This window comes from Mesorhizobium sp. M0408 (assembly GCF_040321495.1).
Classification (GTDB): domain Bacteria; phylum Pseudomonadota; class Alphaproteobacteria; order Rhizobiales; family Rhizobiaceae; genus Mesorhizobium.
The window spans coordinates 1-55,159 of sequence record NZ_JAMYRO010000004.1 but is presented as its reverse complement, the minus strand read 5'-3'; the positions used below and the strand labels follow the sequence as shown (position 1 = coordinate 55,159).

General features: G+C 63.5%; 54 protein-coding genes and 2 tRNA genes (1 of these 56 cut by a window edge). 31 read left to right on the top strand and 25 right to left on the bottom strand.

Annotated features, from left to right (window positions below; genetic code table 11):
* Positions 1–257: the beginning of a TonB-dependent hemoglobin/transferrin/lactoferrin family receptor gene (locus tag NKI67_RS05870; protein WP_502909323.1), read on the bottom strand. Its footprint begins 1,957 nt before the window's first position; 257 of the gene's 2,214 nt are visible here — the first part of the coding sequence; the start codon lies at positions 255–257; its stop codon lies beyond the left edge, outside the window.
* 201 nt (positions 258–458) lie between these two features.
* Here NKI67_RS05870 and hemP point away from each other — a divergent pair, with 201 nt between their 5' ends.
* From hemP to NKI67_RS05845, 5 genes are read left to right on the top strand one after another with little or no spacing between them, the layout of a single operon-like run.
* Positions 459–665 (top strand): hemin uptake protein HemP, encoded by a 207-nt coding sequence (hemP, locus tag NKI67_RS05865; RefSeq protein WP_352568899.1) that lies wholly within the window; start codon positions 459–461, stop codon positions 663–665.
* 9 nt (positions 666–674) lie between these two features.
* Positions 675–1,733: a hemin-degrading factor gene (locus tag NKI67_RS05860; protein ID WP_352568898.1), complete on the top strand. Its 1,059-nt coding sequence runs from the start codon at positions 675–677 to the stop codon at positions 1,731–1,733.
* 11 nt (positions 1,734–1,744) lie between these two features.
* Complete coding sequence (locus tag NKI67_RS05855; RefSeq protein ID WP_352568897.1) at positions 1,745–2,653, top strand: heme/hemin ABC transporter substrate-binding protein; 909 nt, start codon at positions 1,745–1,747, stop codon at positions 2,651–2,653.
* 5 nt (positions 2,654–2,658) lie between these two features.
* On the top strand, positions 2,659–3,762 hold the full coding sequence (locus NKI67_RS05850) for a FecCD family ABC transporter permease (RefSeq protein ID WP_352644731.1): 1,104 nt from the start codon (positions 2,659–2,661) through the stop codon (positions 3,760–3,762).
* Between the two features lie 10 nt (positions 3,763–3,772).
* Positions 3,773–4,561, top strand: coding sequence for a heme ABC transporter ATP-binding protein (locus tag NKI67_RS05845; RefSeq protein ID WP_352644729.1), 789 nt, complete (start codon positions 3,773–3,775; stop codon positions 4,559–4,561).
* 156 nt (positions 4,562–4,717) lie between these two features.
* On the opposite strand, the gene rirA is transcribed toward NKI67_RS05845, so the two are convergent.
* Positions 4,718–5,179, bottom strand: a complete 462-nt coding sequence (gene rirA, locus NKI67_RS05840) for an iron-responsive transcriptional regulator RirA (protein ID WP_023676431.1) — start codon at positions 5,177–5,179, stop codon at positions 4,718–4,720.
* Between the two features lie 191 nt (positions 5,180–5,370).
* Here rirA and NKI67_RS05835 point away from each other — a divergent pair, with 191 nt between their 5' ends.
* The 3 genes from NKI67_RS05835 (at position 5,371) to NKI67_RS05825 (ending at position 7,824) form a co-directional block, all read left to right on the top strand.
* Complete coding sequence (locus NKI67_RS05835) at positions 5,371–6,675, top strand: DUF445 domain-containing protein (RefSeq protein ID WP_352644727.1); 1,305 nt, start codon at positions 5,371–5,373, stop codon at positions 6,673–6,675.
* Between the two features lie 84 nt (positions 6,676–6,759).
* Complete coding sequence (locus tag NKI67_RS05830; protein WP_352454553.1) at positions 6,760–7,188, top strand: phasin family protein; 429 nt, start codon at positions 6,760–6,762, stop codon at positions 7,186–7,188.
* 138 nt (positions 7,189–7,326) lie between these two features.
* Complete coding sequence (locus tag NKI67_RS05825; protein ID WP_292664992.1) at positions 7,327–7,824, top strand: MaoC family dehydratase; 498 nt, start codon at positions 7,327–7,329, stop codon at positions 7,822–7,824.
* A gap of 30 nt (positions 7,825–7,854) precedes the next feature.
* Here the strand turns inward: NKI67_RS05825 and NKI67_RS05820 are convergent, their stop codons facing one another.
* Complete coding sequence (locus NKI67_RS05820) at positions 7,855–9,258, bottom strand: aminotransferase-like domain-containing protein (RefSeq protein WP_352644723.1); 1,404 nt, start codon at positions 9,256–9,258, stop codon at positions 7,855–7,857.
* A 104-nt stretch (positions 9,259–9,362) separates the two neighbouring features.
* On the opposite strand from NKI67_RS05820, the gene NKI67_RS05815 reads away from it, so the two are divergent.
* Entirely contained in the window at positions 9,363–10,256 is an 894-nt protein-coding gene (locus NKI67_RS05815) for a DMT family transporter (protein WP_352644722.1), read from the top strand.
* A 42-nt stretch (positions 10,257–10,298) separates the two neighbouring features.
* Here the strand turns inward: NKI67_RS05815 and NKI67_RS05810 are convergent, their stop codons facing one another.
* Complete coding sequence (locus tag NKI67_RS05810) at positions 10,299–11,747, bottom strand: MFS transporter (RefSeq protein ID WP_502894569.1); 1,449 nt, start codon at positions 11,745–11,747, stop codon at positions 10,299–10,301.
* Between the two features lie 139 nt (positions 11,748–11,886).
* Here NKI67_RS05810 and NKI67_RS05805 point away from each other — a divergent pair, with 139 nt between their 5' ends.
* Positions 11,887–12,780 (top strand): LysR family transcriptional regulator, encoded by an 894-nt coding sequence (locus tag NKI67_RS05805; RefSeq protein WP_352568889.1) that lies wholly within the window; start codon positions 11,887–11,889, stop codon positions 12,778–12,780.
* Between the two features lie 19 nt (positions 12,781–12,799).
* Here the strand turns inward: NKI67_RS05805 and NKI67_RS05800 are convergent, their stop codons facing one another.
* Genes NKI67_RS05800 through NKI67_RS05790 form a run of 3 tightly spaced genes read right to left on the bottom strand, consistent with a single transcriptional unit; the run spans position 12,800 to position 15,232 of the window.
* Positions 12,800–13,840, bottom strand: coding sequence for a zinc-dependent alcohol dehydrogenase family protein (locus tag NKI67_RS05800; protein WP_352568888.1), 1,041 nt, complete (start codon positions 13,838–13,840; stop codon positions 12,800–12,802).
* 34 nt (positions 13,841–13,874) lie between these two features.
* Complete coding sequence (maiA, locus tag NKI67_RS05795) at positions 13,875–14,525, bottom strand: maleylacetoacetate isomerase (protein WP_023676422.1); 651 nt, start codon at positions 14,523–14,525, stop codon at positions 13,875–13,877.
* On the bottom strand, positions 14,522–15,232 hold the full coding sequence (locus NKI67_RS05790) for a fumarylacetoacetate hydrolase family protein (RefSeq protein WP_352568887.1): 711 nt from the start codon (positions 15,230–15,232) through the stop codon (positions 14,522–14,524). Before NKI67_RS05790 ends, maiA begins: the two co-directional genes overlap by 4 nt.
* Before the next feature lie 373 nt (positions 15,233–15,605).
* On the opposite strand from NKI67_RS05790, the gene NKI67_RS05785 reads away from it, so the two are divergent.
* Positions 15,606–16,628: an acyltransferase family protein gene (locus NKI67_RS05785; protein ID WP_352644719.1), complete on the top strand. Its 1,023-nt coding sequence runs from the start codon at positions 15,606–15,608 to the stop codon at positions 16,626–16,628.
* Positions 16,629–16,647: 19 nt separating this feature from the next.
* On the opposite strand, the gene NKI67_RS05780 is transcribed toward NKI67_RS05785, so the two are convergent.
* Entirely contained in the window at positions 16,648–17,136 is a 489-nt protein-coding gene (locus tag NKI67_RS05780; RefSeq protein WP_023676419.1) for a GNAT family N-acetyltransferase, read from the bottom strand.
* A 32-nt stretch (positions 17,137–17,168) separates the two neighbouring features.
* The gene (locus NKI67_RS05775) at positions 17,169–17,933 is read right to left on the bottom strand and encodes a copper homeostasis protein CutC (RefSeq protein ID WP_023676418.1); all 765 of its coding nucleotides are present in this window, start codon (positions 17,931–17,933) and stop codon (positions 17,169–17,171) included.
* 225 nt (positions 17,934–18,158) lie between these two features.
* On the opposite strand from NKI67_RS05775, the gene NKI67_RS05770 reads away from it, so the two are divergent.
* Positions 18,159–18,602, top strand: a complete 444-nt coding sequence (locus NKI67_RS05770; protein ID WP_023676417.1) for an SRPBCC family protein — start codon at positions 18,159–18,161, stop codon at positions 18,600–18,602.
* A 118-nt stretch (positions 18,603–18,720) separates the two neighbouring features.
* The gene (locus NKI67_RS05765; RefSeq protein WP_023676416.1) at positions 18,721–19,176 is read left to right on the top strand and encodes a carboxymuconolactone decarboxylase family protein; all 456 of its coding nucleotides are present in this window, start codon (positions 18,721–18,723) and stop codon (positions 19,174–19,176) included.
* Positions 19,177–19,203: 27 nt separating this feature from the next.
* Here NKI67_RS05765 and NKI67_RS05760 read toward each other — a convergent pair whose 3' ends face one another.
* A complete protein-coding gene (locus NKI67_RS05760) occupies positions 19,204–19,764 on the bottom strand; it encodes a LysR substrate-binding domain-containing protein (RefSeq protein WP_352644717.1) in 561 nt (186 codons plus the stop codon).
* 11 nt (positions 19,765–19,775) lie between these two features.
* Positions 19,776–20,111, bottom strand: a complete 336-nt coding sequence (locus NKI67_RS05755; RefSeq protein WP_352644715.1) for a LysR family transcriptional regulator — start codon at positions 20,109–20,111, stop codon at positions 19,776–19,778.
* Between the two features lie 122 nt (positions 20,112–20,233).
* Here NKI67_RS05755 and NKI67_RS05750 point away from each other — a divergent pair, with 122 nt between their 5' ends.
* Genes NKI67_RS05750 through NKI67_RS05740 form a run of 3 tightly spaced genes read left to right on the top strand, consistent with a single transcriptional unit; the run spans position 20,234 to position 22,328 of the window.
* Positions 20,234–20,737: a nuclear transport factor 2 family protein gene (locus NKI67_RS05750; protein WP_352568881.1), complete on the top strand. Its 504-nt coding sequence runs from the start codon at positions 20,234–20,236 to the stop codon at positions 20,735–20,737.
* A 59-nt stretch (positions 20,738–20,796) separates the two neighbouring features.
* Entirely contained in the window at positions 20,797–21,780 is a 984-nt protein-coding gene (locus tag NKI67_RS05745; protein WP_352568880.1) for an alpha/beta hydrolase, read from the top strand.
* A complete protein-coding gene (locus tag NKI67_RS05740) occupies positions 21,777–22,328 on the top strand; it encodes a nuclear transport factor 2 family protein (protein ID WP_352568879.1) in 552 nt (183 codons plus the stop codon). The genes NKI67_RS05745 and NKI67_RS05740 overlap by 4 nt, the downstream gene beginning before the upstream one ends.
* 37 nt (positions 22,329–22,365) lie before the next feature.
* Here the strand turns inward: NKI67_RS05740 and NKI67_RS05735 are convergent, their stop codons facing one another.
* Together NKI67_RS05735 and NKI67_RS05730 are read right to left on the bottom strand one after the other, a co-directional pair.
* Positions 22,366–22,797, bottom strand: a complete 432-nt coding sequence (locus NKI67_RS05735; RefSeq protein ID WP_352568878.1) for a cupin domain-containing protein — start codon at positions 22,795–22,797, stop codon at positions 22,366–22,368.
* Positions 22,798–22,867: 70 nt separating this feature from the next.
* Positions 22,868–23,698 carry an AraC family transcriptional regulator gene (locus tag NKI67_RS05730; RefSeq protein WP_352568877.1) on the bottom strand — a complete coding sequence of 277 codons (831 nt, stop codon included), beginning with the start codon at positions 23,696–23,698 and terminating at the stop codon, positions 22,868–22,870.
* A gap of 84 nt (positions 23,699–23,782) precedes the next feature.
* Between NKI67_RS05730 and NKI67_RS05725 the strand changes: the two genes are divergently transcribed.
* The gene (locus NKI67_RS05725) at positions 23,783–24,982 is read left to right on the top strand and encodes an amidohydrolase (RefSeq protein WP_352568876.1); all 1,200 of its coding nucleotides are present in this window, start codon (positions 23,783–23,785) and stop codon (positions 24,980–24,982) included.
* Here NKI67_RS05725 and NKI67_RS05720 read toward each other — a convergent pair.
* From NKI67_RS05720 to NKI67_RS05700, 5 genes are all read right to left on the bottom strand, one after another.
* Positions 24,960–27,182 carry a xanthine dehydrogenase family protein molybdopterin-binding subunit gene (locus NKI67_RS05720; protein WP_352568875.1) on the bottom strand — a complete coding sequence of 741 codons (2,223 nt, stop codon included), beginning with the start codon at positions 27,180–27,182 and terminating at the stop codon, positions 24,960–24,962. The genes NKI67_RS05725 and NKI67_RS05720 overlap by 23 nt on opposite strands.
* Positions 27,179–28,168 carry an FAD binding domain-containing protein gene (locus tag NKI67_RS05715; protein ID WP_352568874.1) on the bottom strand — a complete coding sequence of 330 codons (990 nt, stop codon included), beginning with the start codon at positions 28,166–28,168 and terminating at the stop codon, positions 27,179–27,181. Before NKI67_RS05715 ends, NKI67_RS05720 begins: the two co-directional genes overlap by 4 nt.
* A complete protein-coding gene (locus NKI67_RS05710) occupies positions 28,165–28,650 on the bottom strand; it encodes a (2Fe-2S)-binding protein (RefSeq protein WP_352568873.1) in 486 nt (161 codons plus the stop codon). The genes NKI67_RS05715 and NKI67_RS05710 overlap by 4 nt, the downstream gene beginning before the upstream one ends.
* Before the next feature lie 251 nt (positions 28,651–28,901).
* On the bottom strand, positions 28,902–29,873 hold the full coding sequence (locus tag NKI67_RS05705; RefSeq protein WP_352644711.1) for an NADP-dependent oxidoreductase: 972 nt from the start codon (positions 29,871–29,873) through the stop codon (positions 28,902–28,904).
* Between the two features lie 128 nt (positions 29,874–30,001).
* Positions 30,002–31,063: an alkene reductase gene (locus tag NKI67_RS05700; protein ID WP_352644709.1), complete on the bottom strand. Its 1,062-nt coding sequence runs from the start codon at positions 31,061–31,063 to the stop codon at positions 30,002–30,004.
* A gap of 95 nt (positions 31,064–31,158) precedes the next feature.
* Here NKI67_RS05700 and NKI67_RS05695 point away from each other — a divergent pair, with 95 nt between their 5' ends.
* Entirely contained in the window at positions 31,159–32,028 is an 870-nt protein-coding gene (locus tag NKI67_RS05695; protein WP_352568870.1) for a LysR family transcriptional regulator, read from the top strand.
* Between the two features lie 433 nt (positions 32,029–32,461).
* On the opposite strand, the gene NKI67_RS05690 is transcribed toward NKI67_RS05695, so the two are convergent.
* Positions 32,462–33,112 carry a hydrolase gene (locus NKI67_RS05690; RefSeq protein WP_352568869.1) on the bottom strand — a complete coding sequence of 217 codons (651 nt, stop codon included), beginning with the start codon at positions 33,110–33,112 and terminating at the stop codon, positions 32,462–32,464.
* A gap of 181 nt (positions 33,113–33,293) precedes the next feature.
* Between NKI67_RS05690 and NKI67_RS05685 the strand changes: the two genes are divergently transcribed.
* On the top strand, positions 33,294–34,187 hold the full coding sequence (locus tag NKI67_RS05685) for a LysR family transcriptional regulator (RefSeq protein ID WP_352644707.1): 894 nt from the start codon (positions 33,294–33,296) through the stop codon (positions 34,185–34,187).
* Positions 34,188–34,696: 509 nt separating this feature from the next.
* Here NKI67_RS05685 and NKI67_RS05680 read toward each other — a convergent pair.
* A tRNA-Asn gene (locus NKI67_RS05680) sits at positions 34,697–34,771 on the bottom strand.
* Between the two features lie 220 nt (positions 34,772–34,991).
* On the opposite strand from NKI67_RS05680, the gene NKI67_RS05675 reads away from it, so the two are divergent.
* Positions 34,992–35,252 (top strand): hypothetical protein, encoded by a 261-nt coding sequence (locus NKI67_RS05675; RefSeq protein WP_023676401.1) that lies wholly within the window; start codon positions 34,992–34,994, stop codon positions 35,250–35,252.
* Between the two features lie 63 nt (positions 35,253–35,315).
* Here the strand turns inward: NKI67_RS05675 and NKI67_RS05670 are convergent, their stop codons facing one another.
* A complete protein-coding gene (locus NKI67_RS05670; RefSeq protein WP_352644705.1) occupies positions 35,316–35,516 on the bottom strand; it encodes a hypothetical protein in 201 nt (66 codons plus the stop codon).
* A 217-nt stretch (positions 35,517–35,733) separates the two neighbouring features.
* On the opposite strand from NKI67_RS05670, the gene NKI67_RS05665 reads away from it, so the two are divergent.
* From NKI67_RS05665 to NKI67_RS05630, 8 genes are all read left to right on the top strand, one after another.
* Positions 35,734–35,807, top strand: a tRNA-Cys gene (locus NKI67_RS05665).
* 89 nt (positions 35,808–35,896) lie between these two features.
* A complete protein-coding gene (locus NKI67_RS05660; protein ID WP_352644704.1) occupies positions 35,897–36,565 on the top strand; it encodes a protein-L-isoaspartate O-methyltransferase family protein in 669 nt (222 codons plus the stop codon).
* A 186-nt stretch (positions 36,566–36,751) separates the two neighbouring features.
* The gene (locus NKI67_RS05655) at positions 36,752–38,143 is read left to right on the top strand and encodes a TolC family outer membrane protein (protein ID WP_352644702.1); all 1,392 of its coding nucleotides are present in this window, start codon (positions 36,752–36,754) and stop codon (positions 38,141–38,143) included.
* Positions 38,144–38,342: 199 nt separating this feature from the next.
* On the top strand, positions 38,343–39,224 hold the full coding sequence (locus tag NKI67_RS05650) for a DUF2497 domain-containing protein (RefSeq protein ID WP_352587847.1): 882 nt from the start codon (positions 38,343–38,345) through the stop codon (positions 39,222–39,224).
* 386 nt (positions 39,225–39,610) lie between these two features.
* The gene (locus NKI67_RS05645; RefSeq protein ID WP_352644700.1) at positions 39,611–42,394 is read left to right on the top strand and encodes a valine--tRNA ligase; all 2,784 of its coding nucleotides are present in this window, start codon (positions 39,611–39,613) and stop codon (positions 42,392–42,394) included.
* 425 nt (positions 42,395–42,819) lie between these two features.
* Complete coding sequence (locus tag NKI67_RS05640) at positions 42,820–44,040, top strand: OmpP1/FadL family transporter (protein WP_352644698.1); 1,221 nt, start codon at positions 42,820–42,822, stop codon at positions 44,038–44,040.
* A 279-nt stretch (positions 44,041–44,319) separates the two neighbouring features.
* Positions 44,320–46,044, top strand: coding sequence for a dihydroxy-acid dehydratase (gene ilvD, locus NKI67_RS05635; RefSeq protein WP_352577585.1), 1,725 nt, complete (start codon positions 44,320–44,322; stop codon positions 46,042–46,044).
* Entirely contained in the window at positions 46,031–46,867 is an 837-nt protein-coding gene (locus NKI67_RS05630; protein ID WP_023678939.1) for a tetratricopeptide repeat protein, read from the top strand. The genes ilvD and NKI67_RS05630 overlap by 14 nt, the downstream gene beginning before the upstream one ends.
* Positions 46,868–46,891: 24 nt before the next feature.
* On the opposite strand, the gene NKI67_RS05625 is transcribed toward NKI67_RS05630, so the two are convergent.
* The 4 genes from NKI67_RS05625 to erpA all read right to left on the bottom strand — a co-directional run bounded on the left by NKI67_RS05625 (position 46,892) and on the right by erpA (position 48,851).
* Positions 46,892–47,209 (bottom strand): hypothetical protein, encoded by a 318-nt coding sequence (locus NKI67_RS05625; protein ID WP_023678938.1) that lies wholly within the window; start codon positions 47,207–47,209, stop codon positions 46,892–46,894.
* 77 nt (positions 47,210–47,286) lie between these two features.
* Positions 47,287–48,081, bottom strand: coding sequence for an exodeoxyribonuclease III (gene xth, locus NKI67_RS05620; RefSeq protein ID WP_352644696.1), 795 nt, complete (start codon positions 48,079–48,081; stop codon positions 47,287–47,289).
* A 30-nt stretch (positions 48,082–48,111) separates the two neighbouring features.
* Entirely contained in the window at positions 48,112–48,501 is a 390-nt protein-coding gene (locus NKI67_RS05615; RefSeq protein WP_352470415.1) for a VOC family protein, read from the bottom strand.
* A gap of 2 nt (positions 48,502–48,503) precedes the next feature.
* Positions 48,504–48,851 carry an iron-sulfur cluster insertion protein ErpA gene (erpA, locus tag NKI67_RS05610; protein ID WP_031212336.1) on the bottom strand — a complete coding sequence of 116 codons (348 nt, stop codon included), beginning with the start codon at positions 48,849–48,851 and terminating at the stop codon, positions 48,504–48,506.
* A gap of 73 nt (positions 48,852–48,924) precedes the next feature.
* Between erpA and NKI67_RS05605 the strand changes: the two genes are divergently transcribed.
* The 3 genes from NKI67_RS05605 to NKI67_RS05595 form a co-directional block, all read left to right on the top strand.
* The gene (locus NKI67_RS05605) at positions 48,925–50,139 is read left to right on the top strand and encodes a deoxyguanosinetriphosphate triphosphohydrolase (protein ID WP_352644694.1); all 1,215 of its coding nucleotides are present in this window, start codon (positions 48,925–48,927) and stop codon (positions 50,137–50,139) included.
* Positions 50,140–50,200: 61 nt separating this feature from the next.
* Positions 50,201–51,958: an arginine--tRNA ligase gene (gene argS / locus NKI67_RS05600; RefSeq protein WP_352644692.1), complete on the top strand. Its 1,758-nt coding sequence runs from the start codon at positions 50,201–50,203 to the stop codon at positions 51,956–51,958.
* Between the two features lie 103 nt (positions 51,959–52,061).
* Positions 52,062–55,159 (top strand): SPOR domain-containing protein (locus tag NKI67_RS05595; protein ID WP_352644690.1); only part of this gene is annotated, 3,098 nt, incomplete at its 3' end.

Sequence of the window (55,159 nt, the reverse complement as noted above, 5' to 3'; positions counted from 1 at the left end):
GTCTCGCCGGTACGGCTGAGGATCAGGATCTTGTCGAGCAGTGTGGTACCCGCCGGGGCCGGCTTTACCTTTTCGGGCTGTTGAGACGGGTCAGTCTGCTGCTGGTCGGCTGCCGGTTGGGCGGCCTGCTGGGCGCCGGCCGGTGTGGCGAGCAGCGGGATCGCCGCCGCGCCGGCCAGCAACGCGGCCATTTTGCTTGTCATAGAACAATGTGTCAGGCCGCTGCCCGCCAGCCGTCCCCAATTCGCCAACCCCATGCTGCAGCTCCAAGAATCCATGTTCGATGCTGGCTGGCTTGGGGCTCGCTGGCATTTTTCATCGTGTCCGGCGTCTTAAATGTTGACTCATTTACTCCGGTATTGCACTGCTAGATAACATGATCATTCGAGTCAAGAATTGAATCGGCATTTCACGCAGGCGCCGAGCCAGATGCCAGGCACAGGAAAGGGATCGAACCCATGAACACGCACAATCCCAGCGACTTTCGCTATCGCGTCCGCCGTTCCGACGAAAATTCCGCCCGTTTCGACAGGGTCCAATCGGCAGTGAGAACGCTGTCCAGCAACACGCTGTTCCAGGGCGAGCACGAGATCGGCATCGAGCACCACGGTGCGCTGTACCGGCTGAAGATCACCCGGCAGGGCAAGCTCATCCTCAACAAGTAGGTGGTAGAAATGGACCAGCGCGTAAAACCCGCCCCGCACGAGATCCGGCGGGCACGGGCAGACAATCCGAAAATGCGCGAGCGCGACCTCGCCGCCCAGCTCGGTATTTCGGAGGCCGAACTGGTCGCCGCGCATTGCGGCGACGGCGTCGTGCGCGTCGAGCCGCGTGTCAACGACCTTTTGACTGGCCTCGAAGCTGTCGGTGAGGTGATGGCGCTGACCCGCAACGAAAGCGCGGTGCACGAGAAGATCGGCGTCTACGACAAGGTCGTCACCGGTAATCACAATGCCATGGTGCTCGGCGAAAATATCGACCTGCGTATTTTCCCAAAAGTCTGGGCGCACGGCTTTGCCGTGGAAAAGCGCGATGGCGCCGACATCCGCCGCAGCCTGCAGTTCTTCGACACCGCAGGCGAGGCGGTACACAAGGTGCATCTCAGGCCAGCCTCCAACCTCTACGCCTATCAGAAACTGGTGGCCGGGCTGGAATCGCCGAACCAAGAGCCGACGGTGGCGATTTCAGCGGGCACGGCTGACGAGACCGAGACTGCGGACAACCCGGCGAGCGTCGACGATCTGCGCGACCGCTGGAGCCAGCTGACCGACGTGCACCAGTTCTTCGGCATGCTGAAGACACTGAAGATCAGCCGCCGACAGGCGGTGCGAATGGTCGGCCAGGACTACGCCTGGCTGGTCGACAAGGATGCGGTGAACGCCATGTTCAACCACGCCGCTGCTGGCGCCATGCCGATCATGTGCTTTGTCGGCAATCGCGGCTGCATCCAGATCCATTCCGGCCCGGTCGCCTCGATCAAGCCGATGGGACCATGGCTCAACGTGCTCGACCAGACCTTCCATCTGCACCTGCGGACCGACCACATCGATGAGGTCTGGGCCGTGCGCAAGCCGACCAAGGACGGCTATGTCACGTCGCTCGAAGTCTATGGCGCCGACGGCAAGATGATCATCCAGTTCTTCGGTAAGCGGCATGAAGGCGAAAGCGAGCGCGAAGACTGGCGCTTTCTGGCCGAAAACCTGCCGCGTATCCCAAGCCCGACCGCAGCCTGAGGAAAACGACGATGGTTCTTTTTTCCAGGCTGGCATCGGTCTCCAGGTCGGCGCCTGGTCCTGCGGCGGCTGTTTTTCTGGCGTTCGCCGCGCTGATGCCGGCTCAAGCCGCCGAGGGCATCGCGACTTTCGCCGACCGCTCGAGGATCGTTGCCATCGGCGGCTCGATCACCGAGATCGTCTACGCGCTCGGTGAACAGGATCGTCTTGTCGCGCGCGATTCGACCAGCCGCTATCCGCAAGCGGCGGCGGAACTGCCTGATGTCGGCTACATGCGCCAGCTGTCGCCGGAGGGTGTGCTGTCGGTCAATCCGTCGGGCATATTGGCCCTGCACGGCAGCGGACCGAAGGAAGCCGTCGACGTCTTGAAGAAATCAAGCATCCCGTTCGTCGAGGTGCCCGAGCGCTATGATAATCAAGGCATTCTCGAAAAGATCCACATCGTCGGCAAGGCGCTCGGCACCGAGGCCATGGCCGATGCGCTGGCGGCCCAGATAGACGCCAGGCTGAAGGCAGCCGAAAAGCAGACCGCCTCGATCAAGGATCGCAAGCGCGTCCTGTTCGTGCTGTCGATGCAGGGCGGCAAGCTGCTTGCCGCCGGCAGCGACACCGCCGCCGACGGCATCATCAAGCTTTCGGGCGGCATCAACGCCGTCGACGGCTTTGCCGGCTACAAGCAATTGTCGGACGAGGCAGTCATCACCGCCAGGCCCGACGTGATCCTGATGATGAACAATGCCGGACCGGCCACCGCGGATGACGAATTGTTTTCGAACCCTGCCGTGGCTTCGACGCCGGCGGGTGCCGCCCGCAAGCTGATCCGCATGGACGGCGGCTATCTGCTCGGCTTCGGCCCGCGCACGGCCGACGCCATCCACGATCTCGCCGTCTCGCTCTATGGCGGCCAGGTCACGGATTGAGCGCGATGGCCGATCATTCGATCGCCGGTGCGGCGGGCATCATGACGACGGCAGCCGAGGGTGACCGTTCGCGGCGCGCCCGCCTCGTCGTCGTGCTGCTCTGCGTCGGGCTGGCTATCGCCGCGCTATTGTCTCTGACCTCCGGCGCATCCGATGCCTCGGCCATCGGCGTCATGCATGACTGGCTGTTCGGCGCGTTGCCCGGCGACGCGGCATTGAGCGCCCGCGACCGCCTGATCATCCATGACATCCGTCTGCCGCGCGTCATTCTGGGCGTACTGGTCGGCGCATCGCTTGCCGTCTCCGGTGCCGTCATGCAGGGGTTGTTCCGCAATCCGCTGGCCGACCCCGGCCTGATCGGCGTTTCGGCGGGATCGAGCCTCGGTGCGGTCGCCGTCATCGTGCTTGGCTCGACCATGCTGGCGCCGCTGACTACGGCGCTCGGCACGATGGCTTTGCCGCTGGCTGCGTTCTGCGGCGGGTTGGCGACGACATTGCTGCTCTATCAGGTCGCGACACGGCAAGGCCGGACCTCGGTCGCCACCATGCTGCTCGCCGGCATCGCGCTCGCCGCGCTCGCCATGGCGCTGACCGGCATCCTGATCTTCATGGCCGACGACCGGCAATTGCGCGACCTGACCTTTTGGCAGCTCGGCTCGCTAGGCGGCGCAACCTGGCAGAAGATCAGCTCGGTCGGGCCTGTCATCGTCCTGGCGCTGGCGGCAATGCCGTTCCTGGCGCGCGGCCTCAACGCGCTGGCGCTCGGCGAGGCCACGGCCGGCCATCTCGGCATTCCGGTGCAGCGGCTGAAATACACTGCGATTGTCGGCGTCTCGGCAGCGGTCGGCGCATCGGTCGCCGTCAGCGGCGGCATCGGTTTCGTCGGCATCGTCGTGCCGCATCTGCTGCGTCTGCTGATCGGCCCCGATAACCGTTATTTGCTGCCGGCATCGGCGCTGCTTGGTGCGGCGCTGCTGCTGTTGGCCGACGCCGTCGCCCGCACCATCGTCGCCCCAGCCGAATTGCCGATCGGCATCGTCACCGCGGTCGCCGGCGCACCGTTCTTCCTGTGGATCCTGCTGCGCAAGCGCGGCGTCATCGACCTGTGAAAGTTTGCCTATGATCGAAGCGCGGGATGTCTCGGTGGCGATCGGCGGCAAGGGCATTGTCGCCAATGTCGATTTCGAGGCGCGGCCCGGCGAAATCGCGGCCATCGTCGGCCCCAACGGTTCGGGCAAGACGACCTTCCTCCGAGCACTGTCCGGCGATCTTGGCTATTCGGGAGAGGTCACCGTCAACGGCCGCAATCTATCGGCGATGAAGCCGGTCGAGGCGGCGACGGTGCGCGCGGTGCTGCCGCAGGCGACGACGCTGTCGTTTCCGTTCACCGTGCGCGAGATCGTCAGGCTGGGCCTGGTCGGCGGGCGCTCCGGCGCGCTGTCCGGCGAGGACCAGCGCCTGCCCGAACGGGCGCTGGCTCGCGTCGACCTCGACGGTTTTGCCGGCCGCTTCTACCAGGAGCTGTCCGGCGGCGAACAGCAGCGCGTACAGCTTGCCCGCGTGCTCTGCCAGGTGTGGGCGCCGGTGCTCGACGGCAAGCCGCGCTATCTGTTCCTCGACGAGCCTGTGTCCAGCCTCGACATCAAGCACCAGCTGATCATCATGGACATCGCCCGCGATTTCGCCAGACGCGGCGGCGGCGTGGTCGCCATCCTGCACGACCTCAATTTGACGGCGATGTATGCCGACTGGATTTTCGTCATGCATCACGGCAGGCTTGCCGCTAAAGGTTCGCCGCAACAGGTGCTCAGCGACGAGCTGATCGAAAAGGTCTTCGATTGCCGGCTGAAGGTCGGCGTGTTGCCGGCGGCAAACATGCCGTTCGTATTGCCGCAGTCGGTCTGTTGATATTCAGGTGATGCCGGCCTGCAAATGGCGGTTTCCTGCGCTTCCGGTACTCACGTACCCAAACGTACGCTCCGTTCCGGTTCTCGGAACCCACCATTTTCGGCTCGGCCTGACCTGAATCTCGACAGACCTCACCAATTGAGATGCGACCAAAAATCAGGCGGCCGGCGCCCTTTGCACCAGCATGTCGATGCCGAGCAGGTGTCGCACATTCGGGCGCGCCGCCACCAGATCGGCGATCGTGTAGCGCGACAGCACGGCGAAGAAGGCGTTGAGCGCTTCGCGCAATGCCGAATTCAGCGCGCAGCTGTCGACCAGCGGACATTCGGCGGCGTCGTTCTCGAAGCACTCGGCCATGGCAAAGCTTTCCTCCGTCACCCGCACGACATCGAACAGGCTGATTGATTCGGCCGCGCGGCCGAGCCTGACGCCGCCATTCCTGCCGCGCACCGTTTCGATCAGGCCGTTTTCGACCAGCGGCTGCAGGATCTTGAACAGGAAAAGTTCCGATACCGAATAGGCGGCGGCAATCTCGGGGATGCGGCTCAACCGCTCGGTGTTGGCGGCGCAATACATCAGAATGCGCATGGCGTAGTTGGTCTGACGGGTAAGCCGCATTGTATCCTCACATAACAGTGGTTGGCGTCAATATGGCCTATAGTTTGGAACAATTCCAGACTGGCGCTGCATAATAGATGAATTCCGGCGTCAAGTTTGCGTGCACGATTGCGCGCACCGGAACCAGCGGCGCGCTTTCTGGGGCAGGCGACACTAGATAAGTTCGCATACACGATCAGGAGCGGCCCATCATGTCACGACCAGCCCCGGCATTTGCATCCGTCGCGTCCGTCCGGTTCGACGCCGATGCCGACGCCAAGCTTTCGGCGCTCAGGCGCACCAAGTTCGTCGCCGCCGCAGCACTTGCGTTTTGCGTGCTGGTCTTTGCGGTGGCGAAATCGCTCGAGAGCCGGCATGCGTGGTTGGGCTTCGTCGCCGCTTTCGCCGAGGCGGCGACGATCGGCGGGCTGGCGGACTGGTATGCGGTGGTGGCGCTGTTTCGGCGGCCACTTGGCCTGCCGATCCCGCATACGGCCATCATCCCGGAAAACCAGAATCGCATCGCCGACAATCTCGGCCGCTTCATCGAGGTGAATTTCCTGGCGCCGGAACCGGTGCGCGAAAAGCTCGCCGAGGTCGACTTTTCGGCGCTGGTCGCGGACTGGCTGGCCGACCCGAACCGCGCCGCCGATTTATCGCGCTTCGTCGGCCGGCTGGTGCCGCAGGCGCTGGCGGCGGTCGAGCAATCCGGACTGCGCGGCTTCGTCACCAGCCGTATGCTGGAGCAGATCGAAAAGGTGCCGCTGGCGCCGCTCGCCGCCGAGCTGCTGTCGGCGCTGACTGACGATCGCCGCCACCAGAAATTATTCGACGAGTTCACCAAGGTGGTCGGCCGCTTCCTGAGCGACGAGCAGGCGCTGGCGACGATGCGCGAGAAGATCCGCGAGGAACTGCCGTCGCTGTTCAACCTGTTTCGCGCCGACGCCTATCTGTTGAAGAAGATCATTGCGTCGGCCGGCTCGCTGCTCGATGAGGTGCGGACCGATCCGCACCATCCGATGCGAGTCGAATTCGACCTTTTCGTCGAAACCTTCGTCGAGCGGCTGAGGACATCCAAACAATATGCCAGGCGCGCCGAAAAGCTGAAGCGCGATTTCCTTGCCCGGCCAGAGCTCAGCGCGCTGGCCGGCGATATGTGGGACAGCCTGCGGCTGTTCATCGAACAGGACGCCAAGGCGCCGAATTCGATGATCCGCGACCATCTCGCCACCATGTTCGTCGAGGTCGGCCGCCATCTTGCCGACGACGCGCAGATCAGGGCCGACATGAATCAGGGGTTTATAGTGGCGCTGGCGTCCTTCGTCGAAAGCCAGAAGAGCGGCGTGTCGAAGTTCATCGCCGACCAGGTCAAGCGCTGGGACCTCGCGCAACTGACAAAGCTGATCGAGATGAACATCGGCAAGGACCTGCAATATATCCGCTTCAACGGCATGATCATCGGTGGCCTTGCCGGGCTCGTGCTCTACACTGCCGAACGGCTGTTTCTTGTCGGCTGACTCGTCCGAATGGACCGCTGAGCTTCGCTGCACTATCTTCCGTGCAGTGGCGGCGCTCACGGCAACAAGGGGGAGAGAACCAGCATGGCAAAACGACCGGAGTCCGAGTCCTTCATCGACATGTTCGGCAAGTTCGGCCGCGACCTGAAGCTGCCGAATGTCGACGTCGAGGCGATCCTCGCCCACCACGCCAAGAACCTGGAAGCGCTGGAGAAGTCGGCACGGGCGAGCGCCGCTGGAGCCTCGGCGCTGTTGTCAAGGCAACGCGAGATGCTGCAGGACACGCTGCGCGAAATCACCGACATGGCACAAAGCTACAGAGCGCCCGGCAATCCGCAGGAAATGATGCAGAAGCAGGCGGCGTTCGCCAGAAAATCCTTCGAGACCGCGCTGAAGAATGCCGGCGAGATGGCCGAACTGGCGAGGGCGTCCGGCACCGAATCGATCGAAATCCTGCGCAGCCGCATCAAGGAGGCGATGGAGGAGATCCGCGCCGGCCACGACAAGAAATAAGCTGTTCCCCAGCAGCACGCTTGCCGGCGGCGAAGACTGGCGGTTCGCGGCCGAAGATTATGGGCTGGAATCGCACTGGCGAATTGACAGGGGCGGCCCGTCGTGGTCCGGAACAGGCAAGCGATCGGGAAAGCAGGAATGACGCAGATACGGCCGAGGACGCCGCCGACCTTCGAGCAACTCAGGGCGATGGCCGGGCAGGAATTAGGCGTCTCGGACTGGACGCTGGTCGATCAGCACCGCATCGACCAGTTTGCCGAATGCACGGGCGATCATCAATGGATCCATGTCGATCCCGAGCGGGCGAAGCGGCAAAGCCCGTTCCGCACCACGATCGCGCATGGCTATCTGACCCTGTCGATCATCGGCGCGCTGGCGCTCGAGATGGGTATCGTCCCCGAAAACACGCAGGCCGCGTTCAACTACGGTTTTGACAAAGTGCGTTTCGTGGCACCGGTCAGAGTCGGCTCGCGAATCAGGCTGCGCACCACGCTGTTGTCGATGGAAGACAAAGGTCCGGGGCAGTATCTGATGAAGGCCGCCAATACGGTCGAGATCGAAGGCGAGCAGAGGCCGGCGCTGACCGCCGAGACGCTCGTCATGCTTTACGCACGCCGCAAGCGGGCCGGCACCTGAGAGTTCAGCCTCAGTTTTGCGGCAGCGCAATCAACGCGACATCGCCTCTTCAAGCGCCCTGAAAATCCGGTCATCTCCGGACTGCGCGACGTTGAAGCGCATGAAACGGCTGGCCGACCGGGACAGGCTGAACGCATTGCCGGGCGCAAGCACGACATTGGCCGACAGGGCATGGCGGGCGACATCCGCGGCATCTATCCCCTCCGGCAGCCTGCACCATAGAAACATGCCGGCGGGCTGATCTATCCATGGCACGATGCCGATCGCCCTGAGGCGGGTGCCGGTTTCTTCCATGGCGCGCGAGAGCCGCGCGCGCAGCAGATCGACGTGCTTGCGATAGAGGCCGTCCTTCAGCAGCGTCAGTACCAGTTCGGATGCAAGCCGACCGCTGCCAAACGACGTGGCGATCTTGAGATCGGTCAATCCTTCCATCCAGTCGCGAGGAGCGGCGATGAAGCCGCAGCGCACCGATGCCGACAACGTCTTGGAAAAGCTTCCGATATGAATGACCCGGCTGAGGCCGTCGAAGGCCGCCAGCCTGGGCGCCGGCGTGTGTTCGAAATCGGCGAAGATATCGTCCTCGATGATCGTCAGCCCCGACTGGTCGGCGAGCTTCAGCACCCGATGGGCAACGACCGGGGACAATATAGCGCCGGTCGGATTGTGGAGCGCCGAATTGGTGATGTAGAGGCGCGGCCGATGCTCGTTCAGTGCCTGCGCGAACAGCTCGATGTCCGGACCCGAGCGCGTGTAGGGGACGCTGATCACCTTGGCCCGATGGGCGCGCAACAGGGCATGGAAGTTGAAGTAGCAGGGATCGTCGACCAACACCGTGTCACCCGGTTCGAGCAGGAACCGGCACAGCAGGTCGATCGCCTGAGTGCCCGATTCCGTCAGCATGATCTGGTCCGGAGAGGCTTCGATGCCGTGCTCGGCCATGCGCCGCGCCAGCAGATGGCGTAGCGCCGGCAAGCCGAGCGGCGTGCCGTAGTCGGTCAGCGCGGCGTCGTCGGCGCGGGCCGTCGTCCGCAGTGCCCGGCGCAATCCAGCATCGGGCATCCATGTTGCCGGCAGCCAGCCGCAACCCGGTTTCAGGACGCCGTCGCCGGCTTCCAGCGATTGGCGCGAGACCCAGAGCGGGTCGACGGCACGGTCAAGCCTGGGGCCGATCTCGGCCAGCGACAACGGAGCCAACGGTCCGGCGGCATAGAAACCCGAGCCCGGCCGCGAGCGGATCATGCCTTCCGCCGCAAGACGCTCATAGGCTTCGACCACGGTGGATTTGGAAACCTGCATGGCTTTGGCGAACGCCCGGATCGAAGGCAGCCGCGTTCCCGGTGTCAGGCTGCGCGCGGCGATCCTGTGCCTGATCGTCGCCATGACGCTTTCGACAAGCGTCCGGCTGCCCTCATCTGTTGTCGTCTGCTCATCCATCCGTACTGCTCGCCCTACCATGACGGTTTTGTCAAACTGTACCTGATTGTCTCTGGCGGAGCCAGACGCCCGGCCCGATAGAGGGCGAAATCAGCGGGGCATTGATGGACAAGGCGGCGAGTAGTTGGGCGGCGAGTGGTTGGGCGGCGAGTGGCTGGGTCAACGGGTTCATAGGCGTGCTGATCTTCAGCGGTTCGCTTCCGGCGACGCGCGTGGCGGTGATGGATTTCGATCCGGTGTTCGTAACGGTCGCCCGTGCGGCTTCGGCGGGCATCCTCGGCCTGGCGCTGCTGCTCGTTTTTCGTCAGAAGCGCCCGGAGCGGCGAGATCTGTTCCCGCTGGCGATCGTGGCGCTTGGCGTCGTGGTCGGCTTTCCCCTGCTGACGGCGCTGGCGCTCAAGCACGTCACGTCGGCTCACTCCATCATCTTCGTCGGCCTGTTGCCGTTGGCGACCGCGATCTTCGGCGTGGTTCGAGGCGGCGATCGCCCGAAGCCGGCGTTCTGGCTGTTCTCGTGCCTCGGTAGCGCCCTTGTCGCCAGTTTTGCAGTCACGCAAGGCCTGTCGGTCTCGCCGCTCGGCGACATCTTGATGCTGGCCGCCATCATCATGTGCGGATTGGGCTATGCCGAAGGAGCGGCACTGTCGCGCAAGCTCGGTGGTTGGCAGGTAATATCGTGGGCGCTGGTGCTGTCGCTGCCGGTCATGCTGGCGCTGACGTTCATCACCATGCCGCCGTCGCTCGAAAGTGCCGGCAGGGGCGCGTGGATCGGCCTGGCCTATGTGTCGCTGTTCAGCATGCTGATCGGCTTCGTGTTCTGGTATCGCGGCCTGGCGCAAGGCGGCATCGCCGCGGTCGGGCAGTTGCAACTGCTGCAGCCCTTCTTCGGCCTGGGGCTGGCGGCAGCGCTGCTGCATGAGCAGGTCAGTCCCGCCATGATCGCCGTCACCGCCGCCGTCGTGCTTTGCGTTGTCGGTGCCAAGAGATATGCGAGATAGGTGCGCCGGCTGCCGGAGTTGCATGCGAACCGGGTGGAATCCTCAAGGATGCTTGGCAACGATATCTGTTCGCCCGGCAGTGGCGCGGGCTGAAAATACCGCAAGGATCAGCGCCATCAGCACCAGGCCCGTCGCCACCTGGAAAGTGACCTGCATCCCTCGTGCCGCTGCCGCAGGTGCCAACACTGCCAAGCCAGTGCCTTCCCCAGCCGATGCGAAGGCGAACACCGCGCCCATCACCGACGCACCGGTGATCAGGCCGAGATTGCGCGACAGATTGAGCAGGCCGGAGACGACGCCACGCTGGTCGGGTGCGACGCCCGTCATCACGGCCGAATTGTTGGAGGTCTGAAACAGGCTGTAGCCGGTGCAGACGATGATGATTGGTACGACATAGCCGGCAATACCGAATTCCGCCCGCGACAGAGCAAAGGTGCCAATAGCGAGATCGAACAGGCCGACGATCATGATCCGGTTCGCCCCGAAACGATCGACCAGGCGTCCGGCCGGCAGCGCCGCCAATGCGGTAATCAGAGGGCCGGTCGACAGAACCAGCCCGACCATGGCTGCGTCTAGCCCAAGCGCGCGCGACAGATAGAATGGTGCGACCACCAGCGTCGCCATCATCACCGTGGCGACGATCAGGTTCATGGCGAGGCTTGCGTTCAACGCCTGGTCGCGGAACCTCGCAGGCTGGATCAAAGGGTTCTGGACCCTTGTCTGCGCAATGACAAACAGCAGGCCAGCCACGGTGGCGGCAATCAGCAAGCCGACATTGAGAGAACCAAAACTGCCACGCCCAAGGGTCATGGCGAGCGCATAGGCGGCTAGCGTCAGCGCGAGCAAAGCCGTGCCGATCCCGTCGAAACCGCGCCGACCTGGCGTCTTTTTTCCGGCCGGCAGGAAGCGCCAGGCAAGCGCAAAGGCCAGCACCCCCAACGGCAGATTGATGAGGAAGATCGCGCGCCAGCCGAGGCCGGCGATCAACAGTCCGCCAAGCGAGGGGCCAAGCGTGGTGCCGATCGCCGACATGGCGCCGAGCAGGCCCATGGCGCTGCCGGTTTTATCCCGGGGAACCGTGTCGGCGACAAAGGCCAGCGTCAGAGCCATCATAATGGCCGCGCCGAGCCCCTGTGCCGCCCGTGCAGCGATCAGCAGCCAGAGCGTCGGCGCGAGCCCGCAAAGCACCGATGCGAAGGTGAACAGGGCAATGCCGCCGAGCAATAGCGGTCGGCGGCCGAATATGTCGGCGAGCCGCCCGACGCTGACGATCAAGGTGGTGATGGCGAGCAGATAGGCCAGGACGACCCATTGCACGAGCTGGAACGATGCGTCGAACGCCTGCATCAGCGATGGCAGCCCGACGCTGGCGATGCTGGTGGCGAGCGACGACAGCAGCGTTGAAAGCGACAGGCTTGCCAATGCCCATCGGGTCGAGCGTGCGCTCACCGGGGCAACTTCGTCCCAGGTCTTTTCAGCGGTCGACGCCAAGGTGAACTCCTTTGCCGGCAGCCCCCAATCGGAGCTGTCGGACGCTATTCCCTCGCATGATGTGGCGGAAGGCGCAGTATTTGCATCTTATTCGTGCACGGAACGCCACATCACGGCTGAGCTGTGCTATGGTCCTTCCATGTCGTCACCCGATCTCAATCTGCTTGTCGCCCTCGATGTGCTGCTGAGCGAGGGCAGTGTGGCGCGTGCTGCCGCGCGGCTGCGCCTCAGTCCCTCGGCGATGAGCCGGACCTTGGCGCGGTTGCGCCAGGCGACAGGCGACCCATTGTTGGTCCGGGCCGGCCGTGGCCTGGTTGCGACGCCGCGCGCGCTCGAATTGCAGCAACGGGTAGGTCGAGTCGTTCAGGATGCGGAAGCGCTGCTGCGCCCGGCCAAGCTCCTCGACCTCTCTGCTCTCGACAACGTCTTCACGCTGCGCGCCAACGAAAGTTTCGTCGAGGAGTTCGCACCGCGTCTTCTGACCCGTGTCGAAGCGGATGCACCTGGCGTGCGGCTGCGGTTTGCGCCGAAATCCGACAAGAACGACATGTCGTTGCGTGACGCGGCGGTTGATCTCGAAATCGGGGTTGCCAATGAAACGAGCCCTGAAATGCGCATTCAGGCGCTGTTTCGCGACCGCTTCATCGGTGCGGTGCGAACGGGTCACAGGCTGGGCGAGGGCCCAATGACGCCGGAACGCTATGCGGCCGGCCGCCACATCAGCGTTTCGCGGCGTGGCCGCGAAAAGGGCCCGATCGACGAGGCCTTGAAACTGCTCGGTCTCCAGCGGACGATCGTGTGCATGGTTTCCAGCTTCTCGGCCACGCTCGCCATGGCGCGCGCCTCCGATCTGATCGCCAGCGTCCCCGAGCGGCACACGCTGGGCGCGCGCACGGGCATGTACAGCTTCCCGTTGCCGGTCGATATCGAGGAGGTCACCATTTCGATGCTGTGGCATCCGCGACTCGATGCCGATCCGGCACAACGCTGGCTGCGAGCCTGCGTGCGCGAGGTCTGCGCGTCGTTTCGCTGATCCAGACTCAGGGCGTGATCTAGAATCTGGTCACCACGCCGATGCCGATGCCTTCGAAGCCGCCCATCGCCATCAAAGCGGCCGGCGCTTCCTCGAGGCTGATCTTTTTGCCGACCAGCAGTTCGGGTTTGAGCTTGCCGGTGCGGATCATCTCCATCATCGCCTGGTAGCGAAACGCCTGCATACCGTGGCTGCCGCGGATTTCGAGCTCGAATGCGATCACCTTGTCCATCGGAATCTGCGACCTGGCATGGTCGCCGAGCATCAGGCCGACCTGCACGTGGCGCCCGCGGCGGCGCAGGTTTGCGATCGAGTTGAACGAGGTACTGGGGTGGCCGAGCGCGTCCATCGACATGTGCGCGCCGCCATTGGTGATTTGCTTGACCGCCTTGACCACGTTCGGCGTCTTTGCCGCGTTGATCGTCGCCACCGCGCCGATCTTTTTGGCAAAGTCCAGCTTCTCGTCGGTGAGGTCGATGGCGACGACATTGGCGCCCATGGCGCTGGCGATCATGATCGCCGACAGGCCGACGCCGCCGCAGCCGTGCACCGCCACCCATTCGCCGGGCGTCACCCGGCCCTGGTCGACGATGGCGCGGAACGAGGTGACGAACCGGCAGCCGAGGCTGGCGGCGGTGGCGAATTCCATCTCGTCGGTCAAGCGCACGAGATTGGTGTCGGCATGGTCGATGGCGACATATTCGGCGAACGACCCCCAGGCGCTGAAGCCTGGCTGGAACTGGTGCTCGCAGACCTGGTGGTTGCCCGAGGTGCATTCGAAACAGCGGCCGCAGCCGACGGCGAAAGGCACAGTGACACGCTCACCGGTCTTCCAGCGGGTCACCTGCTTGCCCACCGCGGCGACGACGCCGGCAAGCTCGTGGCCGGGCACATGCGGCAGGCGGATGCCGTCGTCGTGGCCCATCCAGCCATGCCAGTCGCTGCGGCAAAGCCCGGTCGCCTCGACCTTGATGACGACGCCTTCTGGCGCCGGCGTCGGATCCGGCACGGTCTGGATCGTCGGCGCCTCGCCGAATTTTTCGAAGACGACGGCTTTCATCGGCAGTTCCTCATCACTTCATGCAATTTGCGGTCTACTCGGCATCGATCTGGTTCTCAGGCGCGGCCTTCTGGAACGCCGGCAGCGCCATGCAGGCGGCATTGATGCGCGAGATCGTCGGGTAGGGCGTCATGTCGACGCCGAAGCGGGCATTGCTGGTGACCTGTGCGACCAGGCAGATGTCGGCCAGCCCCGGCGTGTCGCCATGGCAGAATGTCTTGGTCTCAGGCGAGGAAGCCAGAATCTTTTCAAGCGGCTGGAAGCCTTCGTTGACCCAGTGCCGGAACCAGTTGACGACATCCTGGTCGCCGGCGCCGAACAGTGTGCGCAGCGAGGTCAGCACGCGCAGATTGTTCACCGGATGGATGTCGCAGGCGATCATCTGCGCCAGCATCCTGACGCGGGCGCGGCCAGGCGCATCCTTGGGCAGCAGCGGCGGCTCAGGCGTGGTCTCGTCGAAATATTCGATGATCGCCAGCGATTGCGTCAGCAGCGTGCCGTCGTCCAGGACCAGTGCCGGCACCAGCCCTTGCGGATTGACCGCGAGGTAGGCGGGTTCGAGATGCTCGCCGTGGCGCAAATGATGCGGCACGTAGTCGTAGGACAGGCCCTTCATCTCCAGCGCGATCCGCACCCGGTAAGAGGTCGAGGAGCGGTAGTAGTTATGGAGGACGATGTCGCTCATCGGATCGGTTGGCCGATGGTCAGTTCGATTTCGCCGATGCCGTCGACGCCACCGGTGATCTTTTCGCCCGGCCCGACGGCGCCGACGCCAGCCGGTGTTCCGGTGAAGATCAGGTCGCCGGGCTTAAGCTCTAGCGCCTCGCTGCAAATCGAGACGATGTCGGGAACCGGCCAGATCAGTTCGGCGAGGTCGCCGTCCTGCCTGATCTCGCCGTCGACCGCGAGCCAGATGCAGCCCTTGTCGGGATGACCGGATTTTTGCGCCGGAACCAGCGGGCCGCAGGGCGCTGAACGGTCGAAGGCTTTCGACCAGTCCCACGGCCTTGCCGCCTTTTTCGCCTCGTCCTGAAGGTCGCGGCGAGTCAGGTCGACGCCGACGCCGTAGCCCCAGACATGGTCCAGCGCCCGCTCGCGCGGTATGCGAAAGCCGGCTCTGCCGATCGCGACGACCAGCTCGATTTCGTGATGCAGGTTTTGGGTCAGCGGCGGGTAGGGGATCGTGGTGCCCGAACCGACTGCCGCGTCGACCACTGCGTCGCCTGGTTTGGTGAAGAAGAAGGGAGGGTCGCGCTCGTCATTGCCGAGCTCGCGGGCATGAGCGGCGTAGTTGCGGCCGACGCAGAAGATCCGGCGCACCGCAAAACGCTCCGGCGAGCCGGCCACGGCCACCGACGGGGTTGCGGGCAAGGGAAGGACGAAGCCGGTCATGCACTGTCTCTGTTCAGTGGATATGTCGCTGGCACATTCGACCGATTTGGCCGGTCGGGCAAGGCATTGCATCGCGCAAAGGCTAGGCCTGCCGCGTTGCGTCGCGGAAATCGCCGGTACATTTTGCTCTGCCGGCCAAGATGGCAATGTACTATTTGGGAACAAGCCGGCCACGGCGCGAAGCGCCTGCCGCCAACGCCTGAGACTGTCGACCGTTGGTTTCGGGGAACGGACATGACAGCCCCTTTCGGTCCGTCCCCCTACTTCGGGCGTGTCGTTATCTCGCACTTGCACAAAGCTCTGGTGCGCTGCAATATAGCTGGAGGAATGCGGCCTCCAGCCCACCTTTCGCAGGTTCAATGAAGGGACCGGCATGACGGACATCTCCGCGACGCGTCTTGTCGTGTCCAGGCCTGTGGCCGATAGCTCGGCAAGAACCAGGCTTGCCTATCTCGACGGCTGGCGCGGCCTGTCGATCGCGCTGGTGCTGATCGGCCATTTCTTCCCCGTTCCCGGCATCAATCTCGGCGTCCTGGGCGTCGAATTCTTCTTCGTGCTCAGCGGCCGGCTGATGGCCGAGATCCTGTTTGTCGAATACTATCCGCTGAAGAAATTCTTCAAGCGCCGGTTCTCCCGCATCTACCCGGCACTACTCATCTTCGTCGTCGCCGCGATGGTTGCCTTGTCCGGCACATTCATCGCCTTCAAATGGAAGGCGGCGCTGACGGCGCTGACGTTCACCTACAACTATGCCGGAATTCTCGTCACCCGCGCCGGCGCGCTCGACCATATCTGGTCGCTCTGCGTCGAAGAGCACGCCTATATCATCCTGGCGCTGATCAGCGTCGTCGTCTCGGGGCGGTCCCGGGTCATCATGTTGCTCGGTGCATTGTCGGTGCTGGCCATGGCAAACGGCGCCATCTCCTACTGGGTGCTCGCAATAGGCTACGAGGGCACCTATTGGCGCACCGACGTGCACATCGCCTCGATCCTGCTGTCGGCGGTGATATGCCTGCTCAAGGCCGACGACAGGCTGCCGGCGCTGCTCAAGGGGCCGCATGTCGCCCCGGCGGCCTCAGTAGTGGCTGTGCTCCTTTTCATGGCTGCCGTGCCAACCCCGATCCACTATCTGGTCGCGGTGCCGCTGTTGGCACTCGCCGTCAATTTGCTCGACTTCAGCAGCCGGTATCTGACCGGGTTTCTATCGTCCCTGCCGATGACGATGCTGGGGCTGTGGTCGTATTCGCTCTATCTTTGGCAGCAGCCCTTTTATCAAATCGTCGACATAAAAGGCAGTTCGCCGTGGTTGATGCTTGCGGCGGCGTTCGCTTGCGCGCTGTGCAGCTACTACATCATCGAAAAGCCGGCCCGCTCCTGGCTGAACCGCAATTGGTAGGGCGAACGGCGCCCGCCGTTCAGCCGGCGATCCGTCTTGCATAATACCGCACGGCTTTCCTGCCGCCGTGGATTACCGCGTCGCCCACTTCCGCAAAGCCGAGTGCGGCATGGAAGGCGTCCGAAGCCGGATTGGGTGGCTCGGCATTGACTTCGCAGGTGACGATCGCCTGGCCCGCGCGTGACGCCTGCTCGAACAGATCCTCATACAGCCGGCGGGCATGGCCGCGGCCGCGCGCTTTGGCGCCGACCACGACGCGGTCGACGTAGACGAACCGCGGATAGCGCTCGCGAAACCACAGGAAGTTGGGGCTGTCGTAGCTCGCGTCCTGGTCGAAGGTCATGATGAAGGCTTCGAGTGCACCGATGCGGCGCGTGTAAAACGCTTCGCCGAGCAGGAAGGACAGGCGCTCAGGTTCGAGCCATGATAATTCCGCAGCGTGCTCGTTGTTGAGCGCGAGGATGGCGGGCTCATCCTGCGGCGAAACCCGTTCGATCGGCAAACGCATTTCGATCATGTTTTTTCTTCGATCTTCCAGGATCATGTCCGGGCAGCGGCGATGGTCGCCGCCACCAGCGCCTCGTCGGTCACGGTGTTGCGGTATTCGCGGTCGAGGTCGGTGCCGCCCATGCCGACTTTCGGGTTGCGGTAGCGCATGGCACTCGGCACGTCCTTGAGCGCGGCGAAGTGCATTTCGCTCAACCCGGTTTTCCTCCGCACCTTGCTGATGTTCTCGGGATCAAGCCCGCCGCAGCCGAGGATGATGATGCGGTCGCCGGCCTGCCTGACAAGCTCGGCGAGCAGGTCCGCGCCTTCCAGTGCCGTGTCGCGCTGGCCGCTGGTCAGCACGCGGCCGACCTTGCAGCGGATCAGCGCTTCCAGCGCCTCGGTCGGGTCGCGGGTCATGTCGAAGGCGCGGTGGCAGGTGACGTTCAAGCGTCCCGCCGCCTTAACCAATTCGCTCATGCGCTGTTCGTCGATAGTGCCGTCGGCAGCGAGGCAACCGACGACGACACCGGCGACGCCGAGCTCGGCAAGCGCGCCGACATCGGCGAGCATCGAACGATATTCGGCTTCGCCATACAGAAAATCGCCGCCGCGCGGCCGCACGATGACGTGGAACGGGATCGTCGCCAGCTCGAGCGCGGCGCGCACCGTGCCGAAGCTCGGCGTGATGCCGCCCTCGATCAGGCTGGCACAGAGCTCGACACGGTCGGCGCCTGCGGCTTGCGCGGCCAGCAGGCCGTCTATGCCTTCGACGCAGATCTCGATCAACGGGAGGCGAGGGCGTTCGGTCTCGGTCATGGGCGATCCGTCGATGATTTCAGCTGGCCAGCGGTAGCATCGGGCATGGTGCGATGAAAGCCGGAAGTGTTGGCTCAATGTGCTTGCGGGCGCGCCTGCCATTCCGCCGCTTGACACATTCATAACTTAAGCGTTATACGTAACTCATAGCTGGTGGGTTATTGGTTCTCATGGAGAGCGCGTTGTTGATAGCCCAGCCAAACCGCAAACAACGGGTCCGAAGTCATGACTGAAGCAACCACAATCGAAACCAAATCCATTGTCGTCGAGCGTCTGATCCCGCATGCGGCTGAAAAGATATGGCGCGCACTGACCGTGCCGCATCTAGTTGCCGAATGGCTGATGGAGAACGACTTTGCGCCTGAGCAAGGCCATCGCTTTACCTTTCGCGCGACGCCGGTGCCTGGCTGGTCCGGCGTGACGAACTGCGAGGTGCTGAAGATCGAGCCGCCACGCCTGCTAGCCTACAGCTGGGGCGACGGCACCGAATCCGACAGCGGTCTGAAGACCGTGGTGACATGGTCGTTGACGCCCGAAGGTACAGCGACGCGGGTGCGCATGGAGCATTCCGGGTTCCGGTCCGAGGACGAGCGCGGCTACATCGGCATGGGAAGCGGTTGGCCGCGCATTCTCGAGCGGCTTGAGCGGGTGACTGCCTCGCAAAGCTGAAGATCCCGGCGCTCGCCTTGCCGCAACGCGGCGGCCGGCGAACTGACAGAACCAAGACATATCGAGACCCCGGATGTTCGTCGTCCGGGCTTGAAAAAACACGCCGAAGGAGACCGCTATGCAAGCACGATTGAAAAACCCGGTGGTGCTCATTCCCGGCGCCTTGCAGGCGCTGCTCGCGCTGGACAAGTCTACGGAAACGGCTGACCTGTCCTATGTGACGCGCAAGCTCGTCCATTTGCGCGCCAGCCAGATCAACGGATGCAGCCTCTGCGTCGATATGCATGCGCGCGAATTGAAGAAGGCCGGCGAAAAGGACGAACGCATCTTTGCCGTGTCCGCATGGCGGGAGACACCCTACTTCACCGACGCCGAACGCGCCGCGCTGGCACTGACCGAGGCGGCAACCCGGTTGGCCGACCGGCCGGATCCGGTGCCGGATGCAGTCTGGGACGAGGCCGCCCGGCACTATGACGAAAAGGCGCTTGCCGCCCTGGTCGTCCAGATTGCCCTGATCAACGCATTCAACCGGCTCAACGCAACCACCAGGCAGATGGTCGGCGCCTGGGGCTGAACGGGGCCGGATTCTCGAAAAGCCACATCAGATCCGCAGCTTGTGCGAATTCGCGCGGACGAAGTCGATGAAGGCCCGCAGCTTCGGTGGCACGAGGCGGCGGCTGGGATAATAGAGGTGGAGCGGCTCGTAAGCGGGACAGAAAGGCTCCAGCACCTTGACCAGCGCGCCTGAGGCGAGAAGCGGCGCGGCGAGGCCCTCGACCGCGAAGGCGAGGCCAAGCCCTTGCGCGGCGGCGGTAATGCACAGCGGAAGCGTGTTCACGACCAGGCATGCGTCCGGCGTGAATGCGACTTCGCGTCCCTCCACAATGAACTCCCAGGGCGAAATCGCGCGCGTGCGGGTCAGGGCGAATGCGATGCAGCGATGGGCGGCGAGGTCTGCCGGCCGTTTCGGTGTGCCGTTGCGCGCCAGATAATCGGGGCTGCCCACCACGACCATCTGCAGGGGCCCGCCCAGGCGCGCGCCGATCATATCTCTCTCGAGAAGCTCGCCGATGCGCAGGCCGGCATCGAAGCCGTCGGCGGCGATGTCGACGAAGCTGTCGTCGAAAATCAGACTAAGCCGCACTTCGGGATAAGCATCCATGAACGGCCGCATCAATGGACTATCAGCAGCGGCGCGGCGATCCAGGGCAAGCTGAGGCGCAGCGTGCCGGCGGGACGATCGCGGCTCTCGCGCAGAGCCGCACCAGCCGCCCAGATGTCTTCGGCTGCCGGGCGCACATGGTCGAGGTAGTGGGCGCCAGCTTCGGTCAAGCCAACGCTGCGGGTCGTGCGGTTGAGCAGCCGCACCCCCAGGCGCTCCTCGAGCCCCTTGACCGCCTCGCTCAACGAGGCCGGAGCGACGCCGAGCTCAGCGGCGGCGCGGGTGAAGCTTTTGGCCTCCGCAACCTTGACGAAGGCGACGATGCCGCTGAATTGGTCGAGGCGCATTGTAAGGATTTTCCAAATAGCCCTGTCGAACTCTACTGGTTTTTCCGGCGAACAAAAGGCGTCATGTTGGGTCCGACGAACCGGCCTCGGGAACGGCTCGAAAAGACAAGGAAACAGGATCGATGACCAGGCTTGCTTTACTCGCCGCCGGCACTCTTCTGGCGGTGTCTGCCGCCCCGGCGCACAGCGGGCCACTGGAAGACCGCAATATCCAGCTCATCAAAGACTATTACGCAGCTTACGCGACCGGCAATCCCGAGGCCATGCGGCCCTTCCTCGCGCCCAACGTCGTGTGGCGTATTCCCGGCCATCATCCGCTCGCCGGCGACAAGCGCGGGCCGGACGAGGTGGTCGCCTTCTTCCGCGGCCTGGCCGATGGCAAGTTCAAGGCCGAGCCGATCTTCTTCCAGGCGCAAGGCGACGTCGTTGTCGACGTCCATCGCGGCTGGTCGAATGTCGGCTCAGGTCCCGAGATCGACCAGTTCTACGCGCTGATGTTCCGCATCAAGGACGGCAAGATCGCCGAGGCACAGAATTTTTTGACCGACATGTACCAGTCGGACACCTTCTACTGGGCGCATTACCCGCTGAAGCCGCTGCCCGGCCGACTGGCTGGCGAGCGCTGAGACGGCGGTCTTTCTCGCAACGCGCAGCGCTTCTCACTCCAAGCCAAAGGAGACTTGCGATGTTTAAAACCCTGACACTTGCCGTAGCAACCACCGCCGCGCTCGCCGCCTCCAATGCCGTCGCCGCACCGCGCGTCGAGCGCGTCACATTCTCCTCGCATGGTGAGCAGCTTGTCGGCGAGCTCTATCTGCCAGAGGATCTGGACGCGGCAAAACCTCGGCCGGCGCTGGTCGTGACCGGCGCCTGGATGACGGTGAAGGAACAGATGCCGGGCCGCTACGCCCGCGAGATGGCCGATCGTGGCTTCGTCGCCTTGACCTTCGATTTTCGCGGCTGGGGCGAAAGCGGCGGCATGCGCCGCCAGTACGAGGACCCTAGCGCCAAGATCGCTGACATCGAAGCGGCCGTCGCCTATCTCGCGAGCCGGCCCGAGACCGACAAAGACCGCATCGGCGGGCTCGGCATCTGCGCCAGCTCCGGCTATATGGTCACCGCTGCGGCAGGAAACGCCGCGATCAAGTCGGTCGCCCTCGTTGCGCCCTGGTTGCAGGATGCCGAAGTGGTCGAGCAGACCTATGGCGGCCGGAATGGCGTCTTCAGGCTTGAGGCCGTGGGCGATGCGGCCAAGGCTGAGTATCGCCGCACCGGCAAGCAAGCGTTCTTGCCGGCCGCGAGCCTGACCGACGAGCGCGCGATCATGTTCAAGGTGCCTTACTACACCGAACCCGATCGCGGCATGATCCCGGCGTGGCGCAACGAGGCCGATCCGGCGTTCTGGCGCGGCTGGCTGACGTTCGACGCCATCCAGGCTGCTCCGCGCCTGCACCAGCCTTTTTTGATGGTGCACAGCGAGGCGGCTGCCATTCCGAAGGGGGCGCACAAATTCTACACGCGGCTGACCAGTTCCAAGCGGGAGCTGTGGCTCGACAATGTCACCCAATTCGATTTCTACGATCGTGCCGCGCCGGTGAAGGCGGCGAGCGATGCCGCCGCCGCGCACTTCCGCGCGACGCTCGGCAGTGCGGGGGAGGCGGGACAATGAGCCTCGTCACGCGCCGGCATGTCCTGGTCTCGGCGATTTCCGCTGCGATGATTTCCGCCGTCTCGGCGCCCGCCTCGAGCGCGCCGGGAGATGCGCTGACGGTCAAAGACAGGATCGCAATCACCGAGGCAGTGGCCGGGATCGGCCTCTATGCCGACCTGCGTGAATGGAACCGGGTCAGATCCTATTTCGCGGCCCGTGTCACGACCGACTATACCAGCCTCTTCGGCGGCGAGGTCACGACCAGCGGCCGCGACGCGCTGATCGCCCAATGGCAAGGGCTGCTGCCGGGCTTCGACGCCACCCAGCACCTCATCACCAACATCATTGTCGAAGGCGCGGACAACGGTGCGGTTGCACGCAGCCATGTCCGCGCAACCCATTGGATCGGTTCCCGGTTCTGGACGGTTGGCGGCAGCTATCTCCACCGGATGGTGCGGACGCCTGAAGGCTGGCGCGTCAAGGCAATCTCCATCCGCCGCTTATACGAAGAGGGGGATCGCGCGGTGCTGGCCGCCGCCGCCGACCGGGTGAAAGCTGCGGAGTGAATCCGGTGTTCCTTGCTGGAGTGCCCGACGACCGCAGTTACTGGCGCAACACCGTGTTCTTGGTGCCCTCTTCGACCTGGTCAATGACCAGCAGCTTGACCGGATCGGCGCCGATATTGGTCGCCTGATGCCACTGCCCGATCATCTCGATGATGAAATCACCTGTTTGATAGGTGTTGCTCTTGCCGGTCTCGACATTGGTGACCTGAAGCGTGCCAGCCTCAACATAGGCATAGCGCGGAAACGGATGCTTGTGGACCGGCAAGGTGGCGCCCGGCGCGATCTGATAGGCCGAGACCAGGACCTGGACGTTCTTCTGCGGCAGCGTGATCGGCTGGCCGGATGCAGTTTCGGTGCGGGAGGCAAGCGGGGTCACGACAACCGGCGTCCCGCTGGCATCCAGCGCCTGGGCGTTATTTGCAAGCAGAACCGCCGCGAGCAGCAGCGTCGATCCCAAGATTTTTCGCATGATTCCCCCCGAGCTGCGTCAGCATTGCGCAGCAAGCATTGGCGCGCAAGCTTGTCTGTTCAAGAGCGCCTTATCCCGCTCTTCTGAACATGCCTGGGGTCATGCCATGCATAGTCCGGAAGGTACGGGAAAGATGGCTCTGGTCGGCGAAATCCGCCGCGATAGCGGCGTCGGCGAGGCCAAATCCCTGTTCGATCAGCGCGCTCGCCCGGCGCAATCGCCGGTCGCGGATATAGGCCGCCGGCGTCAGGCTAATTACCTTGTTGAAGTCGCGGATGACCTGGAACCGGGTCACGCCAGCCGCGCCGGCAAGCCGCTTGAGGTCGAGCTGCGAGCCAAGCTCGCTTTCGACAAGATCGCGGTAGAGGGAAAATCTTCGCTGCGATCCGGAGCTTTCGATCTCTTCGGCCTGTCCGCTCGAGTCGCCATGCCGAACGATCAGCCGTCGCAGCGCCACGAGCAGGGACGTCTCGGCCGTCATTGTGTCCGGGGATGTCGAGCCCTGGTGTGCTGCCGTCAATGCTGCGGCGAGACTGCTGTCTTCGATCGTCGCGCGCGAAAACACCGGAGCGCCGTCGCGGCCGAGTTCGCGGGCAAGCGCGGTCATCAGCGGCACCGAAGGATAAAACGTCCGGTAGGCCCAGCCTTCATCCGCCCCGCGTTCGCCGTCATGCCACTCCTCGGGATTGACGACGGCAATGGTGCCTGCCGGAGCGAGAACGCTTTTGCGGCCGATGCGAATGCGCTCGCAGCCAGAGGTGATCAGGGCGATCACATAGGTCGGATGCGTGTGCAGGTCGTAGCGGTGCCGGGTGAAGCGCGCCTCGAACAGGCCAAGGTCGGGGAAGCACGGATGGCGCCAGTATTTCCCGGTCTCTGCCGCTTCGTTTGTCCTTGCCATGGTCAATCCGGTTCAAGACGCCTCTCGCCGGGCCTTCTATGGCTGGCAAACCAAGCCGCTTTTTGTCGGCGGAAAGGAGGCATCATGTTGCATAATGACCCCATCGCCGCGCTGACACCAGAGGTCGTAGGCTGGCGGCGCCATATCCATGCCAATCCGGAGCTCGCATTCAATGAATACGAAACGGCGCGTTTCGTTGCAGAGAAGCTGCGCTCCTTCGGCGTCGACGAGGTGCATGAAGGGATCGGCGGCACCGGCGTCGTCGGTGTCCTGCGCAGCGGTGGCGGCGCACGCGCCATCGGCCTTCGCGCCGAGCTCGACGCGCTTCCGGTGCTGGAGAAAACCGGCTTGGCCTATGCCTCCAGGAAAGAAGGAGTAATGCACGCCTGCGGCCATGACGGCCACACCGTCATGCTGCTCGGCGCCGCCAAACTGCTCAGTCAATCGCGCACCTTCGACGGCACCGTCACTTTCATCTTTCAGCCGGCCGAGGAGAACGAGGGCGGCAGCATGCGCATGATCGAGGACGGCCTGTTCAAGCGCTTTCCGGTCGAAGCGGTCTATGCGGTCCACAACTGGCCGGGCATCAGGCTGGGGACGATCGCCGCCCGCGTCGGGCCGCAAATGGCGGCCGTCGATAATTTCGAACTGACCTTCGAGGGTCTTGGCGCTCATGCCGCCATGCCGCAGCTCGGCGACGACCCGATCCTGGCCGCCAGCGCCTTCGTGCAAGCCGTCCAGCGCATCGTCAGCCGCTCGGTCGACCCGCAGAGCGCGCTTGTCGTCAGCATCACGCAGATCCATGGCGGCAATGTCGGCAACATCGTGCCGGGCAAGGTCTGGCTGCAAGGCACTTGCCGCTTCTTCGAGCACGGCCTTTCCGACCATTGCGAGAGGCTGATCGGCGAGATCGCACAAGGTATTGCCGCCGCGCATTCGCTCAAGGCCAGGCTCGACTACAGGAAGGGCTATCCGCCGCTGATCAATACGGCGGATGCGACGGCCCGCGCCGTCGAGGCCGCCGCCTCCGTCGTCGGCCGGGAGAATGTCTTGACCGAGTTCAGCCCCAGTCTCGGCTGCGAGGATTTCGCTTTCATGATCCGCGACGCCGGCGGCTGTTATGCGTGGATCGGTGCCGGCGAGGTCGGCCCGGGCGAAGGCCTGCACGGCGACCGCTACGTTTTCAACGACGAGATCGTGCCGACGGTGATGCGCTATTACGGCAACCTCGTCGAGCAGACGCTTCCGCGGCCCGATCCTTCTACAGCAGTTTTTCCGGCGTGATCGGCAACTCCCGGATTCGTTTGCCTGTGGCGTCGAAGACGGCATTGGCAACAGCAGCGGCAACGCCGGTGGCGCCGAGTTCGCCGATGCCTTTGCCGCCGATCGGGCTGGCATGCTCGTCCACCTCGTCGACGAAGTGGATTATGATATTGCCGGGAATGTCGGCGTTGACCGGAATGGCGACCCCGGAAAGGTTCTTCGACAAGAACCGCCCAAGCACTGGTTCGTGCCTGCTCTGCTCCATTGCCGCCATGCCCCATCCCCAGATGATGCCGCCCGTCATCTGGCTGCGTGCGGTGCGGGGATTGACGATACGGCCGGCGCTGTAGCTGCCCACGGCGCGACGAAGCCTGAGCAGGCCGAGCCCCGGATCGACGCCGACCTCCATGAAGATCGCGCCGAAAGTGCGCATCGCAAGGCCTTTGCCATGCTGCGCCGGATCGAACGAGCCCGAGCCGGTGATCTCGCCGATGTCGGTATGACTCATCACGTCGGCGATCGTCTGACCGCCGGCAGCGCCCCTGCGGCGAATATGGCCGTCTTGCATCTCCACTTCGTCCGGCAGCAGATTGGCAAGACGGGCAAGCTGCGAACGCGCATCTTCGGCAGCGGCAAGCACCGCCGCGCCCACCCCCATGGTCGATGACGAGCCATAGGTCGGCCCCGCCTCCGGCAGCTGCGTATCGCCCATTTCCAAGTTCACCTTCTCCATCGGCAGGCCCAGCACGTCCGCCGCGATCTGCGGAAAGATGGTGAGTGTTCCGGTCCCTATGTCCTGGGTGCCGGTGCGGATGAGCACCGTGCCGTCCCGGCGCAACCTGACTTCGGCTGCAGGCGTCGGGTTGCGGAAACAGCCCATGCTGCAGGTTGCCATGCCGTAGCCGATCAGCCAGTCGCCGTCGCGTTGCGGCTTGCGCGGGCGCTCGCGCCAGCCGAACAGGCGGGCGCCTTCCTCATAAGCCTCGCGCAGCTTCTTCGACGACCAGGGCTGGCCGGTAGCCGGATCCGTGTCCGCATGGTTGACCAGACGCAGGTCGAGCGGATCGATGCCGAGGCGGTGGGCGAGCTCGTCCATCGCGCTTTCAAGCGCCCAGGTGCCCGGACCCTCGACCGGCGCGCGCAGCGGCGTCGGCATGGCGACGTTTGCGCGCTCCACGCGCTGGCTGAGACGCATGGCCGGCGTGGCGTAGAGACCCTTCGAGGCTTCGGTGGCGAACTCGACGAAATCGTCGGTCACGGTGGTCAGGTTGACCACGTCCTGCTGCACGGCCGTCAGCTTGCCCGACCTGTCCGCCGCCAGCACGATCTTCTGTGCCATGCGCGGCTGATACCCGAGGCAGGAATAGGCATTGGCGCGGCTGAGCGCCAGCCTGACCGGGCGCTGCATGATGCGCGCGGCGGCGGCGGCCAGCACCTGATGCGGCCAGATCCAGCCCTTGCCGCCGAAGCCGCCGCCGGTATGGCGGGAAATCACGCGGACCTTCTCGGCCGGGACATTCATGCGGGCGGCAACCACCTGGCGGACACCGTAGACGTGTTGCGTGGCGTCGTGCAGCGTCAGCTCTCCGTCATTCCATTCGGCGAGCGTCGCCGAGGGCTCCATGGCGTTGTGATGGCGCGACGGCTGCAAATACACGGCTTCGACCGTGGCGGCGGCGTCAGCAAGCCCGCGGTCGACCTCGCCCTTCGTAAACGTCGGCTCCAGGAACAGGAAGCCGCTCTCCCTCGGCGAGACAGCAGCCTTGTCGATGGCGGTCCACTCGGGGGGTGCCGGCAACTCCGGCTCGGCGAACTCGTAGCGCAATGCGACGCGGCGGGCACCGGCCTCCGCTGCCTCCAGCGTCTCGCCCAGCACAATGGCAAGCGGCTGACCCTCGTGACGTATCTCGTTGCCCTGCATGGGCATGAAGCTCTGCGCTGCCGGCGGGCCTTCGGCCTGCTGCATCTGCGTATCGGGCTCGGCCCTCGGCGATGCGAACCGGCCGAATTTGGGCATGTCCTCATGCGTGAGCACACGCACGACGCCGTTCTCGGCGAGCGCGTCGTCGACCATGATCGACGTCACGCGGCCGGCGGGAACGGGCGCGGTCACGAGTACCGCATAGAGCAGATTGGGGGCAAAATAGTCGGCCGCATAGCGGGCGCGGCCGGTCACCTTGACGCCGCCGTCAGGGCGGGCAACAGGCTGGCTGATCATCATGACGGCATCCTCGCTGCTCTTTCGATCGCCCGCAAAGCGGCGGTCTTGGCCAGTTCGATCTTGTAGGCGTTCTGCGACAAGGGACGCGCTTCGGCGAAGGATTGCTCGATAGCGGTGCTCAATGCCTCGCGATCGCCGATTTCGGCACCGGCGAGCTGCTCCTCGGCGGCGCTCAGCCGCCACGGCCGCAGCGCGACGGACCCCAGCGCCAGGGCCGCCCGACGGATGGTTTGGCCGTCCATCTCCAGCACAGCGGCGGCAGAGACGATGGCGTATTCGTAGGATTCGCGCTCGCGCACCTTGAGGTAAGCCGATCGCGGCGCCGGCGCCGGCAGCTCGATTGCCGTGATCAGTTCGCCTTGCTGCAACACATTGTCTGCCTCGGGCCGCGTGTCGGGAAGCAGGTGGAATTCCGCTGCCGGAATGCGCCGGCCGCCGCTGCGGTGCGCGGTGACGATGACCGCATCAAGTGCTGCCAGCGCCACGGCCGGGTCGGATGGCTGGGTGGCGACGCAATCCTCGGTCCAGCCGAATATCGCGTGATTGTCGTTGATGCCATGCAATGCCGAGCAGCCGGAGCCGAGCTGACGCTTGTTGCATGGCAACTGCTCTTCGGCACGGAAATAGGCACAGCGCGTCTTCTGCAGAAGATTGCCGCCTATCGTTGCTAGGTTTCTCAGCTGCGGCGATGCGGCGTTGAGGATCGCCTGGCTCAACACCGGATAGTCGCGCATGACCAGCGCATGCTGCGCGACATCGTTGAGATGCGTCAGCGCGCCGATCGTCAAGCCGCCGCCGGGCAGTGCCTCGATCTGATCCAGCCCGTCGAGGCGGGAGATGTCGATGATCCGGGTCGGCTCGGCAATGCCAAGGCGCAGCCAGTTGAGCAATTCGGTGCCGCCGGCGAGAAAGGCGCTGTCCGGCGCGGCACCTGCCGCGATCGTTTCGCCCAGGCTGTCGGCGCGCGCGTAGACGAATGGGGTCATTGGCTCACCCTCCCGGCCGCCGCGCGCACGGCCTCGACGATTTGCGGATAGGCCGAGCAGCGACACAGATTACCGCTCATCCATTCGCGGATCTCGGCATCGGAGCCGGTATGTCCCTCCTCAATCAGCGCCGCCGCCGACATCACCTGGCCGGGCGTGCAGAATCCGCACTGGAAACCATCATGATCGATGAACGCCTGCTGCACGGGATGAAGCGCATCGTCGTTTGCCAGGCCTTCGATCGTCGTGACCTCGCGTCCCTCGCAGGACACGGCAAGTATCATGCAGGCATTCACACGCCGTCCGTCGAGGTGCACGGTGCAGGCGCCGCACTCGCCGAAATTGCATCCCTTTTTCGTTCCGGTCAGATGAAGCCGCTCGCGCAGCAGGTCGAGCAGCGTGACGCGGGGATCGAGATCGGAAAGGCTGTGATCCTCTCCGTTCACCCGCAACCGCAATAGGTGCCGATCGTGGAAGTCCATTGGGGGTTACCTCGAAGCACATGCCGTACTCGTCGCAGGGACTCGTCCAGCAAGCAGCCACCCACCTGTCGAGGCGAAATAGGGCGATCGATTTTAGGGAAAAGGCGCTGCCGGTCAGGGAAAGCGAAAAAACGCGCATTTGAGATTTGCGGCGGAGCGGAAAGGCCCTGCATAACTGTGGTTCACGGCCGTCCCAACATGAGCCGAATGCAGACGGTCCCCCCTTTAGGGACGATTACCATGAGCTGCAGTCACCTGGTGAGGTCTAAGACTATCTTTCCGGGAGCGTGGCCGGTGCGATTGCGCTCGATCGCGGATGCCAGATCGTCGAAGCCGACCACTTCTGCAATCGTGGACCGCAGCGAGCCGTCAGCGATCTCTTGAGCGATTGTGGCTAGGCGCGCGGTGTCAGGTTTGACTGACAACCAGATGCCATGACGGCCTGCCGGGGCGCGCGAAACCACATCAGTTGCAGCGATGCTGGCAAGGACGCCGCCAGGCGATAGGACCGACCAAGATTTGTCTAAGACCTGGCCCCCGACAAGATCGACGATAAGGTCAATGTCGCTCGCAAGAACCTCGAAGTTCTGTTTCTGGTAATCGATCACTTCGTCAGCGCCCAAGGCTTGGACATGGGCCACGCTCTTGGTTGAGGCTGTAGCATAGACGGTCGCTCCAGCCGTCTTGGCGAACTGGACAGCGAAGCTGCCCACCCCGCCAGCCGCGCCGTGGATCAACACCCGCCGCCCCCGAAGGTTGAAATCGGCGACCTGAAGGACTTGCCATGCCGTGATCGCCGCCACCGGTACTGCCGCTGCGTCAATGTCTGACAGGACCGCAGGCGTCTTGACAAGTTTTTCGGCATTTATCAGCAAGTGGTCAGCATAAGCGCCCAGGCCACCCAGCGCGGCCATGACCCGGTCTCCGACCCTCACGCCTTCGACGTTGGAGCCGGTCCGCAGCACGACCCCCGCCATTTCGATGCCAAGCGTCGCGGGCAAAGATAACTTGAACTTGTCGCGGACGTAGCCTTCACGGATTTTCCAGTCGATTCCGTTTACTCCGGCAGCCTTGACCTGGACGAGCACTTGGTCGGGACCAGGCTCTGGGGCGGATAGCCAATCGACTTTCAAGCTCTCTGTGCCGCCATATGCTTGAAGACGTAGGGCCCGGCCGGAGCCAAGCGGTTCAGACCGGCGGGGGGCGCTTTTGAAGTCATTCATCGGGTTTATCCTTCCTGTGGGACGATATAGTTTGAAATCTCTCAAGAAGAACTTCTAAGTATGCAGTCCACATCGGGTGAGAAATGTTTATTCGGCTGCTGTCGCTTGGGGATTTACTTGCTTTCGCTTTACGCGCTCAAAGCAGGATAGTCGGTGTAGCCCAGGGCGGTGCCACCATAGAAAGTGGCTTGGACTGCCGCATTCAGCGCCGCATTGGTCTTCAACCGTTCCACAAAGTCCGGATTGGCCAGGACCATCTGGCCGTAGGACTCCTGATCGGCCAGCCCCGAAGCTACGTCGGCGCCGATCTGGTCACGCGGACGACTTGGCCGATTGAGGATCAGCGATTGGTGCCAGAGCTTGCGGATATCGGCCAGCAGCGCCTCGTCGCCCTGGTGCATGATGTGCACGTAAGCGAGCCCGAGCTTGTCGAGTTCGGCGACCAGATAGCGGTAGAGGTCCGGCCCCTCGGCGCCTTCGTCGATCCCCCATATCGTCGTCCCGGGTGACAGGCGGATCGCGGTGCGGTCCGCGCCAATCTCCTCGGCGATCGCCGTGGCGACTTCGATGGCGAAGCGCGCTCGGTTCTCGATCGACCCGCCATATTCGTCCGTGCGCGTGTTGGCGCTGGGCGCGAAGAACTGCTGGACCAGGTAGGCGTTCGCGCCGTGAATCTCGATGCCGTCGGCGCCGGCCTCGACCGCCGAGCGCGCGGCATGGCGGAAATCGGCGACCGTCTGGCGCACCTCTTCGGTCGTCAGCGCGCGCGGCGGGGGAATGTCCTGCATCCCCGTCATGGTGAACATACCCGTCCCCGGCGCTATCGCGGACGGCGCGACCCCTTGGCAGTGATGCAGCGTATTGTCGGGATGCGACATGCGCCCGGCATGCATGAGCTGGATGAAGATGTGGCCGCCCTTGTCGTGCACGGCAGAAGTGATCTTCCGCCAGCCGGCGACATGGGCGGGCGTGTAGATGCCGGGGGTGGTGAGATAGCCCTGGCCGTCATCCGAGGGCTGGGTGCCTTCGGTGACGATCAGGCCGACGCCGGCGCGCTGGGAATAATATTCGGTGGCCAGCTCGCCCGGCGTACCGTCGAAGCCGGCGCGGCTGCGGGTCATCGGGGCCATGACGAGGCGGTTAGGCAGAGTGTAGCGGCCGACGCGGACAGGGGTGAATAAGGGACTCATTGGGATCTCCGTTTGCTGGAGCGCTTGTCCACTATTCCAATGTCGGGATAAATCCGGCAAAAGTGAAATCAATATTCCAAATATGGAGCAATAGCGTGAGCCACTTGAACGACATGGCGCTGTTCGTGGAGGTGGCGAGAGCGAGGAGCTTCCGGAAGGCGGCTGAGGCTCTGGGCATGCCCAACTCGACTCTGTCGCGACGTATCAGCGCGCTGGAGAAGGCGATCGGCCTGAGGCTTCTGCATCGAACGACGCGCAAGATCGAGCTCACCGAGGCCGGCCAGCTCTATTACGAACGAAGCAAACGCATCGTCGACGAGGCACGGCTCGCACACGAGCAGCTCGGCGCGATGCTGGAGCAGCCGAGCGGTGTCCTGCGGGTCTCGCTCCCGGTCGACTTCGCCACGCTTTACCTGACGCCGATCATCGTCGATTTCGCGCGGCACTATCCCGGCATCACCTTCGAGTTCGACCTGACCCCGCGCCGCGTCGATTTGGTGGCCGAGCCGTTCGATGTAGCGATCCGCATCGGCGAGCTGGAAGACTCCAGCCTGATCGCTCGCCTGATCGGGCGCCACGCGCGCCACCTCTATGCGTCTCCTGGCTACATCGAAGCGTCCGACGAGCCGGCGACACCGGCGGATCTGGCGGAGCATGAATGCATCTGCATGCCGAAGATCTGGACCCTGCATCAGGGGATGAACAAGGTCGAAGTCGAGGTTGGAGGCCGCTTCACAGTCAACAGCGTCGGGATGATCCGCGCCCTGGCGGTCGACCACCAGGGCATCGCCCTGCTTGCCGAGAAGATCGTCGCCGAAGATTTGGCCTCGGGCAGGCTCCGGCGTGTCCTGCCCGAATGGCAGGGATCGTCGGTCAGCATTCACGCCGTCACCGAAACGCGCCTCATTCCAGCCAAGACCCAGCGCTTCATCGAATTCCTGTCCGCCAGGCTGGTGGAAACTTGAACCAGATCGTTACGCGGAGAAAAGTCGGACGGCGGCGTGCAAAATCGCGACTTGGCGTAGAAAAGGCGATGGCTCGCCGGAGTCGATGAAGCTGAGAAATACGAATTTGCCATACCCCTACACCAGAATGCACCAGAGTCGCCAAAAATGCGCAAACGTGACCGGACGGCGCAGAAGCCCTACGCCTCGCCGGCGGGCCGACACCGACGCTCAGGGAGCGGGCCATCGCTCTACCGCGAGGGCGGGGCGAGGTGCGCACGGCTGAACTCACGGCCATCGGCATCCCCGATGCTATCTATCCAGGATGTGCGACGAGCGACTGCTCGTGAAGGTGGGTTCGGCATCACAAGGCTTCCCTGTGAGGTGAGATGGCGAGGGCCGGCAAACGGATCGATTCCGACCCTCACCGAAATGCTCGCCATCCCGGCCCGAATCAGCCTTCGCTCGGCACAGGCGTCTTGAGGAGTTGTTGCTCCCACAGGAAGGCGATGCCGCTGCCGCCGAAGTGCTGGATGAGAATCTCGGTCAGCTCTTCGACATGCTCGGTGCGCGCCCAGTCGCGCTGCCATTCGCCAGCGAGCGCCATCACGGTCATCATGTTTGCGCCAGCCGCGATCATCCGCTGGATGGCGATCTGGTGGGACTCGGTCGAAACGCCGCCCGACGCATCGGTGATCACGGACACGTCCCAGCCTTCGCCGAGGGCTTGGATGACAGGCATCGCGACGCAGACTTCGGTCCAAAGGCCTGCGATAACCAGTTGTTTGCGGCCGGTCGCCTTGACCACGTCCACCACCTTCTCGTCCTGCCAGGCGTTCACCCAAGTCCGGTCGATCACTTCCTGCCCCGGGAAGACGTCAGTGATCTGCTTGAAGAGGATGCCGCCACGACCCGCGATCACGCTGGTGAGAATGGTCGGAACATTGAAGGCTTTTGCTAGCTTCGCCAGCGCGGTCGCGTTGTTGACCACAGCTTGCGGATCGTGGCTGTTCAGGTTCGCGAGTTGGTAAGGCTGGTGGTCGATCAGAACGAGTACCGAGTCTTCAGGACGAAGAAGCGAATCAAGGCCGTTGCGAGGGGTCATCAAGACTTCCTTTCTCTGCCGCCATGGACGGCAATCTTTCTCTGCCGCTATGGACGGCAATGGGTTTCACGGGAGACATGCGCCAGCGGGCGACGTTGCCTGGACGCAATTTGCCGTTCCTTTTGGTGATGCAGTAGTGCCATAATCAGGCAAGCTGTGTCGCGAAATGAGGAACGCTGAATTGGACATCGAAGATCTACGGACATTCGTCGCAGTGGCCGATGCAGGGGGCGTATCGGCCGCCGCGCGCCGGCTCGGCGTCTCCAAGTCAATCGTCAGTCGGCGGCTCTTTCGGGTTGAAGCGGAACTTGGCGTCCAGCTTCTTGCACGAACGACCCGCGGCGCCGCGCTCACCGAAGCGGGAATCGCGTTCAGAGACCATGCGGCCCGGGCCAGCGCAGAGATCGATACGGCTCGGGAAACGATCCTCCCCACCGGTGAGCTGCGCGGCCGCCTGAGGGTTGCCATGCCGCTTACTTTCGGCGCGACCCACTTCGCCCCCGTGCTCGCGGAAATGGCGCGTCTGCACCCGAAGCTTCACATCCATACTTCCTACAGCGATCGCTTCGTCGATCTCATCGCAGAAGGTTTCGATTGCGCGATCCGGGGCGCCTACCTTCAAGACTCCAACCTGATCGCGAAGCGCGTCGGGCCGATCCATGGAAAGCTTGTCGCAAGCCCGGGTTATATCGAGGTGCACGGGTCACCCGAGACTCTGGACGAACTCGTCACCCATCAGGCCCTCATGCAGGGAACGGAAGCCTGGCAGTTCATAAATGGCAGCAAGATTGTTACGGTCCAGCCGCAGGGCAGGTTCAAGGCCGATAGCGCCACGGCGCTTGCCGGCGCGGCGGCGGCAGGTCTCGGCATCGCCTGGCTCCCCGATTGCATCACACATGAATATGTGGCCTCGGGCGCGCTGGTCCCGATCATGACACGCTATCCGGTACCCCCGGGGGCCGCGTATGTCGTACGCCCGCCGGGTCAGCATCCTACGCGGAAAGTTCGGGTGCTCATCGAAATGCTAACTGAGTATTTCAAACGGAACCCGGAACTTTGGGGTCTCGACAGCTAGGACACGAACGGTGCGAAGCCTCCCCACCGGCAGGAGGCACGGGGGTAAATTCTCTAGGCAACGCCGCAGGCGCGACGTCCACGCGGATCATGTTCAACCGAGTAGGCGTTGAGATCTTGCCTGTGCAGATCTGGCGCGAGGCCTCTCCGCTTTGTCCCAGCGACGCCTCGCGCGCGCAGGCTCAAAGCTATGCAATCCGCCGTCCACGAACACCTCGCGCCCGTCTGTAAGCTGCTGTCGTTGAGGCAGCGACGGCAAGTAATAACGGGCGGCAACGTTCGGACGCCGCCGCGGCGAACTGAACGGCGCACTCGGGCGCGAAGCCGCCGGTCATCAGTATTTCCGCGCGGTAGCCGCCGAATAGGCGTGGGCGGGCGAGCCTGCTATTCTACGCCTGATTTCATCGGTCCTCCATGCTCTGACACTCTGGAAGCAGGACTACGAGATCGGCGCGTAGGGAGAAATTGCACGCTGGCGCGCAATATCGCGCTATGGCGTAGAAGAGGCGGTGGCTCCCCGGGCCGGATTCGAACCAGCGACCAACCGGTTAACAGCCGGTTGCTCTACCACTGAGCTACCGGGGAACAGAGGCTCTCATGTGAGTGGGGCAGCCTATAGCAAACCCGTTTCGGCTTTGCAAAGAAGCATTTCGCATTTTTTCGGTGCTTTTTGGCGCAGGGCTTGCTGGCAATGGCCGGCGAGCGCCCTCATATGAGCTGTCTCTCGCCTGTCACGGAACAGAAAAGGCCGTTGCGGCTTTCTCCGGCTGATGGTGCTACTGATGCAAACGGATCGACACTTCACATGACGGCAATGAGCGACGAACAGCCACCGGCCCGGAAAATCTCGGTCTTCGGCCGCCAGTTCACCATGCCGCGCTCGCGCGGCCTCAGGATTGCGATCGGCGTCGTGCTGATCATCGGCGGCATTCTCGGCTTCCTGCCGATCCTGGGTTTCTGGATGGTACCGATCGGATTACTGGTGCTCTCCTATGAATTTGCATTGGTGCGTCGTCACCGGCGCCGCTTCGTCGTCTGGTGGGAGCGACGGCGGCGGCCGGATTGAGGTTGCCCTGCTGACAGGCCGGAAACAGGCAATTGTTTGAGAGCGGGGTGGCCCGTCTAAGCATCACCGAGGTTGGTCGAAGCAGCTCTCCAGGCGTTCGCAAAGCTCCTTGAGAACGGCGGTAGCCGATGCCAGCCGCGCCCGGTCGCGCGGCGGCAGGGTGTTTGCGCCTTCTATGCTGAGGCGGTCGATGGCATAGCGCACAAGCTCTGCAGATTGCGACAATCCGCGCGACGTGCCGTCCCTCGTAGCTGCTCGACGCATGGCGGAGCCTCCTCTTTGCCCAACGTGGCCGCCGGTTTCGGGTTCCCGTCGCCCAGAATCATGCTTAACGATAAGCTAATATGTTATTGCTAATATGGGCATTGCGTTGATAAGGCAGGGCATGGAATGTCGAGGAACCGTTGGGAATGCATGGTGGCCGCTTGACGGCATTTTCGCCGCAACCTATTGGAGCCGGGTGGAACGCCGGGAGCAATGAGGCCTCGTGGCGGAGTGGTTACGCAGAGGACTGCAAATCCTTGCACCCCGGTTCGATTCCGGGCGAGGCCTCCAATGCCCGAGCTCCCGCGCGTCAGCGCCAGGGGGCTTCAGTTCCGGTCGAAACAGCCGCGGCCTTTGCGCGGCAAGCGGATGGTTGGAACATGAGCGCTGATTTTGCCGAACGCCGGGTGAAGATGGTCGACGGCCAGATCCGCACCACCGACGTGACCAGCGCACCGCTGCTCGAGGCGATGCTTGTCGTGCCGCGCGAGGCCTTTGTCGGCGCCGGCCAGCGTGACCTTGCCTATATCGACGAGGACATCCGCATCGCCGATACGGCCGATGGCCCGCGCTATCTGATGGAGCCGTCGCCATTGGCCAAGCTTATGCAACTGGCCGATATCGGCCCAAGCGATTCGGCACTCGATGTCGGCTGCGGCACCGGCTATGCGGCGGCGATCCTGTCGCGGCTGGCAAGCTCCGTGGTGGCGCTGGAAAGCGATCCGGCGCTGGCCGAGACCGCCACTTCGACGCTTGCGGCGCTGGGTTGCGGCAATGTCACCGTGGTCCACGGGCCGCTGCCGCAAGGCCATGCCGCCAAGGCACCTTACGACGTGATCCTGCTCGGCGGCAGCGTCGGCGAGGTGCCGGCGGCGCTGTTCGACCAGCTTGCCGAAGGCGGCCGACTCGTCGCCGTGGAGGGGCAGGGCAATTCGGGCGTAGCCCGGCTTTTTTTTAAGACTGGAGGGGTTGTAACGGGAAGACGCGCATTTAATGCGGCAATTAAGCCACTACCGGGATTCGAACGCATTCCCGCCTTCGAATTCTGAGTGATTTTGCCTTGCAGCGAAGGCGCTGTCATGATCGCTTGCGTTTGAACAATCGTTGCTGATCTGCATAACCGGGCGTTTCTGGGGGCTTTCAGCGGGGGAACGATAAAAAACGCGGCGCCGGCTGATCAGAAGGAGAAGCCAGCGTGGCGCAGTTCCCGTGCAAAACGAATGAGGGAATATAACGTGCCGTCTGTACGCAAGTTGCTTTTTACCGCTGTCCTCGTTTCGGCGACAGCGCTGTCTCCAATGGCCGCCTCGGCCGAAACCATTCTCGGGGCACTTTCAAAGGCCTATCAGAACAATTCCTCGCTCAATTCTTCACGCGCCGGCGTTCGTGTCACCGACGAGGGCGTCGCCATCGCCAAGTCAGGCTGGCGCCCGACCATCACCGGTTCCGCGAGCATCGATTATACCGCCAGCCACAGCAACCGGTTGCACCGAAACATCTCGTTGACCACCGGCAACTTCGGCGTCGAGATCGACCAGACGCTGTTTGACGGTTTTCAGACCAGGAACAATGTGGCGGCCGCCGAATCGCGGGTCCGCGCTTCGTTCGAAAGCCTGCGCAACGCCGAAGAAAACACTCTTTTCAACGCGGCAAGCGCCTATATGGACGTTATCCGCGACCGCCAGGTCGCCGTGCTGACCGAACAGAATCTGCAATTCCTGACCGAGCAGGCGCGTGCGGCGCGTTCGCGCTTCGAGGTCGGCGAAGGTACGCGCACCGACGTCGCGCAAGCCGACGCCCAGCGTGCCTCCGCGGTGGCGCAGTTGAGCGCCGCCCGCGCGACGGCTCTGGCAAGCGCTGCGACCTATCGCCAGATCGTCGGCGACGAGCCGGGCAGGCTCAGGCCGGCTTCGCCGGTGTCGAAGCTGTTGCCGTCGAGCCTCGATGCGGCGATCGCGATCGCATCGGCCGAGCATCCGGCCATCCTCGCCACCGCGCATCTGGTCGACGCGGCGGGGTTTTCGGTGAAGTCGGCAGAGGGCGCGTTGCTGCCGCAACTATCGGCGTCGGCGGGTGTTTCGAGCGCCTTTCGCGGCACCGCGCCCGGCTCGCTCTCCTCGACACAGGATGGCGTAACCAATTCGGCGAACATCGGCGCGACATTGACGATACCGATCTATTCCGGCGGCCGGACCTCGGCATTGGTTCGCCAATCAAAGGAATCACTTAGCCAGGCCCGTATCGAGGTCGATGTCAGCCGCGACACCGTGCGCCAGGCGGTGACCTCGGCATGGTCGCAATACACCGCCGCGCAGCAAAGCGTCACGGCCAACCGGCAGGTGGTCGCCGCCGCGCAGCTTGCCCTGAACGGCGTCATCGAAGAGCGCAATGTCGGCCAGCGCACCACGCTCGACGTGCTCAACGCGCAGGCGACCCTCATCACTGCCAAGATCAATCTTGTCAGCGCCGAACGCGACGTGGTGGTGGCGAGCTATGCCATCCTCTCGGCGGTTGGCCATTTGTCGGCAGACCGCCTTGCGCTCAACGTGACGAAGTACAGGCCCGAAGAGCATTACAACGCCGTCAAGGACAAGTGGATCGGCCTGCGCACGCCGGACGGCCGCTGATCGCCAAGCCGTGTTTTCAGCCCGCGCTCGAACGACGCGCGGGCTTTCAACTCCCGACCCTAATCTGTTGAAATCCGAGATGTCGCCAGATTGGGGATTCTCGCAAGCCGTTCCGTCGGTTACGCTGTTGCCATGATTCGAATCCGGCATTGCCGGACAGGAAATCTGAGAACGAGTCACAAGGGCGGCGGATGTGACGATGGCGACGGCAAGCAGCGTACAGCGCGAACCTTCCATGGAAGAAATACTGGCTTCCATCAGAAGGATCATCGAGGACAGCGATACCGGCCGCAAGCAGCCGGGCGACGCGGACGAGCTGCGCCAGGATCTGCAACCGGCGCCGGCAGCAGCGGAGGCGGATGCGTTCCGCTCCGAACTGCGCGGCGGACTGGAGATCGCCAAGCCGGCCACGCGCGCCGAGGTGCAGCCAACGGCCGCGCCGGTCATTGAGCGCCTGGAAACGCCGGTGCGCCCCGGCCCGGTAAAGGCAGCGGTGACGCTGGCTGAGGTGAACGCCGCTCCCGAACCGCCCGCAAAGCCGGATCGGCCTGCGACAGCCAAGGCTGCCGAGACGACCGACACCATCATCGCCGATTGGCGGCGCGAGATCGCCGCGGTCGGCGACGCGATGGCCAAGCCGGAGCGCGCCGAGCCACTCCGGACGCCGGACGCCGAGCCGAAAGCCGAGGTTATTGAGAACGAGGCGACTGCTGGATCTGTGCCGGAGCCTTCGGAAATTGGGCCGGAGCCTTTGGAAAGCGGCCCGGAGCCTTCGAAAATCGGCCCGGAATCTTCGAAAATCGGCCCGGAATCTTCGAAAATCGGATTGGCGCGTCCGGCGGCCAGCGAGGCGCCGCCCGTGCGTCCGGCGATCCTTTCGGAGCATACGGGCCGGCAGGTTGCCGCCGCCTTCGGCGAGCTTTCCGATGCGTTTGCCAGCCGCAGCAAGAAGACCTTCGACGAGATGGCCGAGGAGATGCTGCGGCCCATGCTGCAGGACTGGCTGGACAACAACCTGCCGACGCTGGTCGAGCGGCTGGTGCGCGAGGAAATCGAGCGCGTCGCGCGCGGCGCGCAGTAGCAATTCGGAGAGCCGCCAATAGGCGGCGCTCGACCGGCGAATTGTCGAAGTCGGCGCTGCCCCTCATCCGCCTGCCGGCACCTTCTCCCCGTATAGTGACGGGGAGAAGGGGTTGACCGCAATTTAGGCACCTTTTCCGCAACGTTCGTGATTGGCGAGAGCTTCAGTACAGGCGTCTTTCTCCCCGTCACTATACGGGGAGAAATGCCCGGCAGGGCAATGAGGGGCAGCGCAAACCTGAAGCGATTGCCGTGCAACATTCAGTTCCGCGAGTTGCGCCGAACCATCCCGGCGCTATCTATCGGCCATGCCCTTGCGGTTGACTTGGCAACAACCTTCCGATTTACACCGGACCACAAATTCCGGACAGCGCGGACCGTTTTCCCATGCTCGAAAAGACCTACGACGCCAAAGCCGTCGAGCCGAAGATTGCCAGGATCTGGGAAGAGGCCGACGCCTTTCGGGCCGGCGCCGGGGCCGAGGAGGGGGCTGAAGCCTTCACCATCGTCATCCCGCCGCCGAATGTCACCGGCTCGCTGCATATGGGTCATGCGCTCAACAACACGCTGCAGGACATTCTGGTGCGCTTCGAGCGCATGCGCGGCAAGAACGTTCTTTGGCAACCAGGCATGGACCATGCCGGCATCGCCACGCAGATGGTGGTAGAGCGCCAGCTTATGGAAAAGCAGATCCACCGCCGCGACCTGACGCGAGATGAGTTCATCGACAAGGTGTGGGAGTGGAAGGCCGAGTCCGGCGGCGCCATCCTCAACCAGCTGAAGCGGCTCGGGGCCTCGGCCGACTGGAGCCGGGAGCGCTTCACCATGGACGAGGGCTTATCCAAGGCCGTGCTCGAAGTGTTCGTGACGCTCTACAAGGAAGGGCTGATCTACAAGGACAAGCGCCTTGTGAACTGGGACCCGAAGCTGTTGACCGCCATCTCGGATCTCGAGGTCGAGCAGCAGGAAGTCAACGGCAACCTCTGGCACTTCCGCTATCCGGTCGAAGGCATGACCTTCGATCCGGAAAATCCGAAGACCTTCATTACCGTTGCGACGACCCGACCGGAGACGATGCTGGGCGATACGGCTGTCGCCGTCCACCCCGACGACGAGCGTTTCCGGCATCTCGTCGGCAAGAACCTCATCCTGCCGATCGTCGGCCGCAGGATCCCGGTGGTGGCGGACGAGTATTCCGATCCCGAAAAAGGCAGCGGTGCGGTCAAGATCACGCCGGCGCATGACTTCAATGATTTCGAGGTCGGCAAGCGCCACCGGCTGCCGGCGGTCAACATCCTCACCGTCAATGCGGCGGTGAGCCTCAAGGACAATGAGGACTTTCTCGCCGGACTGGACGTGACGCCGGAGCGCCAGGCCGTCTGGGACAGCCTAGACGGCCTGGACCGTTTCGATGCGCGTAAGAAGATCGTCGAGCTGATGCAGGCGGGCGGCTTTCTCGAAAAGGTCGAGCCGCATCGCCACACGGTGCCGCACGGCGACCGCGGCGGCGTGCCGATCGAGCCGTTTCTGACCGACCAATGGTATGTCAATGCGGCGGAACTGGCCAAGCCGGCGATCGCCTCGGTGCGCGAGGGCCGCACCAATTTCGTGCCCAAAAACTGGGAAAAGACCTATTTCGACTGGATGGAAAACATCCAGCCCTGGTGCATTTCGCGCCAGCTCTGGTGGGGCCACCAGATCCCTGCCTGGTACGGGCCGGACGGGCATGTCTTTGTCGAAAAGACCGAGGAAGAGGCGCTCGGTGCCGCCGTCGAATACTATTTGGCGCTGGAAGGGCCATGGAAGGCCTGGGTCGAGGACAAGCTCGAGAATTTCCAGCCTGGCGAGATCCTGACCCGCGACGAGGACGTGCTCGATACATGGTTCTCGTCGGCGCTGTGGCCGTTCTCGACGCTCGGCTGGCCGGACCAGACGCCGGCGCTGAAGACCTATTACCCGACCGACGTGCTGGTGACCGGTTTCGACATCATCTTCTTCTGGGTCGCCCGCATGATGATGATGGGCCTGCATTTCATGGACCAGGAGCCGTTTCATACCGTCTATGTCCATGCGCTGGTTCGCGACAAGAACGGGCAGAAGATGTCGAAGTCGAAAGGCAACGTCATCGATCCGCTCGAGCTCATCGACGAATACGGCGCCGATGCGCTGCGCTTCACCTTGACTGTGATTGCAGCGCAAGGGCGCGACGTTAAGCTCGATCCGGCCCGCATTGCCGGTTATCGCAATTTCGGCACCAAGCTGTGGAACGCGACGCGCTTCGCCGAGATGAACGAAGTGGCGCGCAACGACGACTTCTGGCTGCAGGACGCCAAGCTGGCGGTCAACCGCTGGATCTTGACGGAGCTGACGCGAGCCGCGCGGGACATAACGGACGGTATCACCTCATACCGCTTCAACGAGGCGGCGGGTGCCGCCTACCGCTTCGTCTGGAACCAGTTCTGCGACTGGTACCTGGAACTGCTGAAGCCGGTGTTCATGGGCACCGACGAGGCCGCCAAGGCCGAGAGCAGGGCATGCGTCGCCTTCGTACTCGACGAGATCTACAAGCTGCTGCATCCGATGATGCCGTTCATGACCGAGGAACTGTGGGCCGAAACCGCCGGCGAGGGCAGGCAACGGCAATCGCTGCTTTGTCATGCGGCATGGCCGTCGCCCGACTTCGAGGACGAGGCGGCCGCCGCCGACATCAACTGGCTGGTCGACCTTGTCTCCGGCATCCGCTCGGTGCGTTCGGAGATGAACGTGCCGCCGGCGGCTATCGCACCGCTCGTGGTGATCGGCGCCAACGACGCGACACACGAAAGGCTCGAGCGTCAGGGCTCGGCTATCAAGCGTCTGGCGCGGGTCGGCGACATCTCGCTCGCCGAGGCGCCACCGAGGGGATCCGCCCAGATCGTGGTCAACGAGGCGACGATCTGCCTGCCGCTCGGCAGCCTGATCGACCTTGCCGCCGAGGCAGCGCGCCTGCACAAGGAGCTTGCGAAGGTGACCGAGGAAATAGCGCGGCTCTACAAGAAGCTGTCCAACGAGAAATTCGTCGCCAACGCGCCGGAAGAGGTGGTGGAGGCCGAGCGTGAAAAACTCGCCGAATATCGCGAGGCGCAAGAGAAGCTTTCGGTGGCATTGGCGCGGGTGCGCGATGCCGGTTGATCGAACAGATTGGGCCGGTTGATCGAACAGATTGGGCCGGCTGATCAAACAAATTGGGCCTGTTGGCCGCAATAGATTCGCCGGTCACGAATCTGCCTTCCAGACAGGCCTCCTGCCACGAAAACAGGCATTCCGCAGCGTAAATCTTGAGGCAAACTGAATGTTTTTGCCCCATTGTTGCCATAATGTAACAATGGCTGACTGGGCACGCAAAATGCCCTGATCTGTAGTGATTTAGGGGTTTTTCCCGAGTTTTCTCGTCGATCTGTATTGTGGCGGCCATTTTCCCGCCTCGGTAAGAAGGCCGACACCTTGTCGGAAATGCGTTCAGCCAAGGTGTACATGTACGCACGGCGAATTCGTTGTTGCGCCGTTAACCTGAATTGGTTCTAGCTTGATGCAAGGATATTTCGGGGAGGAGATTCATGTGTTATTCGCGTCTGAAAGTGCTGCTGGGCGCGGGGGCTTTTTCGCTGGCTTTGGCTGGGACGGTGCAAGCCGGGGGCTTTGACCGGGGCGGCGTCAATATCGACCAGCTGTTCGACGCGGCGCCATATTCGTTCGACGCAGGCGTCACCTATGTTTCGCCACAGCGCAAACTCAAGAATGTGCAGCGTCTCGACGGCTCGGGTTTGTCGACATCGGCGGTGGACGTTGGTGGCGATTATGCGGTGCCGCATGTCGGCATCAAGGCCAACATCTTTGAGCCCGTAGACTGTCTTGCCACCTATACGAGACCGTATGGTGCGGACGCGAATTTCGGCATGAACAACGCCTATTCGCCGACAGCGGTCAAATACGCCGTCGACACAGATGATTTCGGTCTCACCTGCTCTTACAAGGTGAACGTCGGCAAGGGCGCCATACGATTCATTGGCGGTGTCTCCTACCAGCAGGTCGACGCGTTTCTGTCCCGCCAGACACTGCTCGCCTTCGGCAATACCGGCCTCGGTGTCTTCAAGCTATCCGACGAGGCATGGGGTTGGCGTGCGGGCGCAGCCTATGAGATCCCCGAGATCGCTCTGCGCGCCAGCCTGATGTACTCTTCGAGCTACAAATATGACGGGCTGTCGGGAACCGTCGACACGACCGGCTTCAGGGGCGCCTTTCCAGCGGATCTGATTCCCGGCTCTACCGGCGTGTACCCAGTCTCGGCGTCGGCTGAGATACCTCAAGCTCTGGAATTCAAGCTGCAGAGCGGCATAGCTCCTGGCTGGCTGGCCTTTGGTTCCGTCCGCTGGCAGGAGTGGAGCAAGCTTGGCGTTATTGCCATCAATGGCGTGCGCAGTCCGGTAACCGGTTTGCCCTCGCCCGTTTCATTCGACCTGCTTTATCGCGACGGCTGGACGGTCACGGGCGGTATCGGGCACAAGTTCACCGATCAATTGTCGGGCGTAGTTTCGCTGACCTGGGATCGCGGCACCTCGACGACCTCCGGCTATCAGTCGGATACCTGGGCCGTTGCCAGCGGCGTCTCCTATTCGCCGAACGACCAGGTCGAGGTCAGGCTCGGCGGCTCGATCGGTGTGCTGACGAGCGGGTCATCGACTTTCAGCGGTGTCGGCGACGTGGCAAATGCCGTTACCTATACCTACGGCAACGACCTGCTTCTCGCCGGTTCGGCTTCCGTCAAGATCAAGTTCTAACTATTAAATTTTAAACGACAAAACGGCCGGGCACTGCCCGGCCGTTGGTTGGATGCGTGGCGTCCGGCATTCGGCCGGCGCAACAAATGTCCCCATGATGTTCGCTTCTGTAATTGTGACGTTTTGGCAACAGTTTCTGAACAACCCTCGCGTCGCCCGGCCGCCTGGGAACATTGCCTATTTCCCGCCATAAACCCGGCGCACCTCGAACCTGTCTCGGGACATGCGCCAAAAGGCTAGGCGAAGAGGCAGGCCGCACCGCCCGCGGCAAGGACGAGTATGGACGCCAGAGCGATCTCCAAGGCCAAGCTGCCGAGCCGCCACGTGACCGTTGGTCCCGAGCGGGCGCCGCATCGCTCCTACCTTTATGCTATGGGGCTGTCGGCGGCCGAGATCGCGCAGCCTCTGGTCGGTGTCGCCAGCTGCTGGAACGAGGCCGCGCCCTGCAACATCTCGCTGATGCGCCAGGCGCAAGTGGTCAAGAAGGGCGTGGCGGCCGCCAACGGCACGCCACGCGAATTCTGCACCATCACCGTCACCGACGGCATCGCCATGGGTCATCAGGGCATGAAGTCGTCGCTGGTGTCGCGCGAGGTCATCGCCGACTCGGTCGAGCTCACCATGCGCGGCCATTGCTACGATGCGCTGGTTGGATTGGCCGGTTGCGACAAGTCGCTGCCCGGCATGATGATGGCCATGGTGCGCCTCAACGTACCGTCGATCTTCATCTATGGCGGCTCGATACTGCCCGGCAGCTACCGTGGCCGGCAGATCACGGTGCAGGACGTGTTCGAGGCGGTCGGCCAGCATTCGGTCGGCACGATCGGCGACGCCGAGCTGCTCGAGATCGAGCAAGCCGCCTGTCCGTCGGCCGGCTCCTGCGGCGCCCAGTTCACCGCCAATACCATGGCCACCGTCGCTGAGGCGATCGGCTTGGCGCTGCCCTATTCCTGCGGCGCGCCGGCACCCTACGAGATGCGCGACCGCTTCAATTTCGCTTCCGGCGAAAAGATCATGGAGCTGATCGCAAGGAACATCCGCCCGCGCGACATCGTTACCATAGAAGCGTTGGAAAATGCCGCGACCGTGGTCTCGGCCACCGGCGGCTCGACCAACGCGGCGCTGCATCTGCCGGCGATCGCGCACGAGGCCGGGATAAAGTTCGATCTTTTCGACGTGGCCAAGATATTCGAGAAAACACCCTATATCGCCGACCTCAAGCCGGGCGGCAAATACGTCGCCAAGGACATGTTCGAGGCCGGCGGCATTCCGCTCTTGATGAAGACGCTGCTCGACCATGGCTATCTTCACGGCGATTGCCTGACGGTGACCGGCCGCACTTTGGCCGAAAATATGGAACATGTTTCCTGGAATGACAGCCAGGATGTGGTCCGTCCCGCCAACAGGCCGATTACCCAGACCGGCGGGGTCGTGGGCTTGAAGGGTAACCTTGCCCCCGAAGGCGCGATCGTGAAGGTCGCTGGTATGGCGGAGCTGAAATTCTCGGGTCCGGCGCGCTGCTTCGATTCGGAAGAGGAATGTTTCGAAGCGGTTACGCACCGTAACTATAGCGAAGGCGAGGTTCTCGTCATCCGTTACGAGGGTCCGCGCGGCGGCCCGGGCATGCGCGAAATGCTGTCGACGACGGCGGCTCTCTACGGCCAGGGCATGGGCGGCAAGGTGGCGCTCATCACCGACGGGCGTTTTTCGGGCGCAACGCGCGGTTTCTGCATCGGCCATGTCGGGCCGGAAGCGGCAGTGGGCGGCCCGATCGGGCTGCTTAGGGATGGCGACTTGATCTCGATCGATGCGGTGAACGGCACGATCGAGGTTGCATTGTCCAAAGCCGAACTGGCGGCGAGGGCAAAAGCATGGAAGGCGCGCACGACCGACTATCAGTCGGGCGCGATCTGGAAATACGCACAGACGGTCGGATCTGCCCGCGACGGCGCGGTCACCCATCCCGGCGGTGCCAAAGAAACACACTGCTATGCGGACATCTGAGTTGTTGAGGTCGTCTGTCCTTTCGGCACTGGTTGCGCTCGCCACGTTTGGCGCGACCTTGGGCGCCGTCGGCCAAGCCATGGCCTTCGACGACAAGGTGTTCGACGACAAGACCGGCGTGAAGCCGCAGTCGAGCCCTTGGGCGGTGTTCCAGTTCGGCTTTTCCGCCTACAAGAACGGCCATAAGGAGCAGGCTGCGGAAGCCTATAAATATGCCGCGGAGAACGGCCAGATCGGCGCCACCTGGAAGCTTGCGCGCATGTATGCCGAAGGCGATGGCGTGGCGCGAGACGACTACGCGGCATTCAAGTTCTTCAGCGAGATCGTCGACCAGGATGTCGAGCCCGGTTCGCCCGAGGAAAGCTATGTTTCGGACGCGCTGGTGGCGCTTGGCGACTATCTGAGGAAGGGCATTCCCGGCAGCCCCGTCGAGGAGAACGAGGTGGCGGCCCAGGAATATTACATGCGTGCCGCCGCCAACTACCGCAATCCGAACGCCCAGTTCGAGATGGGCCAGATGTTCCTCAAGGGTGAGGGCGGCGTCAAGGCCAGCGTCAAGCAGGCCGGACGCTGGTTCCAGCTGGCGGCCGAAAAGGGCCATGCGGGCGCGCAGGCGACGCTCGGCAACCTGCTTTTCCAAAGCGGCAAGATCGTGCGGGGGCTGGCGATGATGACCGCGGCGCTCGAACGGGCCTCACCCGCCGACCAGCCATGGATCCGCGGCATGCAGGAAGAAGCGTTTGCGGCCGCCGGCGAAGCCGACCGCCGCACCGCGATCTCGCTGGCCGACGACATCCTCACCAAGGGTGGCGGCGACCAGTAGGTCGGCAGAATTTCCGTTTTGAAATCAATTGTCGGTCGGTTCCGCCGGCATGCCGCTGGGCGCCGGTGTTGAGATCGGCGTGCCCTGCAGATGTGGGGCCAGCGTGTTCTCCGGGCAGCCATCCCGCTGCTTTGTCCAGGACGTGTTGTTGAGCACCATCTCGCAACGGGCGAGGTAGCTTTGGCCGGCAAGCGTCAGGCAGGCGACCCGGCCGATCTGGAATGATTTGCCGTTAGCCAGACACTCTGCATCGGCAAAAGCCGGCGTCGCCACCGCCATCGCAAGCGCGCAGCCGATCGGGCAGAGTGCAAATCGAGTAGTCATGGGAACCCCAGCCACCATGATGATTTCTCATCAAGCGCGCGATTTGTGGCGATAAGAGGTCAACTTATCAATGTGCCGCCGGACAGCAGCTCCGGTCAGGCCGGCTGCAGCGCCAGATCGATCGCCACCGGCACGTGGTCGGAGGGTTTTTCCCAGGCGCGCACCTGTTTTTCGATCGAAGCCGAGGAAAACCAGTTGGCGGCTTCGGGCGACAGAAGCAAATGGTCGATGCGAATGCCGTTGTTCTTCTGCCAGGCGCCGGCCTGATAGTCCCAGAACGTAAAAATGTCCGGGGCGTCGGTGATGGCACGCACGGCTTCGGTGAAGCCGAGATTCTTCAGCCGCCGGAACGCCTGCCGCGTCGCGGGCTGGAACAGCGCATCGCTTAGCCAGTTTTCCGGATACTTCGCGTCGATCGGCTCGGGAATGACATTGTAGTCGCCGGCCAGGACCAGCGGCTCTTCCAGAGCAAGCCGCTCCTCGGCCCAGCGCTCAAGTCGCGCCATCCAGGAAAGCTTGTAGGAGAACTTCTTCTCGTCGTCGATCGGGTTGCCGTTCGGCAGATAGATCGAGGCAACGCGCAAGGCGCCCCTGTCGGTCGAGAACACGCCCTCGATGAAACGCGCCTGCTCGTCGGCATCGTCGCCCGGCAAGCCGCGATTGACCTCGTCGAAACGCAGCTTCGACAGGATGGCGACGCCGTTGAAGCCTTTTTGGCCGTAAGTCTCGACATTGTAGCCGAGCGCCTCGATCTCGGCGCGGGGAAACTGCTCGTCGACCGTCTTGATCTCCTGCAGGCAGGCGATGTCGGGCGCGCTTTCCGTCAGCCAATGGGTCAAATTGCCGATGCGGGCGCGAACGCCGTTGATGTTCCAGGTGACGATTTTCATGACGGCCTCGATAGGCTGGTGGTCCGGAGACTAGCGATCCGGTGGATGACGTTCGACAAGGCCGATCGTATTGCCTGCCGGGTCCTTTAGGAAGGCCATCCATTCGCTTTCCCCCGCCTGGCCGAACAGGCCTTCGGTGTCGCGATGGACGAGCGCCGGCGGCGCGGTGAAGGGAACACCGGCGGCCCTTGCCGAAGCGTGGAACTCGTCGAGGCCCGATATGTCGAGATAGACGGTGCCGGCAGGCAGGCCGTCGGTGAAAAGCAGGCGCACGTCACCGGCCATGATAAAGGCGATGCCCGGCGGATCGAAACGCGCATGCAGGTTCATGCCGAGCACCTCGCGCCAGAACGCCAGCGTTGCATCGAGGTCGCGCCCGGCGGAAAGCGCGACCTGACGGACCGCGCCGATGTCGGGCATTTCTAGATCGAGAAGCTGGTGCCGCAGCCGCAGGAGGCGACCGCATTGGGGTTTCTGATCTGGAACGACTGGCCCATCAGATCGTCAACGAAATCGATCACCGAGCCGCCCATATAGACCAGCGACAGGTCGTCGATCAGCACAGTGGCGCCGTCCTTTTCGATGGCGACGTCGTCGTCATTGCGCCTGTCGACCAGGTCGAACTTGTAGGAGAAGCCGGAACAGCCGCCGCCCTCGACCGAAACGCGCACGGCCGTCTTACCGGCTTCGCTCGCTACAATCTTGGCGATCCGCCTGGCGGCGGCGTCGGTCATCTCGACTTTCATGGCGGTCTTGGCATCAGCGCCCATGGGCGTCACCTTGCATTCGGTTTCGTATGATAGGTATGAAGCGCGACGGGGCAAGTCAACTGCGGCATACGCTATGACCAACGAGTTGGGCGACATCGGATTCGGCTATCGGCCGCGCGCGGCCTATGCCAGCGACCCGGCGAAGTCGCGCGGGCGGCTGTTCGACGAGGTGGAAAGCCCGACGCGCACGCCGTTCCAGCGCGACCGCGACCGCATCATCCATTCGACGGCGTTCCGCCGGCTGAAGCACAAGACGCAAGTGTTCGTCGCACACGAAGGCGACCATTACCGCACGAGGCTGACGCATTCGATCGAGGTCGCGCAAATCGCACGCGCTCTGGCGCGGGCGCTGCGCGGCGACGAGGACCTGGCCGAGGCGGTGGCCCTGGTGCACGACTTCGGCCACACGCCCTTCGGCCATACCGGCGAGGACGCGCTGAATGAGAAGATGGCCGCCTGGGGCGGCTTCGATCACAATGCGCAGTCGCTGCGTGTGGTGACGCGGCTGGAGCGGCGCTATGCCGAGTTCGATGGGCTGAACCTCACCTGGGAAACGCTGGAGGGGCTGGTCAAGCACAATGGCCCGCTGACCGATGCCAAGGGGAAAGGGCTGAAGGGACCGGTGCCGCAGGCTATCCGCGACTATTCCGAACTGCACGACCTCGAGCTCGATCGCTTCGCTGGTATCGAGGCGCAGTGTGCGGCGATTGCCGACGACATCGCCTACAATACCCACGACATCGATGACGGCTTGAGGGCAGGGCTGTTGACGCTGGATATGCTGGAGGGCGTCTCGCTGCCGGGGTCGATCCTCAAGGGCGTGCGTCAGCGCTATCCGGCGCTCGATGACGTACGCACCGGCCACGAGCTGATGCGCCGGCAGATCACTATCATGGTCGAGGACGTGATCGTCTCGACGACGGCCAATCTGGCGCGCACCAAGCCCGGCAGCGCCGAAGCGGTAAGGGCGGCCGGCGAGCCGATGGTGAGCTTCTCCGCCGAGACGGCCGTATTGGAAAAGGAGCTGAAGGCCTTTCTCTACAAGCACCTCTACCGGCATGCGGAGGTCATGCGGGTGCGCGCCGATGCCGACCAGATCGTCAGGGACCTGTTCGACGTCTATTTCGCCGATCCGCGCGCCATGCCGGATGGCTGGCGCGAAGGGCTCGACCGGGCAGAGGACCGCGTCAAGGCGCGCAGTGTTGCCGATTTCCTGGCCGGCATGACGGACACTTATGCACTCAAGGAACACAGGCGTTTGTTTGACCATACGCCGGATTTGAGCTAGGGCGGGCGCGATTTTGCCGGCCAACGAGCCGGATCCCTGCAAAACCGTCAGAGCCACAGCAATGAACATCTTCGCCGATTTCAACGCGCGAATCATAAAGGCCGTCGAAGCGCTTGATTTGAAAGACAAGGATGGCGTGTCGCCGGACCTGTCGCGCATCGCCGTCGAGCCGCCGCGCGATGCCAGCCATGGCGACCTCGCGACCAACGCAGCCATGGTGTTGGCCAAGCCGACCGGCCAGAACCCGCGTGCGCTGGCCGAAAGGCTGGCCGAGGCGCTGCGCGCCGACGAGGATATCGCGGCCGCCGAGATCGCAGGCCCGGGCTTCGTCAATCTCAGGCTCAAGGACGGCTTCTGGCAGGCGCATCTGACGGCGATGCTCGGCGAAGGCCGCAATTACGGCCGCTCGACTATCGGCGGCGGCAAGAAAACCAATGTCGAATATGTCTCGGCCAACCCGACCGGCCCGATGCATGTCGGCCATTGCCGGGGTGCCGTGGTCGGCGACGCGCTGGCCAATCTGATGGCCTTCGCCGGTTACGACGTGACCAAGGAATACGTCATCAACGATGCCGGTTCGCAGATCGACGTGCTCGGACGCTCAGTCATGCTGCGCTACCGCGAAGCGCTCGGCGATGAGATCGGCGACATTCCGGCCGGGCTTTATCCAGGCGACTATCTGATCCCCGTTGGTCAGGCGCTGGCCAGCGAATTCGGCCGCTCCCTGCTGCAGATGCCGGACGAAGAGGCGCTTGCCATCGTCAAGGACAGGACGATCGACGCGATGATGGCGATGATCCGCGAGGATCTGGCGCTGCTCAACGTGCATCACGACGTTTTCTTCTCCGAGCGGACGCTGCATGCGAACAACGCCCGCAAGATACGCTCGGCGATCAGCGACCTGACGCTGAAGGGCCACATCTACAAGGGCAAGCTGCCGCCGCCCAAGGGCGAGAAGCCGGACGACTGGGAGGATCGCGAGCAGACGCTGTTCCGTTCGACCGCGGTCGGCGACGACATGGACCGGGCGCTGGTCAAGTCGGACGGCACCTTCACCTATTTCGCCGCCGATGTCGCCTACCTCAAGGACAAGGTCGATCGCGGCTTCGTCGACCTGATCTATGTGCTTGGCGCCGATCATGGCGGCTACGTGAAACGGCTGGAAGCGCTTGCCCGGGCGATTGCCGGCGACGAGATCAAGCTTACCGTGCTGCTTTGCCAGTTGGTGAGGCTGTTTCGCGCCGGCGAGCCGGTACGTATGTCGAAGCGGTCGGGCGAGTTCGTGACCTTGCGCGAAGTGGTCGAGGAGGTCGGCCGCGACCCGATCCGCTTCATGATGCTCTACCGCAAGAACGACGCGCCGCTCGACTTCGACTTCGCCAAGGTGACCGAGCAGTCGAAGGACAATCCGGTGTTCTACGTGCAGTATGCCTCGGCGCGCTGCCATTCGGTATTCCGGCAGGCGAGCGAGCAATTGGGCGAGGCCATGTTCGACCGCAACCAGCTGGCCGCCGAAGTGGCTTTGCTGACCGATGAGGGGGAGATCGGCCTGATCAGGAAGCTCGCCGAATATCCTCGGCTGATCGAAGCCGCGGCGCTCGCGCTCGAGCCCCACCGGCTGGCATTTTACCTCTACGAACTCGCTTCCAGCTTCCACGGACACTGGAACCGGGGCACCGATAATCCCGACTTACGTTTTGTTAAGGTTAACGACCGACAATTGACGCATGCCAGACTAGGGCTGGTGCAGGCTGTTTCGGACGTTTTGACGTCCGGCCTGACGCTGATCGGAGCCAATGCGCCCACCGAAATGCGTTAGGTTTGAGTAAAAAACCTGTCACCTTTTGCCCACATTGCGCTGGTAAGGGCCAACCCTACGCGACGTCCATGGCGTCCGAATGAGTGCGAGTTCGGGAACAATAATGGCAGACAGAACCCAGCTGAGAGCAGCCGACCACAACGACATCGCCAACGATGATCCGTTCGCGGAACTGACCAGGATCATGGGGTTCGACCCGCGCCAGCCGGTCAAACCGCAAACGCCGGCCCAGCCGAAAACCGCTGCCGCCGAACCGTCGGTGGACGAGGGCGATTTCGAGATCGATCTCGAGAAGGAGTTGATGGGCGAATTCGGCGCCGACGCCAATGACAATGCTTCCCCTGCCAAGCTTCGCGAGCCGACACCCGAACCGGCCGCCGCCGACGAAATGGAGGACGCGCTTGCTGCCTCGTTCGAACAGGATTTCGCGTTCGACGACAGTGCGGCGGATGATGCTGCTCCTGTTGCAGCCACTCCTGTTGCCGCCGACGAAATTGCCTCCGCCCCCGAAAGGGCGTTCGCTCCCGCCGTCGAGCCGGAGCTCGACGACGATTTCGATAACGCCGTCGCCGGCTCGCTCGAAGACGTGTCGCCGTTCGAGGACGACCTTTCGAGTGACGACGAACTTGCCGCCTCGCTCGACCAGGATTTTCGGCACGACGACGGTGTGACGGCCAAGATCGCGGTGACCGGCGAGGATGAACCCAGGGCCGCAGCCGAGGCGATCGAGCCGGTCGACGAGCCCGCCTTCGACGATGAGTTCGACAACGCCGTGGCAAGTTCGCTCGAAGACGAGCTGATGCTCGAAGAGCATGAGCCGATGGAGCAGACCGTCGCCGTTGAAACCGCCGCGCAAGCGGCCGCGTTCGATGACGAGTTCGACGATGCCGTTGCAAGCTCGCTCGAAGACGAGCTGATGTTCGACGAGCATGAGCCGGCGGAAAACGTCGCCGCCACGTCATCGCCGGTTGAGGCGGTTTCGGCCGATGAGGATCTTGCCGGCCAATTCGATGATGCCATGGCCGATGTCGACATGGACTTCGATGTTCGCTCGAACGGGCCTGCCGAAATCGAAGAACCAGAGTTTATCGAAGAGCAGTCGATCGAAGAGCCAGAGGCCGCCCGGCTTTCCGGCGCGGCCGCTGAAGCGGCGTTCGACGACGATTTCGATCTGAGCTTCGACGATGCGCCTGCCGAGGAAGCCGAAGAACCCATGGCGCAAGTTGCGGCCGAACCAGTGGCGCCGGCCGCTGTCGTCCCGACGGCCCCAGTGGCTGAGGAACGCAGCCTGGAAGACGAACTGAACGCGCTGCTCGGTGCGATGAGCACACGGCCGGCACAAGCGGTCAACGAACCTCAGACAAGCCCGCAGACTGCCCAGAAGCCCGTGATGGCTGTTCAGCAGCCTATCGCGCCGGTAGTTCAGAAGCCAGCAGTGGCCGCTGAACAGCCAATGGCGGCGGTCAAAGACGTCGCCAACGAACCGGTGCATGCTGTCGACGAGCTGGATTGGGAACTCGACGAGCACGAGCCCGCTGAGCCGCAGCAGTCCAGTGCCGCCGATGACGCCGATCTTGGCAGTGTCCTCCTCGATGAGCTTGAAGGCGAGGATTTCGGTGTCGAAGCCGCTGCCGGACGCGCGGATGATCTCGACAGCGATGCGCTCGATGCCGACTTCGCCAGGAATATCGGCCTGGATCACGACTCGGCCGACAAGAGTGCGGCAGCTGCTGCCGAGGAAGACCCGCTCGATGCGCTGAACTGGCTGACAACACGCGCCACACCGCCCGAGCCGGCCCGCTCGTGGAGCCGCGTGACACCGGTCGCACAGCCTCAGCCCGCTTTTGCAAGCCAGCCGGTGGCTTCGGCGCGTCCGGCACCACCGCCGCAGCCGGCCGCAACGCCGTCCTATCGGGCCGCACCGGTCGAAGAGAGGCCGTCCTATGAAGATCGGCCCGCCTACACGGAAGCTGCACCAACCTCGCATCAACAGCCTTCCGCCTATGACGAGATGCCCGATGTCGAGACGGTCGACGTGCCCGAGCGCGTGGTGGCGCTGGCGGACGATCTCGACATTCCGGAGCTCAACTTCGACGATGACGAGCCGGTGGCGCCCGCCTACGACGATCTCGATGCCGATTTTGCCAGCCTTCTCACCGAAATGAATGCAACTGACATCGCGCCTGCCCCGGTGCGCAGTGCTGGCTATGACGATGAATACGATGCCGGCTTCGCGTCTGGCTACAAGCAAGATCGTAGCGAGACGCGCGCCTATGGCGCCAAGCCTGCGGAAGCCCCCGTCAGCGCGGCGGCCGCTTCCTATGCCGATGCAGCGGACGGTTTCGATCTGGGCCCATTGCCCGGTGGCCAGCCGGTTTCGCAGGCCGACGATTTCACCTTCGATGAGCTCGACTACGATCCCGAACTGGACGAGGAGATGTCGGTTCCGGGCCTTGCCGAACGCGGGGCCGAAAGGCAGCCGCGCAGGCGCGGGCTGCTGATAGGAGCGGTGGTCGGCGCCGTGGCGATCGCCGGAGGCCTTGGCGCCTTTGCGTTGACCCTCGGCGGCAAGAGCGGCGGCGATGCGCCGGTTATCGTCAAGGCCGACAACAGGCCGATCAAGATCAAGCCGGAAAATCCAGGCGGCACCGTCGTGCCGAACCAGGACAACAAGGTTTATGACGCTGTGGTCAAGGGCGCCAAGCCCGCCGAGCCGGTTCAGCAGAAGCTGGTCACCAACACCGAAGAGCCCGTGGACCTGAAAGCCAACGAACCGGAGAGCCGCGTCGTCGATCTTTCGCCCAATGACCCCGATGCCGCGGACGATATCGACGCGCCCGGCACCGAGGCGTCTGATAGCAATGCGTCTGGCACCAACGCGCGTGACACCAGCGCGCCTGACACCAATGCGCTTGGCGCCAATGCGGCTGGCGCTACCGAAACCGTCGCCGCACCGGCACCCAAGTCCGAGGATCGCATCGCGCAGGTTCTGCAGGAGGCCGAGAAGGGTGCAACCCCCGAGATCGTCGCCGTTGCGCCGCGCAAGGTACGGACCATGGTCGTGAAACCTGACGGTTCGCTGGTGGCGCGCGAGGATCCGGCGCCTGCCGCCCCGCAGATGGCTGCTGCCGAGCCGGCCGATCCGGCGCCGCAGCACGTCGCTCCGTCGGCCCAGGCCGCCGCCGCCGCGCAGACCGGCCC

What these genes read in the sequence shown, in the direction of transcription:
- NKI67_RS05855 (WP_352568897.1), top strand. Translation starts at nt 1,745, where the DNA reads ATGGTTCTTTTTTCCAGGCTGGCATCGGTCTCCAGGTCGGCGCCTGGT.
- NKI67_RS05765 (WP_023676416.1), top strand. Translation starts at nt 18,721, where the DNA reads ATGCAAGCACGATTGAAAAACCCGGTGGTGCTCATTCCCGGCGCCTTG.
- NKI67_RS05860 (WP_352568898.1), top strand. Translation starts at nt 675, where the DNA reads ATGGACCAGCGCGTAAAACCCGCCCCGCACGAGATCCGGCGGGCACGG.
- NKI67_RS05670 (WP_352644705.1), bottom strand. Translation starts at nt 35,516, where the DNA reads ATGCGTCGAGCAGCTACGAGGGACGGCACGTCGCGCGGATTGTCGCAA.
- NKI67_RS05615 (WP_352470415.1), bottom strand. Translation starts at nt 48,501, where the DNA reads ATGCCCGACATCGGCGCGGTCCGTCAGGTCGCGCTTTCCGCCGGGCGC.
- NKI67_RS05675 (WP_023676401.1), top strand. Translation starts at nt 34,992, where the DNA reads ATGACGGCAATGAGCGACGAACAGCCACCGGCCCGGAAAATCTCGGTC.
- argS (WP_352644692.1), top strand. Translation starts at nt 50,201, where the DNA reads ATGAACATCTTCGCCGATTTCAACGCGCGAATCATAAAGGCCGTCGAA.
- NKI67_RS05770 (WP_023676417.1), top strand. Translation starts at nt 18,159, where the DNA reads ATGACTGAAGCAACCACAATCGAAACCAAATCCATTGTCGTCGAGCGT.
- NKI67_RS05715 (WP_352568874.1), bottom strand. Translation starts at nt 28,168, where the DNA reads ATGACCCCATTCGTCTACGCGCGCGCCGACAGCCTGGGCGAAACGATC.
- NKI67_RS05785 (WP_352644719.1), top strand. Translation starts at nt 15,606, where the DNA reads ATGACGGACATCTCCGCGACGCGTCTTGTCGTGTCCAGGCCTGTGGCC.
- rirA (WP_023676431.1), bottom strand. Translation starts at nt 5,179, where the DNA reads ATGCGGCTTACCCGTCAGACCAACTACGCCATGCGCATTCTGATGTAT.
- xth (WP_352644696.1), bottom strand. Translation starts at nt 48,081, where the DNA reads ATGAAAATCGTCACCTGGAACATCAACGGCGTTCGCGCCCGCATCGGC.
- NKI67_RS05720 (WP_352568875.1), bottom strand. Translation starts at nt 27,182, where the DNA reads ATGATGATCAGCCAGCCTGTTGCCCGCCCTGACGGCGGCGTCAAGGTG.
- ilvD (WP_352577585.1), top strand. Translation starts at nt 44,320, where the DNA reads ATGGACGCCAGAGCGATCTCCAAGGCCAAGCTGCCGAGCCGCCACGTG.
- NKI67_RS05800 (WP_352568888.1), bottom strand. Translation starts at nt 13,840, where the DNA reads ATGAAAGCCGTCGTCTTCGAAAAATTCGGCGAGGCGCCGACGATCCAG.
- NKI67_RS05745 (WP_352568880.1), top strand. Translation starts at nt 20,797, where the DNA reads ATGTTTAAAACCCTGACACTTGCCGTAGCAACCACCGCCGCGCTCGCC.
- NKI67_RS05815 (WP_352644722.1), top strand. Translation starts at nt 9,363, where the DNA reads ATGGACAAGGCGGCGAGTAGTTGGGCGGCGAGTGGTTGGGCGGCGAGT.
- erpA (WP_031212336.1), bottom strand. Translation starts at nt 48,851, where the DNA reads ATGGGCGCTGATGCCAAGACCGCCATGAAAGTCGAGATGACCGACGCC.
- hemP (WP_352568899.1), top strand. Translation starts at nt 459, where the DNA reads ATGAACACGCACAATCCCAGCGACTTTCGCTATCGCGTCCGCCGTTCC.
- NKI67_RS05825 (WP_292664992.1), top strand. Translation starts at nt 7,327, where the DNA reads ATGACGCAGATACGGCCGAGGACGCCGCCGACCTTCGAGCAACTCAGG.
- NKI67_RS05660 (WP_352644704.1), top strand. Translation starts at nt 35,897, where the DNA reads ATGAGCGCTGATTTTGCCGAACGCCGGGTGAAGATGGTCGACGGCCAG.
- NKI67_RS05700 (WP_352644709.1), bottom strand. Translation starts at nt 31,063, where the DNA reads ATGAGTCCCTTATTCACCCCTGTCCGCGTCGGCCGCTACACTCTGCCT.
- NKI67_RS05750 (WP_352568881.1), top strand. Translation starts at nt 20,234, where the DNA reads ATGACCAGGCTTGCTTTACTCGCCGCCGGCACTCTTCTGGCGGTGTCT.
- NKI67_RS05705 (WP_352644711.1), bottom strand. Translation starts at nt 29,873, where the DNA reads ATGAATGACTTCAAAAGCGCCCCCCGCCGGTCTGAACCGCTTGGCTCC.
- NKI67_RS05775 (WP_023676418.1), bottom strand. Translation starts at nt 17,933, where the DNA reads ATGACCGAGACCGAACGCCCTCGCCTCCCGTTGATCGAGATCTGCGTC.
- NKI67_RS05755 (WP_352644715.1), bottom strand. Translation starts at nt 20,111, where the DNA reads ATGCGCCTCGACCAATTCAGCGGCATCGTCGCCTTCGTCAAGGTTGCG.
- NKI67_RS05690 (WP_352568869.1), bottom strand. Translation starts at nt 33,112, where the DNA reads ATGACCCCTCGCAACGGCCTTGATTCGCTTCTTCGTCCTGAAGACTCG.
- NKI67_RS05725 (WP_352568876.1), top strand. Translation starts at nt 23,783, where the DNA reads ATGTTGCATAATGACCCCATCGCCGCGCTGACACCAGAGGTCGTAGGC.
- NKI67_RS05835 (WP_352644727.1), top strand. Translation starts at nt 5,371, where the DNA reads ATGTCACGACCAGCCCCGGCATTTGCATCCGTCGCGTCCGTCCGGTTC.
- NKI67_RS05605 (WP_352644694.1), top strand. Translation starts at nt 48,925, where the DNA reads ATGACCAACGAGTTGGGCGACATCGGATTCGGCTATCGGCCGCGCGCG.
- NKI67_RS05640 (WP_352644698.1), top strand. Translation starts at nt 42,820, where the DNA reads ATGTGTTATTCGCGTCTGAAAGTGCTGCTGGGCGCGGGGGCTTTTTCG.
- NKI67_RS05760 (WP_352644717.1), bottom strand. Translation starts at nt 19,764, where the DNA reads ATGGATGCTTATCCCGAAGTGCGGCTTAGTCTGATTTTCGACGACAGC.
- NKI67_RS05645 (WP_352644700.1), top strand. Translation starts at nt 39,611, where the DNA reads ATGCTCGAAAAGACCTACGACGCCAAAGCCGTCGAGCCGAAGATTGCC.
- NKI67_RS05780 (WP_023676419.1), bottom strand. Translation starts at nt 17,136, where the DNA reads ATGCGTTTGCCGATCGAACGGGTTTCGCCGCAGGATGAGCCCGCCATC.
- maiA (WP_023676422.1), bottom strand. Translation starts at nt 14,525, where the DNA reads ATGAGCGACATCGTCCTCCATAACTACTACCGCTCCTCGACCTCTTAC.
- NKI67_RS05710 (WP_352568873.1), bottom strand. Translation starts at nt 28,650, where the DNA reads ATGGACTTCCACGATCGGCACCTATTGCGGTTGCGGGTGAACGGAGAG.
- NKI67_RS05820 (WP_352644723.1), bottom strand. Translation starts at nt 9,258, where the DNA reads ATGGATGAGCAGACGACAACAGATGAGGGCAGCCGGACGCTTGTCGAA.
- NKI67_RS05805 (WP_352568889.1), top strand. Translation starts at nt 11,887, where the DNA reads ATGTCGTCACCCGATCTCAATCTGCTTGTCGCCCTCGATGTGCTGCTG.
- NKI67_RS05650 (WP_352587847.1), top strand. Translation starts at nt 38,343, where the DNA reads ATGGCGACGGCAAGCAGCGTACAGCGCGAACCTTCCATGGAAGAAATA.
- NKI67_RS05790 (WP_352568887.1), bottom strand. Translation starts at nt 15,232, where the DNA reads ATGACCGGCTTCGTCCTTCCCTTGCCCGCAACCCCGTCGGTGGCCGTG.
- NKI67_RS05625 (WP_023678938.1), bottom strand. Translation starts at nt 47,209, where the DNA reads ATGGTGGCTGGGGTTCCCATGACTACTCGATTTGCACTCTGCCCGATC.
- NKI67_RS05630 (WP_023678939.1), top strand. Translation starts at nt 46,031, where the DNA reads ATGCGGACATCTGAGTTGTTGAGGTCGTCTGTCCTTTCGGCACTGGTT.
- NKI67_RS05850 (WP_352644731.1), top strand. Translation starts at nt 2,659, where the DNA reads ATGGCCGATCATTCGATCGCCGGTGCGGCGGGCATCATGACGACGGCA.
- NKI67_RS05740 (WP_352568879.1), top strand. Translation starts at nt 21,777, where the DNA reads ATGAGCCTCGTCACGCGCCGGCATGTCCTGGTCTCGGCGATTTCCGCT.
- NKI67_RS05830 (WP_352454553.1), top strand. Translation starts at nt 6,760, where the DNA reads ATGGCAAAACGACCGGAGTCCGAGTCCTTCATCGACATGTTCGGCAAG.
- NKI67_RS05845 (WP_352644729.1), top strand. Translation starts at nt 3,773, where the DNA reads ATGATCGAAGCGCGGGATGTCTCGGTGGCGATCGGCGGCAAGGGCATT.
- NKI67_RS05735 (WP_352568878.1), bottom strand. Translation starts at nt 22,797, where the DNA reads ATGCGAAAAATCTTGGGATCGACGCTGCTGCTCGCGGCGGTTCTGCTT.
- NKI67_RS05730 (WP_352568877.1), bottom strand. Translation starts at nt 23,698, where the DNA reads ATGGCAAGGACAAACGAAGCGGCAGAGACCGGGAAATACTGGCGCCAT.